This window comes from Micromonospora sp. WMMD1155 (assembly GCF_029581275.1).
GTDB lineage: Bacteria > Actinomycetota > Actinomycetes > Mycobacteriales > Micromonosporaceae > Micromonospora.
Genome location: NZ_CP120742.1, coordinates 173,014 through 217,500, shown reverse-complemented (window position 1 = coordinate 217,500; position 44,487 = coordinate 173,014). Strand labels below are relative to the sequence as shown.

Below are 44,487 nucleotides of genomic sequence, written 5' to 3'. Positions count from 1 at the left end.
CTAGTTGTGGACGCGGCACGAGTGAGAATGCAGGCATGAGTAGCGAAAGAAGGGTGAGAAACCCTTCCGCCGGATGACCAAGGGTTCCAGGGCCAGGCTAATCCGCCCTGGGTGAGTCGGGACCTAAGGCGAGGCCGAGAGGCGTAGTCGATGGACAACGGGTTGATATTCCCGTACCCGCGAAAGAGCGTCCCTGATGAACCTCGTTGTGCTAACCACCCGAACTGCCGGCGACCTTCGGGTCAATGGTGGGGAGCGTGGGAACCTGGCGGGTAGTAGTCAAGCGATGGGGTGACGCAGGAAGGTAGCTGAGCCCGGCCGGTGGTTGTGCCGGGGTAAGCGTGTAGGCCGTGGTGTAGGCAAATCCGCACCGCATGGGGCTGAGACGTGATGCCGAGCCGATTCAGGTGAAGTCAGTGATCCTATGCTGCCGAGAAAAGCCTCTAGCGAGTTCTTAGCGGCCCGTACCCCAAACCGACACAGGTGGTCAGGTAGAGAATACCGAGGCGATCGGGCGAACTGTGGTTAAGGAACTCGGCAAATTGCCCCCGTAACTTAGGGAGAAGGGGGGCCGGAGACGTGAAGCCCCGCGCGGGTGGAGCGTTGTATGGCCGCAGAGAGCAGGGGGAAGCGACTGTTTACTAAAAACACAGGTCCATGCGAAGAAGTAATTCGATGTATATGGACTGACGCCTGCCCGGTGCTGGAACGTTAAGGGGACCTGTTAGCTCTTCGGGGCGAAGCGGAGAACTTAAGCGCCAGTAAACGGCGGTGGTAACTATAACCATCCTAAGGTAGCGAAATTCCTTGTCGGGTAAGTTCCGACCTGCACGAATGGCGTAACGACTTCCCCACTGTCTCAACCACAGGCCCGGCGAAATTGCAGTACGAGTAAAGATGCTCGTTACGCGCGGCAGGACGGAAAGACCCCGGGACCTTTACTATAGCTTGACATTGGTACTCGAATTAGCTTGTGTAGGATAGGTGGGAGCCGGTGAAGTCCATACGCCAGTATGGGTGGAGGCAATCTTGAAATACCACTCTGGTTGATTTGGGTATCTAACTTCGGACCGTTATCCGGTTCAGGGACAGTGTCTGGTGGGTAGTTTAACTGGGGCGGTTGCCTCCTAAAGGGTAACGGAGGCGCCCAAAGGTTCCCTCAGCCTGGTTGGCAATCAGGTGTTGAGTGCAAGTACACAAGGGAGCTTGACTGTGAGACTGACAGGTCGAGCAGGGACGAAAGTCGGGACTAGTGATCCGGCACTTGCGAGTGGAAGCGGTGTCGCTCAACGGATAAAAGGTACCCCGGGGATAACAGGCTGATCTTCCCCAAGAGTCCATATCGACGGGATGGTTTGGCACCTCGATGTCGGCTCGTCGCATCCTGGGGCTGTAGCAGGTCCCAAGGGTTGGGCTGTTCGCCCATTAAAGCGGTACGCGAGCTGGGTTTAGAACGTCGTGAGACAGTTCGGTCCCTATCCGCCGTGCGCGTAGGATACTTGAGAAGGGCTGTCCCTAGTACGAGAGGACCGGGACGGACGAACCTCTGGTGTGCCAGTTGTCCTGCCAAGGGCACGGCTGGTTAGCTACGTTCGGAAGGGATAACCGCTGAAAGCATCTAAGCGGGAAGCCTGCTTCAAGATGAGGTATCCCACCCACCTTTGGTGGGGTAAGGCCCCCAGCTAGACGACTGGGTTGATAGGCCGGAAATGTAAGCCCGGTAACGGGTTCAGTTGACCGGTACTAATAGGCCGAGGACTTGACTACTAAGCTGCTACGCGTCCACTGTGCAACTCTGAACAAGCGAACACCCGTGAACTGTTTGCCGGGGTTGTTTGATATGTTCATAGAGTTACGGCGGTCATGGCGGAGGGGAAACGCCCGGTTACATTCCGAACCCGGAAGCTAAGCCCTCCAGCGCCGATGGTACTGCACTCGTGAGGGTGTGGGAGAGTAGGACGCCGCCGGACAATCTTCCAGTCGAGGGCCGCCCCATCCGGGTCGGCCCTCGACTGCGTAGCGCCATTGGTGGCGCAATCAGGAAGGATGTACCTGTGAGTTCAGGACCGCAGGGCGGAGACCGTCCCCGTCGTTACGAAGACCGTACCGACGGTGCGGGCGGACGCGACCGCGGCCCACGCCGCGACGACCGGGACCGGCCCCCGTACCGGGGAGACCGCGACAGCGGCAGCCGAGGCGGATACGCCGGCGGTCGCGACTCCGGTTCCCGTGGCGGAGACCGGGACAACTCGCGCTCCGGTGCTCCCCGTGAGGGCGGTTTCCGCGGCGGCGACCGTCGCGAGGGCGGCTTCCGCGGCGGCGACCGCGACGGATCTCGCTCCGGTGCTCCCCGTGAGGGTGGCTTCCGCGGTGGCGACCGTCGTGAAGGCGGTTTCCGTGGTGGTGACCGTGAGGGTGGCTTCCGCGGTGGTGACCGTCGTGAAGGCGGGTTCCGTGGTGGTGACCGTGAGGGTGGCTTCCGCGGTGGCGACCGTCGTGAAGGCGGGTTCCGTGGTGGTGACCGCGAGGGTGGCTTCCGGAGCGGTGACCGTCGTGAAGGCGGGTTCCGTGGTGGTGACCGCGAGGGTGGCTTCCGCGGTGGCGACCGTCGTGAAGGCGGGTTCCGTGGTGGTGACCGCGAGGGTGGCTTCCGGGGTGGCGACCGTCGTGAAGGCGGGTTCCGTGGTGGTGACCGTGAGGGTGGCTTCCGTGGTGGTGACCGCGAGGGTGGCTTCCGGAGCGGTGACCGTCGTGAAGGCGGGTTCCGTGGTGGTGACCGCGAGGGCGGTTTCCGGGGCGGTGACCGTCGTGAAGGCGGCCATCAGGGCGGCGGAGACCGCCCGCGTTCCGGCCCATCCCGCGAGAGCGGCGGTTTCCGTGGTGGTGACCGCGAGGGTGGCTTCCGCGGTGGCGACCGTCGTGAAGGCGGGTTCCGTGGTGGTGACCGCGAGGGTGGCTTCCGCGGTGGCGACCGTCGTGAAGGCGGTTTCCGCGGTGGCGACCGTCGCGAAGGCGGCTTCCGCGAGGGATCTCGGCCGGGTGCCCCCCGTGACGGCGGCGGTTTCCGTGGTGGTGACCGTGAGGGTGGCTTCCGTGGCGGTGACCGTCGCGAAGGCGGCTTCCGCGAGGGATCTCGGCCGGGTGCCCCCCGTGACGGCGGCGGTTTCCGTGGTGGTGACCGTGAGGGTGGTTTCCGTGGCGGTGACCGTCGTGAAGGCGGGTTCCGCGGTGGTGACCGCGAGGGTGGCTTCCGCGGTGGCGACCGTCGTGAAGGCGGCTTCCGCGAGGGATCTCGGCCGGGTGCCTCCCGTGACGGCGGCAGCTTCCGTGGCGGTGACCGTCGTGAGGGCGGCGGGTTCCGTGGTGGTGACCGCGAGGGTGGCTTCCGGGGTGGCGACCGTCGCGAGGGTGGTTTCCGTGGCGGTGACCGGGACAGCTCTCGACCGGGTGGACCGCGCGAAGGCGGCGCGCCCCGCGAGGGCGGGTTCCGTGGCGGTGACCGTCGCGAAGGCGGGTTCCGTAGCGGTGACCGCGAGGGTGGTTTCCGTGGCGGTGACCTGGCGGGTGCTCCCCGCGCCGACGAGCGGCCGCGTCGCGAGGGCGAGTTCCGCCGCGACGACCGCGCCGCCGGCGGCGAGTCGTTCGAGGGTGGCCGTAGCTCCGCGCCGGCTCTGCCGGACGACATCCACGCGACCGACCTCGACAAGGACGTTCGCGCTGAGTTGCTCTCGCTGAACAAGCCGGTCGCCGAGACGGTTGCCCGGCACCTGGTCGCGACCGGTCAGTTGATCGACGAGGACCCGGCGGAGGCGTTGGCGCACGCGCTGGCCGCACGGCGGCTCGCGTCGCGTATCTCGGCCGTCCGCGAGGCGGTCGGCCTGGCCGCGTACCACGCGGGGGAGTGGCAGACGGCGATCGCCGAGCTGCGCACGTACCACCGGATGAGCGGGCTGCAGAGCCACCTGGCCGTGCTCGCGGACTGCGAGCGGGCTCTGGGTCGGCCGGAGCGGGCGATCGACCTGTTCCGTGGTGCCGACCGGGAGAAGCTGGACCAGGCAGTGGCGATCGAGCTGTTGATCGTCGCCGCCGGTGCGCGGGGGGACCTCGGGCAGAAGGACGCCGCGGTCGCGATGCTCCAGGTCCCGGACCTCACCAGCGAGGCCACGGCGCCGTGGACGGCTCGACTGCGGTACGCATACGCCGACGCGCTGCTCGCCGTGGGCCGGCGTGAGGAGGCCCGCGAGTGGTTCTCCCGCGCGGCCGACGTCGACACCGAGGGCGAGACCGACGCGGCCGAGCGGCTGCTGGAACTCGACGGTGTCGTCATCGAGGGCGACGAGGAGGACGAGGCCGCGGAGGAGATCGCCGCAGGGCCGGGTGCTCCCGGCGCGGTCCCGGCCCGACCCGACGCCGACCTGACCGGCGACGACGAGGACGACGACCGCGACGACGAGGACGACGACGACCGCGAGGACGACGACGACCGCGAGGACGACGACGAGGACCGCGAGGACTTCGACGACGACGAGCGGGACGACGTCGTGGGCAGCGCCGGTGACGACGAGGGTTTCGACGACGAGGACGAGGACCGTCACCCGGACGAGGCCGCGCGCAACGCGGACACCGACTCCCGGGACGTCGCGCCGTCCGGCAGCGTGGCGAACGCCGACCGGAGCGCTCCGGCCGGGGATGACGCGTCGGGGTCGACGCAGCGATGAGCGCTGACGTCGGGGAGCGGTTGGTCGACGGGTACACCCTGGTCGTCTTCGACCTGGACGGCGTGATCTACCTGATCGACCGGCCGATCCCCGGCGCCGTCGAGGCGGTGGCCCGGCTGCACGACGGGAACGTGGCGGTGGCGTACGCCACCAACAACGCGTCCCGTCGCTCCAGCGAGGTCGCCGCCCTGCTGAGGGGGATGGGTGTGCCGGCGCGACCGGAGGAGGTGCTCACCTCCGCCGCGGCGTCGGCCGAGTTGCTGCGTGACCGGCTTCCCGCCGGCGCTCCGGTGCTGGTGGTCGGTGCGGAGGCCCTGCGCGCGGAGCTGCGCGCGGTCGGCCTGACCCCGGTCAGCAAGGCCGACGAGAATCCGGCAGCGGTGGTGCAGGGGTACGGCCCGCAGGTGGGGTGGGCCGACCTGGCCGAGGCTTCGGTCGCGGTACGGGCCGGTGCGCTCTGGATCGCCACCAACACCGACCGGACGCTGCCCAGCGGGCGTGGCCCACTGCCGGGCAACGGCTCCCTGGTGGCGGTGCTGCGCACGGCGCTGGAGCGGGACCCCGACGTGGTGGTCGGGAAGCCTGAGTCGGCGCTGTTCGAGACCGCCGCCCGGCGCGCGGGTGGTGGCCGGAGCCTGGTGGTGGGTGACCGGTTGGACACCGACATCGAGGGTGCCCGCCGCGCCGGCCTGGACAGTCTGCTGGTGCTCACCGGCGTCCATGGCGTACCGGATCTGTTGGCCGCGGAACCGCGGCGGCGGCCCACGTACGTCGCGAGGGACCTGGCGGGGCTCTTCGACCCGGCCGCCGTCGTGCGGGTCCCGGGCCCGGCGGACGCCGTCGGATGGTCGGTGACCGACCACGACGGTGCGCTGGAGTTGGCGGGGTCGGGTCGGCCGCTGGACGCCCTGCCGGCGCTCTGCGCGGTGGCCTGGTCGGCGTCGGAGCCGACGCTGCCGAAGATCCGCCCGATCGGCCCGGACGCGGCGCACGCCGTGGAGAGCCTCGGCCTGACCGCCACCGCCTGACCGCTGGCCGCATCGCCTGGCCACACCGCTGCCCGAACCGGGTCAGCGTGCGGCGTTCGTCAGAGCAGTTTGCGTAGCTTCAGCAGGTCGAACGGGTTCGCCTTGATCGACACTCGGCGGGTGGTCACCGCGTTGGTGACGTCCAGGTCACCGCGGACCAGGGCGAGTAGGTCGTCGCTTGACGTACTCAACGCGATCTTGGCTTTGGGGTCGTCGCCGTCGGTCAGCTCGACCAGCCGACCCCCGGTGATGCGGCCGTGGAACGCGGCGTCCAGGTCGGTGATCCGGCAGGCCAGCGTCCGGTCCAGGTCGATCCGTTCGCGCACCGTCTCCGCGTTGCGGTCCAGCCGGGCTGCCAGCTCCTGCAACGCCTGCCGGCACTCGTCCACGCTGGCCACATGTCCCCCTCGCCGATCGCCACGCCGTCCTCGGCACCGTACCGCACGGCACGGTCCGGGGTGCCCGGTAGCGTGACACCTGCACACCCCGCCCCGCGGAAGGACTCAGGCATGCAGGACGCGTGGCGCGCCTACCTCGAACTGGCCATGGGCCTCACGGAGGCGCCCCGGAAGAAGGCCCAGGACGTGGCACGACGCCTCGTCGGCTCCGGTGGTGCGACCGCCGCCCAACTCCAGGCGCTCGGCGAGGAGCTGGTCAGCACCAGTGCGGCCAACCGGGAGGCGCTGACCAAGCTGGTCCGCTTCGAGGTCGACCGGGCCCTCGGGGCGGTCGGCCTGGCCACCGCCGACGAGGTGGCCGAGCTGACCCGGCGGGTGCACGACCTGGAACGGCGACTGCGCGAGGCGCGCGCCGTCGAGCCGACGACCACGCCGCCCGCCGGCCCGTCGGGGCGACCGGCCCCGACCGTCGCCGACCGTTCCGGAGATCGTCTGGTGCCGTCCGACGGCCCGGCGGGCGCTCCGGTCTCCGCACATCCGGCCGACAAGCCTGCGGCCGACAAGCCTGCGGCCGAGCAGCCGGTGGCGAAGAAGGCGGTCGCGAAGAAGGCCGTCGCCAAGAAGGCCATCGCGAAGAAGCCGCCGGCGACGATCAGCCGGACCGAGGACGAGGCCCCGACCCCGGTGGCCATGCCCGCCAAGAAGGCGGTCCGTAAGCAGCCGCCGGGCGCCGCCGAATGAGCGGGCCCCACCCGCCCGGTGGCGGGTCCCCGGCGCGTCCCGGTCCGCCGACGGGCGGCTCGTTCCCGGCGCGTCCCGGTCCGCCGGCCGGTGGGTCGTTCCCGCCCCGGCCGGGGCCGCCCGCTGGTGTCCGTCCCGGTCCGCTGCCGGACGTCGGGGACGACGCGCGCCATCCGGCGGTGGACGCGGCCGTGCAGGCCATGGCCAACGCGGCGACGCTCGCCCCGGCCGACCAGATCGCGCAGTACGAGGCGGCCTACGAGACGCTGCGGGAAACCCTCGCCACCATCGACCAGACGTGAGCGGCACGACCAGTCCTGAAGCAGACCGGAGAACCACCCATGGCACGTCGTAACCGGTTGGACGCCGAACTCGTCCGCCGCGGTCTGGCCCGCTCGCGGGAGCAGGCCGCCGGGCTGGTGGAGGCCGGCCGGGTCCACCTGCGCGGGGTGGTCGCGCGCAAGGCCGCCGCGATGGTCGACCCCGCCGATCCGCTGTTGGTGACGGGCGAGGATCCGACCGACGAGTACGTCTCCCGGGGCGGGCACAAGCTGGCCGGCGCGCTGGCCGCGTTCGGTGGGCTTCGGGTCGCCGGGCGGCGCTGCCTGGACGCCGGTGCCTCGACCGGTGGCTTCACCGACGTGCTGTTGCGCGCCGACGCGGCCGAGGTGGTGGCCGTGGACGTCGGCTACGGGCAGCTCGCCTGGTCGCTGCGCACCGACGAGCGGGTGCGGGTCCTGGAACGCACGAACGTTCGTACCCTCGTCCCGGACACGATCGGTGGGGCGGTCGACCTGACGGTGGCGGACCTGTCGTTCATCTCGCTGCGGTTGGTGTTGCCGGCGTTGGCCGCCTGCACCCGCGACGACGGTGATCTGGCGTTGATGGTGAAGCCGCAGTTCGAGGTGGGCAAGGAGCGGGTCGGCGCCGGTGGGGTGGTGCGCGACCCGGAGTTGCGCGCCGAGGCGGTTCTGGACGTGGCCGCCACGGCCGCCGGTCTCGGTCTCGGGTTGGCCGACGTGGCGGCCAGCCCTCTGCCCGGGCCGAGCGGCAATGTGGAGTTCTTCGTATGGTTGCGCCGGGGCGCACCGCCGGCCGACCCGCAACGGGTACGGGCCGTGGTGGCGGCCGGGCCGGACGGCCCGACGGCGGCCGGTGACGTGCCGGACGTGACGGCGGCGGAGGAGGTCGCAGGGTGAACGCGCGCAGCGAGGGCACCACGACGACGCGCGGTTGTGGCGGGGCGATCCGATGAGCCGGACCGCTCTGCTGGTGACCCACACCGGGCGTCGCCGGAGCACGGAGCACGCCCGGTCGGTCGCGGCCGACCTGATCGACGCGGGTTTCGAGGTACGGGTGGTCGCCGACGAGGCCGATGATCTCGACCTACCCGGGGTGGTGCCGGTCGCCGGCCAGCAGGCCGCCGAGGGCGCGGAGATCGTCTTCGCGCTCGGTGGGGACGGCACGTTCCTGCGCGCCGCCGAGTTGGCCCGACCGGCGAAGGTGCCCCTGCTCGGCATCAACCTCGGCAAGGTGGGTTTCCTGGCCGAGGCGGAGATCGACGACCTGGACGTCGCGGTGCGCGACGTGGTGAGCCGCAACTACACCGTCGACGAGCGGCTCACCCTGGACGTCACCGCCGAGTTCGACGGTGGGCCGACGATCGAGTCCTGGGCGCTCAACGAGATCAGCATCGAGAAGGGCGAGCGGGCGCAGATGCTCGAACTGCTCGTCGACGTGGACGGGCGTCCGTTGTCCCGCTACGGCTGCGACGGTGTCGTCTGCGCCACCCCGACCGGCTCCACCGCGTACGCGTTCTCCGGCGGCGGCCCGGTGGTCTGGCCGGAGGTGGAGGCGCTGCTGTTGGTGCCGATCAGCGCGCACGCGTTGTTCAGCCGCCCGCTGGTCACGGCGCCGACGTCCACCTTCGTGATCACGGTCGACCCGTTCACGACCCTCGCCGTGCTCTCCTGCGACGGGCGTCGGGTCTTCGACCTGCCGCCGGGTGCCCGGGTGACGGTGCGTCGGGGTGCCCTGCCGGTCCGCATCGTGCGGTTGCGGCCCCGGCCGTTCACCGACCGGCTGGTCGCCAAGTTCGGTCTGCCGGTGCACGGTTGGCGCGGCAGCCGCCGCTGATCGCCTGTTCGTGCACGGCCGGCCCGGCACCCGCCGCTGACCGCCCGGCCGTGGCTGGCCGGCGCGACAGCCGCCGGTGACGGTGACGCACACCCTCGGTGGACGTCGGGTGTCCACCTGACGACATGTCGCCGCTGCGGCGGCTGGTGACTAGTGACCCGGTGACACGCTCCGACGCAGACTCCGATCGGCCCTCGTCTACGGATGGCGGGCCTGGAGGAGTAGAGGAGCACATCGCATGCACTGGTCCCCACGCTGGCTGGCCGTCGGTGCGGTCGGCGCGTTGGTGGTCGGCCTCGCCGCACCGGCGTCCGCCGAACCGCCCGCCCGGCCCACCGGCCCGACATCGGGCACTCCCACCCCGGGCGCCGCGCCCGTTCGTATCACGCTGATCACCGGTGACCAGGTCGACCTGGTGACGGCGGCACCCGGTCGGGTCGCCGCCACCGTCCGCCCGGGGCCCGGGCGGGAACGGATCTTCTTTCAGACCGTGCAGGTCGACGGAACGCTGCGGGTGCTTCCCAGCGACGCCCTGCCCTACGTGAGCAGTGGGGTCCTCGACGCCGACCTGTTCGACGTGCAGGAGTTGGCGGCCGACGGCTACGGCGACGCCGCGCGGGGCAACCTGCCGCTGATCGTGCGCTACCAGGAGCCGGCCGCCGGCCGGGTGCGACCCCTCGCGGGCGCCACCGACGCCCGTGCGTTGGAGAGCATCAACGGCGCGGCGCTGCGGGTCGGCAAGGGTGACCTCGGTGGCCTGTGGGGCACGCTCGCCGGTGCGCCCACCGCCCGGACGACGGATGCCGCGCCCCGGTTGGGCGGTGGCATCGCCCGGATCTGGCTGGACGGGAAGGTCCGCCCGACGCTGGAGCACAGCGTGCCGCAGATCGGTGCGCCCACCGCCTGGGCGGCGGGCCGCGACGGCAGCGGCGTGAAGGTGGCGGTCCTCGACACCGGCGTCGACTCCACCCACCCCGACCTGGCCGGGCGGATCGCCGAGGCGCAGGACTTCTCCGGCAGTGGGAGCGCCCGCGACGGGCACGGCCACGGCACCCATGTCGCGGCGACCATCGCCGGCAGCGGCGCCGCGTCCGCCGGGTTGCGCAAGGGCGTCGCCCCGGGCGCGCAGCTGCTGGTCGGCAAGGTGCTCGACGACGGTGGTTCCGGCTACGACTCGTCCATCATCGCGGGCATGGAGTGGGCCGCCCACTCCGGCGCGAAGGTGGTCAGCATGAGCCTCGGCGGTGCCCCGACCGACGGCACCGACCCGATGAGTCAGGCGGTCAACGACCTGTCCGCCGAGACCGGCGCGCTCTTCGTGGTCGCGGCCGGCAACGCGGGTGCGGCGCGTACCGTCGGCTCGCCCGGCGCGGCGGCGGCGGCGCTCACCGTCGGCGCGGTGGACCGCGACGACGACCTCGCCGACTTCTCCAGCCGTGGTCCGCGGGTCGGCGACAACGGCCTCAAGCCGGAGATCACCGCGCCCGGTGTCGACATCGTCGCCGCGCGGGCCGCCGGCACCACGATGGGTACGCCGGTGGGCGACTTGTACACGACCGCGTCCGGGACGTCGATGGCGACCCCGCACGTGGCGGGCGCCGCGGCGATCCTCGCTCAGGAGCACCCGGACTGGGCTGCCGGGAAGCTCAAGGACGCGCTGGTGAGCAGCACGAAGGCCAACCCGGCGTTGACGGTGTTCGAGCAGGGTGGCGGTCGGGTCGACGTGGCGCGGGCGCTCAACCAGCGGGTGTACGGGTCGGCCACCGTCGACTTCGGTCGGATCTCCACCGGCGGTGCGGCGGTGGAGCGGACCGTGACGTACACCAACGGCACGACCGCCGCGCAGACCCTGCGGCTCGCTCTGGACCTGCGCAACCTGGACAGCGGTGCGGCCGAGGCCGACGGGGTCGACGTCGGCTCCGCCACGGTGACCGTCGCGGCGGGTGGCAGCGTGACGGTGCCCCTGCGGGCCGACCCGGCGAAGCTGGCCCGGGGCCCGCACGGTGGTTGGCTGGTGGCGACCGGTGCGGACGGCGTGGCGGTGCGTACGCCGGTCGGGCTGACCGTCAGCGGCCCCTTGCACGAGGTCACCGTGAAGGTGTTGGACCTCAAGGGTCAGCCCGCCCTGTCTCCGGCGTTCACCATGTTCGGTGAGCAGCCCGAGTCGGACTTCTGGGGCTGGTGGCCGGGAGAGGGCACCCTGCGGGTCGAGGAGGGCACGTACCTGCTGACCGCGCTGGTGGAGCACGGCGCTCCCCTGGACGAGCAGATGACCCAGACCGTCGAGCCGGAACTGGTCGTCGACCGGGACCTGACGGTGGTGCTCGACGCCCGTAAGGGCACGCCGGTGCGGATCGAGACGCCGAAGCCCAGCGAGCAGCGGGCCACGCTCAGCTACTACGTGCACCGGGTGTTGGGCAACGGTCGGCAGATCGACCACGGGGTGATGGCGTACAGCACCGTCCAGCAGGTCAACGTGACGCCGACCCGGCAGGTGCGCCAGGGCGAGTTCGAGTTCGCGTCGCGCTGGCAGCTCGTCGCGCCGATGGTGGACGCGACGGTCAGCGGGGTGTCCGGTCCGTCGGACGTCAACCTGCTCGGTAGGTCCCCGGCGCCGACCGGTCGGCGCAAGCTGCCGCTGGTCTGGGCCGGTGTCGGCACTCCCGCCGAGCTGGCCCGGGTGCGGGGCGCCGCCGCCCTTCTCACCGCCGACCCGGACCGCGCGGAGGAGGACCAGGTCGCCGCCGCCGCGGCAGCCGGTGCCGCCGTGGTGTTGATCGTCCGCCCGCAGGACCAGACCGCGTGGACGGTCTGGCGGCCCGCCGAGGAGCGGCTGCCGATCCCGGCGATGGTGGTGGCGTACGACGACGGGCAGCGGTTGATCGCGGCGGCGCGTACGGGTCGGGCGACGCTCGACCTGACGCTGACCGTGGACAGCCCCTACCTGTACGACGTGTGGCAGGTGTCGAAGGGCCGGGTGCCGGAGCGCGTCGTGCACACGGTCACCGCGAAGAACACCGCCGAGGTGACGGCGAGCTACGGCGACATGGGCGCCGGGTGGGCCACGGAGGAGCGGTTCGGGTGGCGACCGTGGCAGGAGTACGCCTGGAACGACGACCAGCGCATCGTCCGCAACGGCACCACCCGGCAGGAGTTCGTCAGTGCCGGGGACGACTGGTGGCAGCACCGGGTGCTGCACAAGTCGATGTTCATGCAGTGGGGGAAGTTGACCGGCGGCCTGACCCAGGAGCCCCGACGCTACGCCGCCGACGACCGGGAGACCGAGACCTGGCACACGCCGGTGGTCCGCCCGGCCGTGCCGGCCCGGGGGGCGCCGGTGCCCACCCGTACCGGTGACAGCCTGGATCTGCGGGTGCCCGAGTTCGTCGACGCCGGCGGAAACCACACGGTGGCCGGCAACAGCGAGGAGGCGGACACGGTCGAGGCGCGGGTCAGCCGGGACGGGAAGCAGATCGCCGACCTGTCCGGTGGGTGGGCTCCGGTGCCCACCACGCCGGGGCGGGCGCGCTACCGGCTGGACCTGACCACGAAGCGCTCCTCGGCGGAGTGGCGGTACGGCACCCGTACCGACACGGCCTGGGAGTTCACCTCGGCCCGGCCGGCGGGCGAGGCCGCCACACCGCTGTCGCTGTTGCAGGTGGACTACCAGGTGCCGGCCGACCTGCTCGGCACGGTGCGCGGCAACCGGCCGCACCAGGTGGGGCTGACCCTGCGTCAACCGGCCGGAGTGCCCGCCCCGAAGGGCGCCGACGTCCGGGTGCAGATCTCCTTCGACGGGGGCGTCACATGGCGCAACGCGCACACGAAGGGGTCGGGTACCCGGTACACGGTGACCGTGCCGGCGGGGCGCGGAACGGTGTCGCTGCGGGTGCACGCCGCCGACCGGGCCGGGAACACCGTCGACCAGACGGTGCTCCAGGCGTACGGGCTGCGCTGATCGGAGTGGGGTGGGGCGGCCGCCGGCCGTCCCACCCCACGCCGTCGGGCCCGCCGTCGACCGACGGCGGGCCCGACGCGTCAGAGCCAGCCGCGGCGGGCGACCTGGAACGCCAACCCGGGTCGGGTGTCCACCCCGGCGGCGGCCATCAGGTCGGCGATGCGTCGTTGCACGGTGCGGCGGCTCACCCCGAGCTGCGAGGCGATGGACTTGTCGGGTACGCCGGCCACGAACAGCGACAGCAGCCGCGCCTCGTCGGCGTCCGGCTGGTAGCCGTCGCCGGGGCGGTCCTCGGGGTCCGGCCGCCGCCCCTCGGTGGCGGCGACGGTGAGGGGGTCGTCGAGCCGCAGTCTGGTGGCCACCCGCCAGTGGCTCTCGAAGAGGGCGAGCAGCGCGTCGAGCAGTTGGCTGCGGCCGATCACGGCGGCGCTCGGCTCCCCGCCGTCGCGGTCGGGCACCAGCGGGCAGATGGCCGTGCTGGCGTCCACGATGGCCAGTCGGACCGGCAGTCGGTCGAGCACCCGGGCTTGTTCGCCGGCGGCGACGCCCTTGGCCAGGTCGGCGAGGGCTCCCGGTTCCAGCAGCAGGTCACGTTCGTAGATGGCCCGGTAGCTGACCCCGCGGGCCAGCGCGTCGAACTCCTCGACGTTCTCCGGCCCGGCCATGGCGAGGGGGTTGGCCCGGCAGAACCACAGCACCTCGGTACGCGCCGAGTTCTGCAGGTCGCGCAGCCGGTCGCGGAGGACCCGGGCGCCGGCGATCACCTCGACGAGATGGTCGACGTGGTGTCGGCGCAGCCCGGACCGGTACTCCTCGGCCAGTTGGGTGACCCGCCGTCGGGCGGCCTCCAGGTCCTCCTGGCGGCGCAGCAGCGCCCCGCCGAGGGCGACGTCCGGTGCGGTCGGACGCAGCGGCGCGTCCGGGTCGACGTCGGTGGGTTGCACCAGCCCCTTGGCGCGCAGCGTCTCGACCTGGGCGAGAACCTGCTCGCGCGGTCGGTGCAGACGACGGACCAGGTCGTCGACGCGCGCCGCGGTGAGCTGGAGCAGGCAGCGGTAGAGCTCCTCCTCAGCCGAGGTCAGGCCGATCACGTCCAACACGGGGCAGAACTGTACGTCGGCCGGGTGTCGGCCGCGCCGGGGCCCGTCGGCTGGTCAACTGTCGGCCCTCGCGTCTACTGTCGGTGGCTGTGCTGGAAGAGCTGCGTATCACCGGACTGGGCGTCATCGAGGACACCACGCTGCCGTTGACCGGCGGCATGAACGTCATCACCGGCGAGACCGGTGCGGGTAAGACGATGGTGGTCACCGGCCTCGGCCTGCTCTTCGGCGGTCGGGCCGACGCCGGTCGGGTTCGTGCCCAACCGGGCCGGGCGGTGGTGGAGGGGCGGTTGCGCCTGCTCGGGCGGGTCGCCGACGCCGTGCACGCGCGGATCACCGAGGCCGGTGGGGAGCCCGACGAGGACGGCTCGGTGCTGCTGAGCCGCACGGTGACGGTGGAGGGGCGCTCGCGTGCCCATGTCGGTGGCCGGAGCATGCCGGTGTCGATGCTCAGTGAGGTCGGCGAGCAGGCGGTCGCGGTGCACGGGCAGTCCGACCAGTTGCGGCTGCTGCGTCCGGCCGAGCAGCGGGCGGCGTTGGACCGGTTCGCCGGTCCCGCGCACGAGAAGCTGCTCGACGCGTTGCGGGAGGCGTACACGGGGTGGCGGCGGGTGGTCGACGACCTGGCCGACCGGCGGCGCAACGCCCGCGAGCGCAACCAGGAGGCCGATCTGCTGCGGCTGGGCCTCGACGAGATCACCCGGGTCGATCCGCAGCCCGGTGAGGACGACGAGCTGAAGACCGAGGCGCAGCGGCTGGAGCACGCCGAGGGGTTGCGCACGGCCGCGCAGATCGCCCAGCAGTGTGTGGCGGGCGGTGCGGAGGCCACCGACGAGACGCCGGACGCGGCGTCGTTGCTGGGCACGGCCCGGCGGACTCTGGAGGCGCAGGCCGCCACCGACCCGGCGTTGGGTGAGTTGGCGTCGCGTCTGGAGGAGGCGGCGACACTGGTCACCGACGTGTCGGCGGAGCTGTCGGCGTACCTGGCGACGCTCGACGCGGACCCGGCCCGGTTGCAGCACGTCTACGAGCGGCGGGCGGCGCTGCGGGCGTTGACGCGCAAGTACGCCGACGACGTCGACGGGGTGATCGCCTGGGCGGATCGGGCGCGGACCCGGCTGTCCGATCTGGACACCTCCGATGATCTGTTGGACGAGTTGGAGCGGGAGGGTCAGCGGCTCGCCGTCGAGGTGGCCGACCTGGCCGGGCGGGTGTCGGCGTCGCGGCAGGAGGCGGCGATCCGTTTCGCCGACCAGGTGACGGTGGAGTTGGCCGGTCTGGCGATGCCGCACGCGCGGATCGAGGTGGCGGTGCTGCCGCGCCCGACGGGGCGTGCGGAGCCCACGCTGTCGGTGAACGGTGTCGAGGTGGGTGTCACGCCGGACGGTGGCGATGAGGTGGAGCTGCGGTTGTTGGCGCACCCCGGCGCGCCGTCGTTGCCGCTGCAGCGTGGGGCGTCCGGCGGTGAGTTGTCCCGGGTGATGCTCGCGATCGAGGTGGTGTTCGCCGGGTCGGGTGGGCCGCCCACGTTGGTCTTCGACGAGGTCGACGCGGGTGTCGGTGGTCAGGCGGCGGTGGAGATCGGTCGGCGGTTGGCCCGGTTGGCGCGCAGTCACCAGGTGTTGGTCGTCACCCACCTGCCGCAGGTGGCCGCGTTCGCCGACCGGCACCTGGTGGTGGCGAAGGACACCGGTGGCGCGGTGACGACGAGCGGTGTGCGGGTCGTGGAGGACACCGAGCGGGCGCGGGAGCTGGCCCGGATGCTGGCGGGTTTGCCGGATTCGGATCTGGGTATCGCCCACGCCGAGGAGTTGTTGGCCGTGGCCGCCAAGGAAAGGCGGTTGTGACGCCGCGTATTGTGAGCGCAAGCACACCGGCTTGTGCCGACGTGTGCTTCCCTGGGTAGGCGGCCCTGCTCAGGCATGTCGCGACAGAAAAGCCTGCCTCACATGCCAGGATGGTCACGATGCGTCTACCCACGTTGCGCCGGAACCGGAACTCCGAACCGGGCAGAGTCCTCGGCACCGCGCGCCTTGACCGCCGGACGAAACGCCTGGTCGGTCGGCTGCGCCCTGGTGACATCGCGGTGATCGACCACGTCGACCTGGACCGGGTGGCGGCGGATTCTCTGGTCGCTGTCGGTGTCGCCGCGGTGCTCAACGCCAAACCGTCGGTCTCCGGCCGTTACCCCAATCTGGGCCCGGAGGTCCTGATCGCCGCCGGCATTCCGCTCCTGGACGACCTGGGTGAGGGCGTCTTCGAGCGGATCCGCGAAGGCGACCAGGTGCGCATCGAGGGCAACACGGTCTTCGCCGGTGACGAGCCGGTGGCGCACGGCAGCCTGCAGGACGCCGAGTCGGTCGCGAAGTCGATGGCCGATGCCCGGGAGGGGCTGTCGGTGCAGTTGGAGGCGTTCGCCGCCAACACGATGGACTACCTCCGCCAGGAGCGCGACCTGCTGCTCGACGGTGTGGGCGTGCCGGACATCGAGACCCAGATGCAGGGTCGGCACTGCCTGATCGTGGTGCGCGGTTACGACTACAAGGCCGACCTGGACGTGCTGCGCCCGTACATCAGGGAGTTCAAGCCGGTCCTCATCGGTGTCGACGGCGGCGCGGACGCGCTGGTCGAGGCCGGGTACACCCCGGACATGATCATCGGCGACATGGATTCGGTCACCGACGACGTGCTGCGCTGCGGTGCCGAGGTGATCGTGCACGCGTACCCGGACGGGCGTGCGCCGGGTCTTCCCCGGGTCAACGGCCTGGGTGTGCCGGCGATCACGTTCCCGGCGGCGGCGACGAGCGAGGACCTGGCGATGTTGCTCGCCGACGAGAAGGGCGCGTCGCTGCTGGTCGCGGTCGGCACCCACGCCACCCTGGTCGAGTTCCTCGACAAGGGGCGCGGCGGAATGGCCTCGACGTTCCTGACCCGGCTCAAGGTCGGTGGCAAGCTGGTCGACGCCAAGGGTGTGAGCCGGCTCTACCGGCAGAGCATCTCCGGTTCGTCGCTGCTCCTGCTGGTGTTGTCGGCGATCGCGGCGATGGCGTCCGCGGTGGCCGTCTCCACCGTCGGGAAGGCGTACCTGGGCGTGGTCGCCGAATGGTGGGACAATTTCGTGTTCCAGCTGTACCGGCTCTTCTAGTTCCCGACCGATCAAGAGGCTGCAAGCGTGATCAACTTCCGCTACCACGTGGTGTCCCTCACCGCGGTCTTCCTGGCTCTGGCGATCGGCCTGGTGGTCGGCACGGCCGCTCTCAACGGCCCCGTCGCCGACTCGCTGGAGGGGCAGGTCACCGGTCTGCGCAAGGACAACCAGCACTGGCGTCAGACGGTCAGCAACATGGAGAAGCAGCTCGGGCTGGAGGAGGAGTTCGCCGAGGAGGTGTCCCAGGTCGTCCTGCCGGGCACCCTCACCGGGCGTCGGGTGGTGGTGCTCAGCCTGCCCAACGGTCGCGACCACACCGAGGGCGTGCTCAAGAAGCTCCAGCTCGCCGGGGCCACCATCACCGGTCGGGTCGACCTGCAGGACAAGTTCGTCAACCCGGACAACAACTCCAACCTGCTGGAGTTGGCCGTCACCGCGGCCCGTCCGACCGCGCAGACCACCGGCCTGCCGGGTAACGGTCACGGGGTGGAGACGTCCAGCGCGCTGCTGGCCAGCGTCCTGCTGGACCGGGCCCAGGGCGTCGCGCCGGTCAGCGACGCCGACCGGCGGGCGGTGCTCGCCGCGTACAACAACGCGGGTTACCTGACCACCGACAGCAACAAGGTCACCGGCTCGGCGGAGGCGGTCGTGGTGGTCAGCGGTCAGCCGTACGTCGACAAGGACTCCGAGAAGCGGGACGAGTCGGTGGTCAAGATCGCCGAGCAGTTCGACCGGACCGGTTCGATCGTGGTCGCCGGCAACGGCTCCGTCGGCGGCAACCTGGTGTCCGTGGTCCGGGGTGACCCGGTGCTCGCCCAGACCATCTCGACCGTCGACAACGCCAACACCGGGCAGGGTCAGTTCGTGAGCGCCCTCGCCCTGGTGCAGCAGCTCGTCGAGAAGAAGGCCGGGCAGTACGGCGTCGGTGACAACGCCGCCTCCGGGCTGTTGCCTAGACTGCCCCAGTGAGCGAACGACGTAACCGGGTGTCCGGATCCGACGTAGGTGGGCGGGCGAGCGTGCGGTGCGGCGGGGTGGCGGCATGAGCACGTTGGGTCGGCTGCTGCTCGCCGGCGCCGGCGCGGCGGTGGCCCGCTACGCGCTGCGTGAGGTCCGCAGCTCGCCGGCGGGGCCGGCGTTGGAGCGCACCAACTTCCGTGGCCGCACGGTCAGCCTGGCCGCCGGTCCGGCGCTGGCCGGGGGCGCGGCGGCCGTCGGCGCGTTCGGTGCGACCGGCGGCGCGTCCGGTGGGGCGGCGGTGGTCGCCGGTCTCGGTGCGGGCGCCGTCGGTCTGTACGACGACGTGGTCGGCGCGCGGCCGGAGCAGAAGGCGGCGAAGGGCTTCGCCGGGCACCTCGCCGCGTTGCGCGAGGGGCGGGTCACCGCCGGTCTGGTCAAGGTCGCCGGGGTGGGCGCCGCCGGGCTGGGCGCGGCGGCGCTGCTGGCCGCCGACCGCCGGGTCGCGGCGCATCCGCGTCGGCAGCGTCACGGCGCGTTCGGTCGGGGCGTCGACGTGCTCCTCGGCGCCGGGGTCATCGCCGGCACGGCCAACCTGCTCAACCTGCTCGACCTGCGACCGGGTCGGGCGATCAAGTCCGGTCTGCTGCTCGCCGCGCCGTTGGCCGGTGGCCCGCACGGCGGGATCGCCGCGGGCGCCGCCGGAGCCGCCGCCGGTCTGCTCGGCGACGACCTCGCCGAGGACGTGATGCTCGGCGACAGCGGCGCGAACGCGCTCGGGGCGGTGCTCGGTGTCGCGCTCGCCGCCCGTACCGGCCCGCTCGGGCGGGCGGGTCTGCTCGCGGTGCTGGCCGGGCTCACCGCCGCCAGCGAGAAGGTCAGCTTCACGGCGGTGATCCAGCGGACCCCGGGGTTGCGGGAGCTCGACGCACTGGGCCGACGCGCCGACTGACGTGACCCGACCGGCCCCCCTCGTCGGCGCCGGCCGGTTGGCCGGGGCAGCCGCGCTCATCGCCGTCCTCACCGTGGCCAGCCGGCTGGCCGGTTTCGGCCGCACCGCCGTGTTCACCTGGACCCTGGGGACCACCGATCTCGGTGGTACCTACGTGGTGGCCAACGCGGTACCGAACTTCATCTTCGAGATCGTCGCCGGTGGGGCGCTGGCCAGCCTCGTCGTGCCGCTGCTGGCCGGGGCGGTCGCGGTCGGTGACCGGGCGACCGTCGCCCGGACCACCGGTGCGCTGCTGACCTGGACGCTGGCCCTGCTGGTGCCGCTCGCGGTGCTGGTGGTGCTGCTCGCCGAGCCGGTGGTCGAGTCGCTCGGGCACCACCTGACCGCCGCCCAGCAGCAGAGCGGCATCCGGATGTTGCGGGTCTTCGCACCCCAGTTGCCGCTGTACGGGGTGGGCATCGTGCTCACCGGGGTGCTCCAGGCACACCGGCGCTTCGCCTGGCCGGTGCTCGCGCCGCTGCTGTCCAGCCTCACCGTGATCGTCGTCTACCTGGGGTTCACCGCCACGCAGGGCCGCAACGCGACAGTCGGCGGGGTGAGCCCCGGTGGCGAGTTGCTGCTGTCGGCCGGCACGACACTCGGTGTGGTGGTGCTGTCGTTGTCCCTGCTCGTCCCGGTCAGCCGACTGCGCCTGGGGCTGCGGCCCGGGTTCGGGTTCCCGGCCGACGCGCGGGCCCGCGTCGGCGGGCTGGCGGTGGCCGGCGCGGTCACCGTCACCACGCAGCAGATCGCCCTGATCGTCAGCCTGAACCAGGTCACCGCCGGTGCGCGGAGCAACCCGGGTGTCTACAACCTGGCACAGACCGTCTACCTGTTGCCGTGGGCGGTGCTGGCGGTGCCGCTGGCCATCGCGGCGTACCCGACGCTGGCGGCGGCGCGGGCCGCCGGTGACGAGGACACCTACCGGGCGACGTTGGCGCCGGCCGTGCGCGGGGTGCTGCTGTTCAGTTGCCTCGGCACCGCGGCGTTGATCGGCACCGCCGGCCCGGTCGGGCACTTCTTCTTCCCGGCGTCCACCGCGTCCACGGCCGCCGCCGCGATCATCGGGTACGCCCCCGGCCTGGTCGGTTACGGGCTGTTCGCGGTGCTCACCCGGGCGCTCTACGCGCGGGGGGAGACCCGGGCGGCGACCGCCGCCACCGCTGTCGGTTTCCTGGTGGTGCCGGTCGTCGTCGTGCTGTTCGGCGCGTTGCTGCCGCTGCGGGACCGGGTGTTCGCGGTGACGTCGGCCAACTCGGTGGGGATGCTGGTGCTCGGGGCGTTGCTGCTGGTGGCGGTGCGGCGCAGCGCGGGTCGACCGGCGCTGGCCGGTGCGGCGCGGGCCTCGGCCGCCGGTGTGCTGGCCGGTGTGCTCGCCGCGCTCGCCGGGCTGGGCCTCGGCCTTCTGCTCGACGCGCCGGGCGGCGGCACCCCGACGATGGCGGCGGCACTCGGTCAGGGCATGCTGTCCGGGGCTCTGGTTGGGGCGGTGTTCCTCGCCGTGCTCTGGTTCGTCGACCGGCGGGACGTGGCGCCACTGCTCGCCGGGGTGCTGCGGCGGCTGGGTCGGCGCGGGCCGCGGGGTGGCGGTCCGACGCCCGGTGCGGTCTCCCCGGAGCGGGGCGATGGGAAGGAGACGGCGACGCGATGACTGAGCCAGCTCTGTCCGCCGGGTGGTCGGGCACCGTCGCGTTGGTGCTCGCGTCCAGCACCGGCGGGGTCGGCCAGCACGTCCGGTCGGTGGCCCGTGGCCTCGTCGCCGGGGGCGCATCCGTCCTGGTCTGCGGACCGGCGGCCACCCAGGAGCAGTTCGACTTCACCGCTGTCGGCGCGCGTTTCGAGCCGGTGGAGATCCCGGCCAGCCCGACGCCGGCCGACACCCGGGCGGTGCTCACCCTGCGCCGGGTCCTCACCGCCACGCGGGTCGACGTCGTGCACGCCCACGGTCTGCGGGCCGGGTTGGTCGCCGTGCTGGCCCGTCCGGCCGCGCCGCTGATCGTCACCTGGCACAACGCGGTGCTCGCGGGCGGCCTGCGCGGCGGGGTGTCCCGACTCGTGGAACGCGTGGTGGCCCGGGGTGCGCGGGTGGCCCTCGGCGCGTCCATGGACCTGGTCTCCCGAGCCGCCGCGCTGGGTGCCGCCGACGCCCGGCTCGCCCCGGTCGCCGCGCCGACGCTGCCCGCGCCACGTCGACGTCCGGCGGCGGTCCGCGCCGAGTTCGGGGTGCGCCCGGACCAGCCGTTGATCCTCTCGGTCGGTCGGCTGCACCCGCAGAAGCGCTACGACGTGCTGATCGACGCGGCGGCCCGCTGGCGGACGCGTACCCCACCGCCGGTCGTGGTGATCGCGGGCAGTGGGCCGGCGTATCTGCCGCTGGCCGCGCGGACCTCGGCGGCCCGCGCCCCGGTGACCCTGCTGGGGCACCGCACCGACGTGGCCGACCTGCTCGCCGGTGCCGACCTCGCGGTGGTGACCAGCGACTGGGAGGCCCGGCAGCTCTTCGCGCAGGAGGCGTTGCGCGCCGGCGTACCCCTGGTCGCGACCGCTGTCGGCGGGCTGCCGGACCTGGTCGGCGACGCCGCCACGCTGATCCCCGCCGGGGACGTCGACGCGGTCGACGCGGCGGTCCGGGCGCTGCTGGACGACCCGGCGGCCCGGGCCGAGCTGGGCCGCCGTGGCGCGGAACGAGCCGCGACGTGGCCGACCGAGACGGACACCGTGGCCGTGCTGGCCGCCCTCTACGCCGAGCTGGGCGCCGACCGCGGCGGCCCGGCAGCCACCCCGGGCTCCGACGCCCCCAGAACGGGACACCGGTGATGCTGCGCCGAATCACCCCCGCCCTGCTGACCATCCTCGTGGTGTCGCTGGGCGTCGCCGCGCTCGCCGCCCGCCCGCCGCAGGACAGCCCGCGACGCACCGCCGACTTCGTGGTGCTCGCCGGGATCGCGGGTTTGCGGTGGGAGGACGTGGATCCGCAGCGCACCCCGACGTTGTGGCGGATGGCCCAGGAGGGGTCGATCGGCTCACTGTCGGTGCGCTCCGCGCATCGACCCACCTGCCCGGTGGACGGCTGGCTGACGCTGGGTGCGGGCAGCTTCGCCGCGTGGAACGGCAGCCGGTCACCGGACGGGTGTCCACCGGCCGGGGTGACCGTCGAGCAACCGGACGGCATCGGCGCGAACCTGCCGGACCAGGAGAGCGTGGTCCAGTACAACCAGCAGCGCCTGCCGTGGGGGGCCCTGCCCGGTTCGTTGTCGGAGTCGGTGCGCTGCTCCGTGGCGGTGGGCCCGGGTGCGGCGGTGGCCGCCGCGCGTCCGTTCGGCCGTGTGGACAGGTACGCCCCGGCGTTGCCCGCCGACCCGCGGACGCTGCTCGGTTCCTGCGTGCTGAGCATCGTCGACCTCGGCACCGTCGAGGGGACCGACCCGGCGACCCGTGCCGAGGAGGCCCGGGCGGCGGACGCGCAACTGGCCCGGGTGGTGGCGGCCCGGCCGCCGCGGTCGTTGGTGCTGGTCGCGGGGATCTCCGACACCGCCCAGCCGTCGCGGCTGCACGTGGCGGTCGCCGACGGGCCGGGTTGGGAGCGGGGGTGGCTGACTTCGGCCAGCACCGGCCGCGACGGTTACCTGCAACTGGTCGACCTCGCGCCGACCGCTCTCGCCGCGCTGGGTCGGCCGATGCCGGAGCGGCTGTTCCTGGGCCGTCCGGCGGTGAGCACCGGTGGGCGTCCCGCCGATCTGGCCGAGGCGATCGACGCACCGGCCGACGCCGATCGGGAGGCCGCCGCGCAGCGTGAGGTCTCCGGGGTGTTCTTCACGCTGCTGGCCGGGGTGCAGGTGCTGTTGGCGGTCGGGGTCCTGCCGTTGCTGCGCCGGGCCCGCCCGCACACCGGGCCGACCGGCCCGAATCCCGTCTCCCGGCGGGTCACGGCGGTGGTGGAGCTGCTGCTCGTCGCCGTGGCGTTGACGGTACCGGCGGCGTTGCTGGCCGACGCGGTGCCCTGGTGGCAGGGCGACCATCCCGGGTGGATCTTCGCGGGGGTGACGGCGCTGCTGGTGGCCGCGGGCACCGCGGCGGTGCGGTTCGCCCCCGGGTACGCGGGCACCCTCGGGCCGCTGGGTGCGGTGGCCGGTCTCACCACCCTCGTCGTCGGGTTGGACGTGCTCACCGGGGCCCGCCTGCAGCTCAACGGTGTGGTCGGGTATTCCGCGTTGCAGGGCGGCCGGTACTCCGGGCTGAGCACCGTGGGGTTGGGGGTGTTCCTCGCCGGTGCGTTGCTCGCCGGGGGTTGGCTCGCCCAACGGGTGCACCGGGGTTGGCGGCCGGCGGTGACGGTGGCCGTGGGCGGTCTCGCGGTGGTGGTGGTCGGCAGCGCGTTCCTGGGCGCCGATCCGGTCGGCGCGATCGCGCTCACCGCCGGGGTGAGCGTCGCCGCAGTGATCAGCGCGGGCGGCTGGTTGACGATCAGCCGGCTGGCGTGGGCCAGCATGGCCGCCCTGGCGGTCGGTATCGGCTTCGGTGTGGTGGACCTGCGTCGCCCGCCGGCGGAGCGGGGGAACCTCGGGCGGTTCCTCTCCGCGCTCGGCGACGGCACCGGCGGGTTCACCGTGCACCGGTCCAGCACGGAGAACTTCGAGACGTTGGTCAACAGCCCGCTGACCGTGCTGGCGGTCGCCGCCGGGTTGCTGGTGTGGTTCGCCCTGTTGCAGCCCTGGGGTGGGCTGATGCGGTTGTTCGGCATCTACCCGGCGGTGCGGGCGGCGATGGCCGGGACGGTGGTCGCCGCGGTGCTCGGTGGTCTGCTCGACGGGGCGGCGCTGGACGTGCTGGGCGCCGCCGCCGCGTTGGTGGTGCCGATGGCCGTCCTGGCGTCGCTACGGGTGCTGGGGCACGCCGCGGACCGGACCCGTCCGGTTCCGGGCCGGTTCCGGGAGAGCGGCGCCGACGACGACTCGGGCTCCGGCGGGGTCTCTCCGACCGGCGGCGGTGACGGCCCGACCGGGGGTGGGCCGCTGGGTGCGGCCCATCCCCGGCCGATCAGCGGCCCGCCCGCGAGCGCCCCACCGGTGGTCACGAACCCGGACGCCGTGACCGATCGTGCCGCCGACGCCGACGCCGACGCCGACGCCGACTCAGACGGTCTGGCGGAACCGGCCGGGGGCGGGTCCGTCGGGCCGCCCCGACAGGTCACCCGGTCGTCGAGCGGGGTTGCCGCCTCCTGAGCGCCGGACCTCGTCCGGATGACCCGCAGGTGTCGTAGCCGGGGTGCGGCCTGCGAGTACCCGCCTGGGAGGTGTTACCGTCGAATCCCGTGGATCGCGTGATCACTTTGCTGATCGAGCACGGCGGTCTGCATGACCGCGACAGACGACACGGGAGCAGGCCTTGGCCCCATCAGCACGGACGACCAGGCACATTTTCGTCACCGGGGGCGTCGCCTCCTCGCTGGGCAAGGGCCTCACCGCCTCCAGCCTCGGCAACCTGCTGACCGCGCGCGGTCTGCGCGTGGTGATGCAGAAGCTCGACCCCTACCTGAACGTCGACCCGGGGACGATGAACCCGTTCCAGCACGGTGAGGTCTTCGTCACCGAGGACGGCGCGGAGACCGACCTCGACGTCGGGCACTACGAGCGGTTCCTCGACCGGGCGCTGTCCGGCAAGGCGAACGTCACCACCGGTCAGATCTACTCCGACGTGATCGCCAAGGAGCGGCGCGGCGAGTACCTGGGCGACACCGTCCAGGTCATCCCGCACATCACCAACGAGATCAAGTCGCGGATCCTGGCGATGGCCGACCCGGACGAGGACGGTCAGCTCCCCGACGTGGTGATCACCGAGGTCGGCGGCACCGTCGGCGACATCGAGTCGCTGCCGTTCCTGGAGGCGATCCGCCAGGTCCGCCACGACCTCGGCCGGGACAACTGCTTCTACCTGCACGTCTCCCTGGTGCCGTACCTGGCGCCGTCGGGTGAGCTGAAGACCAAGCCGACCCAGCACTCGGTGGCGCAGCTGCGCAACATCGGTATCCAGCCGGACGCCATCGTGTTGCGCTGCGACCGGGAGATCCCGGTGAAGCTCAAGGAGAAGCTGTCGCTCTACTGCGACGTGGACGCCGAGGCGGTCGTCGCCGCTCCGGACGCCCCGAGCATCTACGACATCCCGAAGGTGCTGCACCGGGAGGGCCTCGACGCGTACGTGGTGCGTCGGCTCGGCCTCTCCTTCCGGGACGTGGACTGGGCCAGCTGGGACGACCTGCTGGAGCGGGTGCACCGCCCTCGGCACACGGTCACCGTCGCGGTGGTCGGCAAGTACGTCGACCTGCCCGACGCGTACCTGTCGGTGAGTGAGGCGATCCGGGCGGCCGGCTTCGGTCACCGGGCCCGGGTGCAGCTCAGGTGGGTGCCCAGCGACGAGTGCGTCACCCCGGCCGGTGCGGCGGCGGCCCTGGCGGGCGTCGACGGGATCCTCATCCCCGGCGGCTTCGGCGTGCGCGGCATCGAGGGCAAGATCGGCACCGCCCGGTACGCCCGGGAGAACGGCATCCCGCTGCTCGGCCTGTGCCTCGGCCTGCAGTGCATGACCATCGAGGTGGCCCGTCACCTGGCCGGTCTGGACGGCGCGAACTCGGCGGAGTTCGACGAGAAGGCCACGCACCCGGTGATCGCCACGATGGCCGACCAGGAGGACATCGTCGCCGGCAAGGGCGACCTGGGCGGCACCATGCGGCTCGGGGCGTACCCGGCGACGCTGACCGAGGGTTCGCTCGTCGCCGAGGCGTACGGCAGCACCGAGATCAGCGAGCGGCACCGCCACCGCTACGAGGTCAACAACGCGTACCGGGACGCGCTGACGAAGGCCGGTCTGCACATCTCCGGCACCTCGCCGGACGGTCGGCTGGTCGAGTTCGTCGAGTTGGACCGTAGCCTGCACCCGTTCTTCGTGGCCACCCAGGCGCACCCGGAGCTGAAGAGCCGTCCGACCCGTCCGCACCCGCTGTTCGCGTCGTTCGTCAAGGCCGCGGTGGCGTACTCGCAGGCCGACCAGCTGCCCGTCGACCTGGACGCGACGGCGGAGGCCCCGACGACGCGCAAGGCCGCCCGCAACGGCGCCGCGACGAAGGCCGCGTCGGCGTCGTGAGCGAGCGCGGCGAGCGAATCATCAGGCTCAGCAGCGTGGCGCCTCGCGCCGTCGTCGAGCGCATCGAGGCGACGGCGTGAGCGGGGTGGAGCACCGCTACGAGGTGCGGTCCCGGCAGGAGCGCTACCGGGGGCGGATCTTCGACGTGGTCACCGAGGAGGTGACCATGCCGGGCGGCGGGACCGGGGTGCGGGACCTGGTCCGGCACGTCGGTGCGGTGGCCGTGGTGGCGCTCGACGACGCCGGTCAGGTGGTGCTGATCCGGCAGTACCGGCACCCGGTGGGGCGGCACCTGTGGGAGCTGCCCGCCGGGCTGATGGACGTCTCCGGTGAGGAGTTGCCGGCCGCCGCGTTGCGGGAGCTGGCCGAGGAGGCGGATCTCACCGCCGGCCAGGTCGACGTGCTCGTCGACCTGCACAGCTCGCCGGGGTTCACCAACGAGGTGGTGCGGGTCTTCCTGGCCCGGGACATCGGCGAGGTGCCGGCCGACGAGCGCCACGAGCGCCACGACGAGGAGGCCGACCTCCAGGTCGTCCGCATCGACCTGGACGAGGCCGTCGCGATGGTCCTGGCCGGTGAGATCACCAACGCGTCCGCGGTGGCCGGGCTGCTCGCCGCGGCCCGCTCCCGGGACACCGGTTGGTCGACGCTGCGTCGGGCGGACGCGCCGCTGCCCCGCTGAGCATCGCCGCCGGTTCGCACCGGTGAGGGAGTACGACGACAGGGGCCCCGCGGTCAGCCGCGGGACCCCTGTTCGTCGTCTGGTGGATCAGTCGCGCAGCGGTCGGCCCTGCGCGTCGGTGCCGCCGTTGACCAGGATGAGGATGCCGTCGATGAGGCCCCAGATGCTGCCGAAGCCGAGGGTGCAGACACTCACGACGAGCTGGAGGACACCGATCTTGATGTCGCCGATGTAGAACCGGCCGGCGCCGAAGAAGCCGAGCAGGATGCCGAGGACCCCGGCGACGACCTTGCTCTTGTCGGAGACGCCCTGCGGGTAGCCCGGCTGGGGGTAACCGGGCTGGTAAGGAGGAGTGGTCATGGGCGGACACACTAGTGATCCACTTGTCCGCTGTCCGCAGCGCCACCCGACAAGTGGGACGATGATGGTCGAACACTGTCCTGACGGCTGAGGCGACCATCCGCCGCCGAATCCGGTTCGATGCCTGACAGATCGTCAGGACACTCGGGCACCGGATGTCACTGTGCTGGCTCTCGGCGGCGCGGAGCACGCCTAGACTGCCGCCGGCGGGACCGGTGGACCGCGGTGGCAAAGGGGCCGCTGCGGCACCGAGCAGTCGGGGGAGAGCGGCCCCGAAGAGAGGTGTCTGCATCGTGAAGGTCGGAATCCCACGCGAGGTCAAGAACCACGAGTACCGCGTGGCGATCACGCCGGCGGGCGTCAACGAGTTCACCCGCAGCGGCCACCAGGTCTTCGTCGAGTCCGGCGCCGGTGAGGGCTCCAGCATCACCGACGAGGAGTTCGCCGCCGCCGGCGCGAAGATCCTGGCCACCGCCGACGAGGTGTGGGAGACCGCCGAGCTGGTGCTCAAGGTCAAGGAGCCGATCGCGGAGGAGTACCACCGGATGCGCGAGGGGCAGGTGCTCTTCACCTACCTGCACCTGGCCGCCTCCAAGGAGTGCACCGACGCGCTGGTCGACCGCAGGGTCACCGGCATCGCGTACGAGACGGTGGAGCTGCCCGACCGGTCGTTGCCGCTGCTCGCCCCGATGTCCGAGGTCGCCGGTCGGCTCGCCCCGCAGGTCGGCGCGTTCTACATGATGCGTACCGGTGGCGGTCGGGGTGTGCTGCCCGGCGGTGTCTCCGGCGTGTACGCGGCCAAGACCGTCGTCATCGGCGCCGGCGTGTCCGGCCTGAACGCCGCCGCGATCGCGCTGGGCCTGCAGTCCGAGGTGCTGCTGCTGGACAAGAACGTCGCCCGGCTGCGCGCGGCCGACGCCATCTACCGGGGTCACCTGCAGACCATCGCCTCCAACGCGTACGAGGTCGAGCGGGCCGTGCTCGACGCCGACCTGGTCATCGGCGCGGTGCTGGTGCCCGGTGCGAAGGCCCCGAAGCTGATCAGCAACGAGCTGGTCTCCCGGATGAAGCCGGGCAGTGTGCTCGTCGACATCGCCATCGACCAGGGCGGCTGCTTCGAGGACTCGCGCCCCACCACGCACGCCGACCCGGTCTACAAGGTGCACGAGTCGATCTTCTACTGCGTGGCGAACATGCCCGGCGCGGTGCCGAACACCAGCACCTACGCGCTGACCAACGTCACCCTTCCGTACGCCCTGGAGCTGGCCAACCAGGGGTGGCGGCAGGCGCTGCGCAACGACCCGGCGCTGGCGCTGGGCCTGAACACCCACGACGGTCGGGTCACCTACGGCCCGGTCGCCGAGGCGCACGGCATGGACGTGCTCCCGCTGACCGAGGTGCTGGCCTGAGCGGTGGCGAGCTGACCAGCGGCACGGACGCCGCCGGCGTGGGCACCGGGCCCGCGCCGGCGTTGCGCCGCGCCGTGCGCGGTTACCTCGACCACCTCACCGTCGAACGTGGCCTCTCCGCGAACACGCTCACCTCGTACCGCCGGGATCTGGACCGCTATCTGACGACGCTCGCCGACGCCGGGGTCGCCGACCTCGCGTCGGTCGGCCCCGGCCTGGTCGAATCGCACCTGGCGCGACTGCGCGCGGGCGACGACGCGCACCCGCCGCTGGCGGTCTCGTCCGCCGCCCGCGCGGCCAGCGCGGTGCGCGGCCTGCACCGCTTCGCGATGCGCGAAGGGCTGGCCGGGGCCGACCCCAGCCGTGACGTCCGCCCGCCCACCCCGCCGCGCCGGTTGCCCCGGGCCCTGCCGGTCGACGACGTGGCCCGGCTGCTGGACCTCGCCGGCCCGGTCGCCGCTACCGGCGATGACGCCCCCCGTGCGCTGCGGGACCGGGCGTTGCTGGAGTTCCTGTACGGCACCGGCGCGCGGATCTCCGAGGCGGTCGGCGCGGCCGTGGACGACCTCGACACCGACGAGGGCACCGTGGTGCTGCGCGGCAAGGGCGGCCGGGTGCGGCTGGTGCCGATCGGCGGGTACGCCGTCGACGCGGTCCGCGCCTACCTGGTGCGGGCCCGCCCCACATTGGCCGCCGCCGGTCGGGGAACCCCGGCGGTCTTCCTCAACGCCCGCGGCGGCGCGCTGTCCCGCCAGGGCGCCTGGGGCATCCTGCGGCGCGCCGCCGAGCGGGCCGGGCTGCCGGTCGACGGGCCCGCCGCCGTGTCCCCGCACACCCTGCGGCACTCGTACGCCACCCATCTCCTCGACGGCGGCGCCGACGTCCGGGTGGTCCAGGAGTTGCTCGGCCACGCGTCGGTGACCACCACCCAGGTCTACACGTTGGTCACCGTGGAGCGGCTGCGTGAGGTGTACGCCACCGCCCACCCACGCGCCCGCGGCTGAACCCGGTCGCGGTCGGACCCGACACGCCGGGCCGGTGCCGAACCCCCTGCTGGTCGGTGGCGTACAGTCGGCATCGGCGCGGACCTCCTGGAGCGACACGACCGGGGTGCGCAGCGGCGCCGCGAAGGACGTCGGACGGCTCCGACGCCGGGTGGGTCGTCGGGAGGGGGCAACGAGGACATGGCAGGCAACGGTGACCGTGCCGAGACCTGGACGTCGGAGCTCCGCGAGCAGCAGGCCACGCTCGGCGCGGATCTGGGTCCGGCGGATCCGGCCGCCTACACGATGCGCAAGCCCATCCCCGAGCCGATGCCCACCGACCGGCACGGCCCCGCGCGCATCATCGCGATGGCCAACCAGAAGGGTGGCGTCGGCAAGACCACCACCACGATCAACCTGGGCGCGGCCCTCGCCGAGTACGGCCGCAAGGTGCTGCTCGTCGACTTCGACCCGCAGGGCGCGCTCTCGGTCGGGTTGGGCGTCAACCCGCACAACCTCGACCTGTCCGTCTACAACCTGCTCATGCAGGACGACGTGACCGCCGAGGACGTCCTCATCAAGACCGACGTGGCGGGCCTGCACCTGCTGCCGGCCAACATCGACCTCTCCGCCGCCGAGATCCAGCTCGTCAACGAGGTGGCCCGGGAGATGGCCCTGGCCCGGGTGCTGCGCACGGTCCGCAAGGAGTACGACTACATCCTGATCGACTGCCAGCCGTCACTCGGCCTGCTGGCGATCAACGCGTTGACCGTCGCGCACGGTGTGCTCATCCCCCTCGAATGCGAGTTCTTCAGCCTGCGCGGGGTGGCCCTGCTGCTGGACACCATCGACAAGGTGCGCGAGCGGCTCAACTTCGACCTGGAGCTGGAAGGCATCCTCGCCACCATGTACGACAGCCGCACCACGCACTGCCGTCAGGTGCTGCAGCGGGTGGTCGAGGCGTTCGGCGACAAGGTCTACCAGACGGTCATCACCAAGACGGTGAAGTTCCCCGAGTCCACCGTGGCCGGTGCCCCCATCACGACGATGGACCCGGCGTCCTCCGGGGCACGTAACTACCGTCAGCTGGCCCGCGAGGTGATCGCCGCCCAGTCGGAGCGGTAGCCGGAACGCCCGGTGCCGCTGTCGTGGACTACGGTCGTGCGGTGACCGCGCCACCAGTTGACCCACCCGAGGCCGCCGCTGCGCCCGTGGTCGATGGTGTGCCGCCCGGCGACCCCGCCGCCACCGGGTTCACGGTGCGGCTGGCGAACTTCACCGGCCCGTTCGACCTGCTGCTGCAACTGATCGGCAAGCACAAGCTCGACGTCACCGAAGTCGCCCTGCACACGGTCACCGACGAGTTCATCGCCTACATCCGGGCCATGGGCGACGACTGGGACCTGGACGAGGCCAGCGAGTTCCTGCTCATCGCCGCGACCCTGCTGGACCTGAAGGCGGCCCGGCTGCTGCCCTCCGCCGAGGTCGAGGACGAGGCCGACCTCGCCCTGCTGGAGGCCCGGGACCTGCTCTTCGCTCGGCTGTTGCAGTACAAGGCGTACAAGGAGGCGGCGGCGCACATCGCCGAACTGGAGGCCGTCGGCGGCCGACGCTACCCGCGAGCGGTCAGTCTGGAACCCCGCTACGCGGAGGCGCTGCCCGACCTGGTGCTCGGCATCGGCCCACAGCGACTGCTGAAGCTGGCCGTGAAGGCGATGACCCCGAAACCGGTGCCCGAGGTGTCCATCGCCCACGTGCACATGGTCCGGGTCAGTGTCCGCGAACACGCCGCGATCCTCACCGACCGGCTGCGCCGGGCCGGCACGGCCACGTTCTCGCTGCTCTGCGCCGACTGCGAGGCCACCCTGGAGGTGGTGGCCCGGTTCCTCGCGCTGCTGGAGCTGTACCGGGAGGGCCTGGTGTCCTTCGTCCAGGAGCAGGCCCTGGAGGAGCTGACAGTGCGCTGGACCGGCCCGGCCGACGGGGACACCGAACTGCACGTCGACGAGTACGCCGGCACCCCGGCAGGGGAGACCGGCGGGCCGGACGGGACGGGAACCACGGAGGATGAGCGGGATGAGTGACGAGCAACGCCGGGACTCGCTGGCCGACCAGGCCGCCGCGTGGGTTCCCCCGTGGGAGCGCCCCCGGCAGCCCGCACCCGAGACCCCTGACCCTGAACTCGTCTCCGAGACCGCCGAACCCGAGGTCGCCGCCGAACCGGCCACGCCGCCCGGATCGGGCCAGGACGCCCCGGAGCCGGTCGCGGCACGGGAGACGGGCGGTGCGCGGGACGTACCCCCTCGGCAGGCGGCCGGGCGACGGCGGGTGACGGCCGCGCCGGAGCCCGCCCCGGAGCTGTCCGACGCCGAGCTGCGCGGCGCTCTGGAGGCCATCCTGCTGGTCGTCGACGAGCCGGTCAGCGAGCTGGTGCTGGCCCAGGTGCTGGAGCAACCGGCCGAGCGGGTCGGCCCGATGCTCGACGACATCGCCGCCGGTTACACCGCCGCCGGGCACGGGTTCGAGTTGCGCCGGGCGGCCGGCGGGTGGCGGCTCTACACCAGGCCGGAATACGCTACGTACGTCGAGCGGTTCGTTCTGGACGGGCAGTCCGTACGGCTGACCCAGGCGGCGTTGGAGACGCTCGCCGTGGTCGCCTACAAGCAACCGGTGACCCGTTCGCGAATCTCAGCCATCCGGGGTGTGAACTGCGACGGGGTCATCCGTACGCTGGTCACTCGCGGCCTCGTCGAGGAGTGCGGCACCGAAACGGACAGCGGGGCGTTCCTGTACAAGACCACCACGCTGTTCCTGGAGAAGCTCGGGCTGAACACCGTTCACGAGCTGCCGCCCCTCGCACCCTTCCTGCCCGACGACGTAGAAGAGCTTGCTGATGCGACCCGATAACCGTTCCCCCAAACCCGACGCCCCCGTCTTCGAGGGGGCGGAGCGCCTGCAGAAGGTGCTCGCCGCCGCCGGTGTGGGTTCCCGGCGCGCCTGCGAGGACCTGATCTTCCGCCGCCGGGTCACCGTGGACGGGCGGGTCGCCAAGCTCGGCGACAAGGTCGACCCGGCCACCGCCGTGATCCACGTGGACGGCGAGCGCCTCCAGGTCGACACCCGCCTGGTCTACGTGGCGATGAACAAGCCGCGCGGTGTGGTGACCACCATGGCGGACGACAAGGGCCGAAACGAGCTGGCCGAGTTCATCGGCAGGCGGCTGGACCAGCGGGTCTACCACGTCGGGCGGCTCGACGCCGACAGCGAGGGCCTGCTGCTGCTCACCAACGACGGCACCCTCGCCCACAAGCTCATGCACCCCTCGTACGAGGTGCTGAAGACCTACCTGGCCGAGGTGGTCGGGCCGATCCCGCGCAACCTGGGCAAGCGGCTCCTCGCGGGCGTCGAGCTGGAGGACGGGCCGGTCACTGTCGACTCGTTCAAGGTGGTCGGCACCCTGGGCAAGAGCGCCCAGGTGGAGCTGAGCCTGCACGAAGGGCGCAAGCACATCGTCCGGCGGTTGATGGACGAGGTCGGGCACCCGGTCACCCGTCTGGTGCGTACCTCGATCGGGCCGATCCGGCTGGGTGACCTGCGCACCGGGCGGATCCGGAGGCTGACCAACGCGGAGGTCGCCGCCCTGTTCACCGCGGTGGGTGACTGACCCCCGGTTCCGGGGTACGGCTGCCGGTAGGCTCCACCGACGGCCGGACGACGGCCGCTGGAGGTGGCGTGGGTCGCCTCCGGTGGCGTCGCGTGCGGGTCCGCCAGAGGGCCCGGGCATGATTGATGACGATTGACGAACCGCTTGCGGCGCCGAATCACCGGGCGATCCGTGAGGTACGGGCTGAGGAGGACACGGTGGAGGAAAACGTACGGGCCGGGCGATGTGTGGTCGCTGTGGACGGGCCGTCCGGTTCGGGTAAGTCCACCGTGTCGCGGCGGCTCGCCGCCGCCATCGGTGCGCGCTACCTGGACACCGGGGCGATGTACCGGGCGATCACGTGGGCCGTGCTGCGCTCCGGCGTGGATCTCACCGACGCCGCGTCGGTGGCCAAGGTCGCCGGCGAGGTGGATCTGCGCATCGGCACCGACCCCCAGGGGTACGCCGTGACCGTCGACGGCGTGGGCGTGGACGCCGACATCCGGGGCCCCGAGGTGACCGGGGCGGTCTCCGCGGTCGCCGCCGTGGCGGCCGTCCGTGAGCTGCTGGTCGCCCGGCAACGTGAGTTGATCGTCAACGCCGGTCGGATGGTGGTCGAGGGTCGGGACATCGGCTCGGTCGTGGCGCCGGACGCCGACCTGAAGGTCTTCCTCACCGCCTCCGAGGCGGCCCGCGCCGCCCGGCGCAGCGCCGAGGACGCCGCCGACGTGGCGGCCACCGCCGCCGACCTGGCACGCCGGGACCGGCTCGACTCGACCCGCAAGGTCAACCCGTTGGCGCAGGCCCCCGACGCCGTGGTGCTCGACACCACCGAGCTGGGCATCGACGAGGTCGTGGCCCGACTGCGCGACCTGCTCACCGAGCGGGGTGTGGACGTGTCTCATGGCGGTCCGGAGCGCAGCGGAGGAGCGGCATGAGCGATCCAGGTGGGTGGGTCGAGCTGCGGGAGCCCGACGTCGCCGTCGAGGAACCGAGCGGCCCGCAGCCGGTGGTGGCCGTGGTCGGTCGCCCGAACGTCGGTAAGTCCACTCTGGTCAACCGGATCATCGGCCGCCGCCAGGCGGTCGTCGAGGACGTCCCGGGCGTGACCCGGGACCGCGTGCCGTACGACGCGCAGTGGAACGGTCGGGCGTTCACAGTGGTGGACACCGGCGGTTGGGAGCCGGACGCGAAGGACCGCGCCGCGGCCATCGCGGCGCAGGCCGAGACGGCGGTCGTCACCGCCGACGTGGTGCTCTTCGTGGTCGACGCGATGGTGGGCTCCACCGACGTGGACGAAGCCGCGGTGAAGATGCTGCGGCGCAGCGCCAAGCCGGTGATCCTGGTGGCGAACAAGGCCGACAACAACTCCATCGAGATGGAGGCCACCTCGCTGTGGTCGCTCGGTCTCGGTGAGCCGTTCCCGGTCTCCGCGCTGCACGGGCGTGGCTCCGGTGACCTGCTGGACGCCATCCTCGCCGCGCTGCCGGAGGCGCCGACGATCGTGGAGAACCGTCCGCGTGGGCCGCGCCGGGTGGCGCTCGTCGGGCGGCCGAACGTCGGCAAGTCCAGCCTGCTCAACCGGTTCTCCGGAGAGGAGCGGGCGGTCGTCGACTCGGTCGCGGGCACCACTGTGGACCCGGTGGACAGCCTGGTCGACATCGGCGGGCAGACCTGGCAGCTGGTCGACACGGCCGGGTTGCGCAAGCGGGTCGGCAAGGCCAGCGGCACCGAGTACTACGCCAGCCTGCGTACCGCCGGTGCGATCGAGGCCGCCGAGGTGGCCGTGGTGCTGCTGGACGCCAGCGAGCCGATCAGCGAGCAGGACCAGCGGATCCTGACGATGGTGACCGAGGCCGGCCGGGCGCTGGTCATCGCGTTCAACAAGTGGGACCTGGTCGACGCCGACCGTCGGTACTACCTGGACAAGGAGATCGACCGGGAGCTGCGCCGCATCCCCTGGGCGATCCGCCTCAACCTGTCCGCGATGACCGGCCGCGCGGTGGACAAGCTGGCCCCGGCCCTGAACAGGGCCCTGGCGAGCTGGGAGACCCGGGTGCCGACCGCGCAGCTCAACCAGTGGTTGACCGCGCTGGTGCAGGCCACCCCCCACCCGGTGCGTGGCGGTCGGGCGCCGCGAATCCTGTTCGCGACGCAGGCCGGCGTGGCACCGCCCCGATTCGTGCTCTTCACCACCGGCCCGCTCGACGCCGGTTACCAACGCTTCGTCGAGCGCAAGCTCCGCGAGGAGTTCGGGTACGAGGGCAGCCCCATCGAGATCTCGGTCCGTCCGAGGAAGAAGCTCGGCCCCGGCGGTCGAGGCAAGGCACACGGCTGACGCGTCTGCAGTTCTGCTCCAGGAATGCCGGATGGGCGAGACTGCCCGTCCGGCATTCCTCCTACCCCACCCTCCTAGGACGGTTTAGGGAGTGTGAGGTGGCCAGGTGTGGGGTGGTCCGGTCGCTGCGTGGCGCAGGTGGGGCCTGTGCGAAAGGGGCGCGACTGCTGCGCTAAGCTGTACCGGCTGTCGCAGTGGAAAACCACGCGAGGGCGGGACGTGGCGCAGCTTGGTAGCGCACTTGACTGGGGGTCAAGGGGTCGTCGGTTCGAATCCGGCCGTCCCGACAGACAAAAAAGCCCTGACCAGCGGAAACGCTGGTCAGGGCTTTAAGTTTGTCTATGGGGTTTTGAACCGCCCCCCGAAAACCCCCCTTTTACCGGGGTCGGCAACCAGATTTGTCATCCATGGGCATCGTTGGGTGCTGTGGGTGCGGGGCTGTGTCGCTTGCCGTGATCGGTGCCGAGTCGCTCGAGGATGTCCGAGACGTCCGGGGCTTGGGCGGGCTTGGCGATGTAGTACGTGGCGGTGACCTCCTCGCTGGAGTGTCCGAGCTGCGCTGCGGCGCTTTTCGTGTCGGTCTCTTCCTTGATGAGGGTGGCGACGGTCTTGCGGAAGGTGTGGGGAGTGACCCAGGCGAGGTCGGTGTCGGCGCGAGCTTCACGCCACTGACGGCGGACGTTGTTGGGTGACAGCCAGGTGCCGCGTCGGGAGGCGAAGATCGCGTCGTGGGGGTTGTCGGCGGCGACGAGCTTGCGGGCCATGATCATGCCGACGGCGAACCGGGGGAGGACGACCATCCGCCAGCCGGCGTCGCTCTTGGTCCAGGGTTGGCGGAAGAAGCCCTGGCCCTTGACGAAGACGAGCGTGCCGCAGATCGTCAGGGTGGGGCGTTCGGCGGCGAGGTCGAGGTCCTCCCATCGCAGGGCGAGGATCTCGCCGATGCGGGCGCCGGTAGCGAGCATCAGGTCGACGACGTCCGCCAGGTCGCCGCTGTGCCGTGGTCCGGGCTTTCCGGGGACGGGTCGCTGCCAGTCGCGGATAGCCGTCCGGACGGCCTGGAGATTCTCGTCAGTGAGGGCGACGACAGCGCGGCGGGGTTTGCGGAGCCGGCCGGTGTCGCGTACCGGGTTGGTGGGGATCGCGCCGTGGCGCACCGCTAGGGCGAACATCTGGCTTAGGACGACCTTCGCGCCTTTGGCTGCCGAGGGGCGATCCTTCGCGATGTCGCGCAGGAACCGATCCAGGCGCCCGACGCTGGCTTCTCTGATTCGCAGGTTGCCCAGGGCGGGCCGGATTGCGTTGCGCGCGCTGGTCTCGTATCGCTGGATGGTTTGTGGTGCGATCCGTTCCTCGGTGGTGATCTCTTCGATCCACAGGTCGGCGAGTGTGCTGACGCGGGTCTCCCGGGTGATCTCGTCGTCGTTGGGGGTGGTGCGGTCTCGGAGTTTGACCTTGAGCGCTCGTTCGGCGGCCGGGCCGGTGGTGCCGGTGGCCTCGATGTCGCGGGTCTTGCCGTCGTAGTCGCGGAACCGCGCTCGAGCGCGGAAGCGGTTGGGTCCGAGTTTCTGGGTGCGGATGTTGCCCCAGGTGCCGATGGGCAGTTCGGGTCGGGCCATGAGTCATCGCTCCGCGTCAGTGTGGTCGTCGAGCCAGCGTTCGACTTCGCTGCGCCGGTAGCGCAGGGTGTTGCCGACGCGGATGGCGCGGGGTCCCTTGCCGCGGCTGTGCCAGGCGTAGAGGGTGTTCTTGGGCTTGCCCAGCCAGGAGGCGACGTCGTCGATGGTCAGGAGAGGGTCTGGCCGCCATTCCGAGGCGGCGGGGCCGTTCATCGCCGGCCCAGCGTGTTGGTGCAGTCGGGCAGTCGGTGTCCCGTGACGCGGCCGGCAGGTTGCCGGCCACCTGGCGGGGCGGAATCGGAGGCGGTGTGGGGGTGGGGCGGGCATGGCTGATATGTCCTTTCAGGATCCCGCGGTGATTGGTGGCGGGGGTCGCTGTGGCTGCTGTGCCGGGTCGCGGAATTCATCGACTGTGAATGTTCATCCACCCGTCTTGTTCTTAGGGTGTCAAGCATCTCGTTGATTGCAGTAATGACGAGGTGCTGCGGGCATCGCGGCTTGTCTGGGCGAAAATAATCGTCTTGAATTGCAAGGCTCGACATCGGTGTCTTGCGCTTTCCTGCCGACTCTTCGCCGAGAAGTGGTGCGGCATTGCGGAGGGACACGCGAGGCTGAGGTGCGTAGAAGTTTGACGAGCAAGCGGTAGGACGCATCCGCGTGGCCCGCTCGACATGGGTGAGGGATCGGAAGTCTTGGAGGGTTCGCATGTTGTGGCCTTTCGGTGAGGTGTGGTGACCGCGTTCGCCCCGGCAGTGGTGCTTAGCAGCGACGTTTCGTACGTCTGCCAGGGAGGCCGAGTTGTTGGAGGACTTTGAGATCAGCAGGCTGACCGGGTTCTGGTCCTGTGTGCCTGAAGGGCCGGCTGGCTCGAAATTCCGCGACATCAGCCGCTCGGTGCGTTCCGCTCAGGCTCGGCCAGCGATCACGCTGGCCGAGCCTGATACCAGAATTCCGCTGGCTTGGAATTGACGAAAAGGTGAGTGCCGGTTGAGCATTTCACTCAACCGGCACTCATCCTTGAACTATGAATTGCATCCTGTGACCGTGGCCGCTTCGCCTGCCTCTCATCGACGAGTGGGTCAGGGCTTATCTAGTCGTTTGTTGAACCGGTGGGCTGCTGGCTTCGATGCCGCGGCGCGGTGAGGTAGGAAGCTGCGCAGATGGTCGATGCGATTCGCGTCGGTGTCATCCGCGATGTAGGTGCGGTGGTAGCGGCCCGAGTGGGTTCGCGATCCCTCAGCCGCCTGTCCGATCAGCGAGGCGGCGCAGCGCTGTTCCTGGCTGGGGGAAGGCAAGCCGCAGGGTGTGTGCGGTGAGTCGGATGCCCCACCAGGTGAGGGCGATGAGATAGCCGACGATGAGGGCGCTGGTGGTGTCGGCGGTGAAGACGAGGGCGTAGCCGACGGCGAGGCCGGGTGCGGTGATAGCGCGGATCGTGCGGCTGCGGCTGATGGTGAGGGCGGTGGCGATGCCGACAAGGGCTGCGCCGATGCTGCCGGCGATGGGGGCGATGGTGTTCGTGGAGATGGGTGTGGAGAGGGTGAGCGCGGCGCGCATGAGGTAGATGCCGGCGGTGGCGGTGATCGCGTGGGTGACGGCGGGGCGAGTCATGACGAGCCACGCGGGTAGTGCGTCGGCGGGGATGCGGGGCGCGGTGGCGGCGATGAGGGCGGCGCAGGCTGCGAGGGGCAGGGCAGCGCCGAGGGTCCATTTGAGGTAGGGGGTGTAGTCGTATTCGACGGCGGTGCCGGTGGCGAGGCCATAGAGCGCTGCGGTGATGATGCCGCCGACGACGGTGGTGAGGTAGCCGCGTCGAATGAGGCTGCCTGTGGTGGGTTCGGGTGTTGATGCGGTGGGTGTTCCGGCGAGCAGGGTGGTCGGGGCGAGGTGCGCCACGGCGAGCGCGGTGAGCATGACGAGGGCGCCGGCGGTGCCGAGTTGCGGTAGTGAGGTGCGGACGCCGACGACCCAGGTGCTGTAGGTGGAGATGTAAGCGGTGAGAACAGCTTGCAGGAGCAGGATCAGGGAACAGGCACCGAGCAGCAGGGCGCCGGTGAGGTCGCTGACACGTAGACGCACGCGGGGTAGCCGCGCGTCGGCCGCCGCGCCTGCTTCTTGGACGATGGTGAGGGGGAGTGCCCCGTCGGCGAGGGCGTGAGTGTGGTCGATGAGCGTGGGGGTTGTACCGGTGGCAGCGGCGAGCGTTTCGGCCAGCGCGGTTACGCCCAGGGCTGGTCTGAGGACCACCTGCGCGAGGTGCGTTGTGTCGATGTCGGCCGCGTCGAGGATTCCGCCGACTGCGCGGGGGATCTGGTCGAGGAGGGGCTGTACAGCGGCGGTGACGTCGTCGCGGGTGATGACGGCCGGTTGGCGGGGCACGGGCAGCAGGATCGGGGCTTTGTCTTGGGTCGTGAGTAGCTGCCGGGCGGTGCGGACAGATTCCAGGAGGGCACGTTCGACGTCTGCCTCGTTGCTACCGGCCGCGGTGATCGTCGCTTGGAGCGGGTCGGAGTCTGCGGTGGCCGCCTGGACGACGTGTTGGGCGATGAGGTGGTTGAGGCCATGAGCAAGGCTGATCTGCTGTGTCGCCAGTTCGCGGAAGCCGTCAGCGGCGGTCTGCAGGACGGTCAGGGTTGCCGGTTCGCGGTCTGCCTGGCATACCAGCACGCAGGAGCCGTCCGACATGGTTACGCCGAGCATCGTGGCGTAGGCGGCGAGGGCGGCGGGGGCGGTGACCAGGGCGGGAGGAGGAAATCCTGCGCGGGCTGCTGCCTCGCTGATGTGTCCGCAGCGGCGTGGTCCCCAGCTCGGCGGAATGGTCACGGTGAGCGCGGTGATCGGCCCGTTGACGTGGACGGCAGCGTGATGGGTGACGTGCCGCAGCACGGTGGCGAGTAGATCCACCGGGTCGGGTTGCGCTTCGTCGGCGGCGCTGATGGGCCGGCCGAGGAGGTCCGTCGGGTTATCGATGAACCGGTGGTCTACCGGCAAGGACATCGCGGTCGTGGTGTCGAGACCGACGTAGATTTCCCCTGCGGGCCCGATAACGACGCCAGGCGGCATAACGGGGCGACCGTCGATGAGGATGGGGATCTTCAGGCCTTGCCGGCTGGCAGTGGCCGCGATGGCCGACGAACTTAAGTCGATCGACAGCACAGTGCCCCCGCTTGGCATGAGGGGCAGTCTCGCCCCTGAGGGCAACCGGGTGTCAACCACGATCCGCAGAAAGTGACTCGCTGTACGCGGATGGTGAGAATCTCTCCCGATGGGATAGCCCAAGACACTCACCCTCGTGTATTTGGAAGATCGAGGATCAACGGCAGGGGGACGGGTGCCGCAGACGCGCCGGGGCAGAGTCGACAAACTCGCCGAGTATGGTGCACGAGCCACCGTCCGCACTCCGTTAGAAGCACGGCCGCGCCGCGCGAGGCGGTCCCTCGGAGGGGTCGTTCGCGGCGTCATCGGTGCCAGCCTCTTCCTGGTCACCATTCCGGCGCTGTTGTGGGCTGCGGGTGGGAACCCGATGCGCCGACTGCCGGCCTGGTCGCAGATCCCCGACTGGTTCGCGCGCTCCAGCGGGCGGTTCACCCCGGACTTCCTCATCGGCGCGGCGTTCTGGGCGATGTGGTTGCTGTGGGGCGTGTTCGCCCTGCTCCTGCTCGCCGAGATCCTCGCGGCGGTGACCCGCTGGCGTATCCCCATACTCAGGCTGCCGACCCCGTTGCACCGGCTCGTGTTCGGTCTGGCCGGCACCGCCGCGCTAGCCGTCACCCCCGCCGGCCCCCTCAATGCGGCGGCGCACGCGGACCGGCCGTCTACGCCCGCCACCGCGACGGAACACGCCGACGTTCCCCGGCAAGCCGCAGCCCGTGGACCCGCCGTCATCCACGTTGGCGAGCAGCGATACCTCTACACCGTTGAGCGACACGACACCCTGTCCAAGATCGCAAAGGAGTGGCTCGGCGACGCGAGTCGGTGGCCGGAGGTCTGCAGCCTGAACAAGCACCGCCACTTCCCTGTCGGCGGTGTGCTGCGTGACTGCGACCTCATCTACCCCGGCTGGGAGCTTCGCCTCCCTGCCGACGCCCGGCCACCACAAGCCGCCACACCCACCACACCCCGGTCAGGCCGGCCCGCGACACCACCCGCATTGCCGAGCGCCTCCCCGGACCCGCCCGATCCCACCGCGCCCCAACCGTCGACCACTACTCCCACCACCACGCGGTCCGCAGCCCCAAGCGGGCCCATTTCGTCGCCAACACCATCGTCGGGAATCCCCAACCCCGCCACGTCAGCGCCCGCCATAAACAGTCCAACAGCGGCCACAGACGACCAGGGTGTTGATCTGTCGGGCTCCGGCTGGCTGTCCTGGTCGCTCGCCGCCGCCATCAGCGCCGCCGCCGCGATGCTCTGGCTCCAACGCCGCCGTCGATACAAGGTCGAGCCTGACGATGATCCGCCCACCGATCTGCCCCCGACCGTGGCCCAGGTCCGCCGCGCCGTGGCTGCCCGTAACCCCGAGGCATCGGATACGAGCAGCGACGACGGCCAGCCGCCCGCTCTCGCACCCGAACTCGGGCTACTGCCAGGCGGCGGATCCGGAATCGTCGGAGACGGCGCACACGCTGCCGCCCGCGCCGCCCTCGTCGCCGTGCTGGCCTCCGGCGACCCGCACCAGCCCGACGCCCGCAGCGAGGTCGTCATCGACGTCACCACCCTGACCACGCTGCTCGGCCCGGACGCGGTGACCCTCCTCAGCCCATGGCCGCGCCTGCGCGTAACCGACAGCATCAACGACGCGCTCACCATGATCGAGTCCCGGCTGCTGTACCGCAGCCGCATCCTCGACGAACACGCCCTGACCGACCTTGACGAGCTGCGACGGACAGCGCCCGACGAGGAAGCGCTACCGCCCGTCATGCTCATCACCGAGACCCCACCCGCCAGTGCCCGCGTGCGCACCAAGGTCAGCCTCGCCTTGGGCGAGGGGCTGCACGTATCCGCAATGCTGCTCGGCGAATGGGCCTACGGACCCACCGTCGAAGTCACCCCGGACGGACACACCAGGCTCATCGCAGGGCAGCCCGCCGAACCCGTGCCGCCGCGCCTTCCGGTGCTCGAACCGGCCGCCGCCATCCAGATCCTGACCACGCTGCGCGAGGCGCAGACCGGCGAACCGCCCGCCATCACCTCACCAGCCGTGCCAGCCACAATCGTGCCCCTGCACGCCAGCCGCACCGAGATCACGCCCATCGCCACGGGCCGGGCTACCCCGACTACCGTCAAGCCCGCCGTCGACGCCGAGTCGGGGCGGGCGCGGCTGCGCGTGCTCGGCCCTCCGCGCATCGAAGGCATCACCGCCGAAGGCCGGCCGCTCCGAGCCAAAGCCCTAGAACTCGCGGTCTACCTCGCCGTCCACCCCGACGGAGCCGGCACCCGCGACATCGGCGAATACCTCGAACCCGACGCCCGCATCAGCCAAGCCGACCAACGCGTCCACACCAACGCCTCGAACCTGCGACACGTCCTCGGTCGCGCCGGTACCGCCGAGACCAAGAACGCCTACGTCATCAAATCCGCCGGACGGTACCTGCTCGACCCGACGACCGTGGACGTCGACCTTTGGACCCTGCGCGACCTGATGCGCAGCGCCACCATCGCCACCGAGCCGCGCCGCCGCGAACTCCTCACCGCCGCCTGCGACCTCTACACCGCACCCCTCGCGGAAGGCCAGGACTACGAGTGGCTGCAGCCCCACCGCGAGACGGTTCGCCGGTGGGGCACCGAAGCCCACCTACTGCTCGCCGAGGACTTGCTGGACAGCAACCCGCAGGCCGCATCTGACCTGCTCGACAAGGCCATCGGACTCGATCGCTACAACGAAGCCCTCTATGCCAAGGCGATGCACACCCGACATGCCCTCGGCGATGCCAGCGGCATCCGAACCCTGTTGCGCGCCCTGACCAAAGCTCTCGCCGACCTTGACGCCGAACCGCACGAAGACACCATCGCACTCGCCATACAGCTACGAAGCAGCCCGGACGAGAGCTGACCGTCTCCCGCCAGGCCGCACCGCGCACGTTTCAACGCCGTCCCCCCGGTCCGTTCGCCGCACCCCGTCCGGGCCCGTGCATCAGCACGTCGCCGTAGGCCGTCGAAACCGCCACCGCGCTTACCCCCCTTCCTGCTGCCGGCCCGACCAGCTCGACCTGGTCACCTCCGTGTGGCGGGTGTGGCGGGAAGCCGGACTTGTTCGTCCTCGTTTGGCCTGGGTCATGCGACGGCCACCGCCATCAACCTCCGAGGCATCGGTCGCCTCGTAGGCGGAGCCTTCATGCCACTCAGATCGTTCTTGGTTGCCGGCGCTGCGCTCGCCCCAGCACTTCATCAGAACCTCAAAGAACGGCGGCGGAACGCATCTGGCTCTCGATAACAGGCAATAGCATCCGCTCATGTCGATGAGCTGACTGTCGTAGGTAAGCCTGAGAGACGGTAGGCGTAAGTAGCCGTATGGGGAGAAGTCGCGGAACCGGCTTTCGGGCCGATCATTATTAGCTGTGGGCTCTTTCTGTAGTTTGAATAGCCTATAAATCGTCGAACTAACTTGCGTGTACCCCCACATGGCCGACCCTTGAGGGCTGGGAAATTCCTTCTCAGGGTGTTGTGGCTGGTCAGGGGACTTTAAGAGTGCGCCGAGTCGGCGTACCCATTCGCGTGCGACGATGAATGGCTTGCGAATGACGAGCGGCATGGCTACGGTTGGACTGGGCTCGAGTTCGATCCCGAGAATGTCGATGTACCAGTCCATGGAAAGGTGGCATCGCATGAAACCGATCATCGGAAGAGGGTGCAAGAATGGATCAAATAAGGCGCGCAGAAGACGTCGAAGATGACGGCGGCGTCCACGGTCGCTTCGTCTGGGTGGCTTACTGCCCCCGTCAGCAAGAGGAGATGCTGTCCGAGGCAGTAGGCGGGACGCTGGGGTGCTGGCGGTGTGAAAGGCAGCATCCGTGGGTGAGGAGGCAAGTGCCGCCGTCCGCACCGGATTGCATGCCCAAGCGTGAGTGAATGAGCCGGCGAAGGCCAGCCCTGTGGTCGGGACTGCGGAGGTACCTGCCGTGCTGAAGCGCGCCGGGGTTGA

Annotated in this window: 32 protein-coding genes, 1 tRNA gene and 2 rRNA genes (1 of these 35 only partly in view); 29 read left to right on the top strand and 6 right to left on the bottom strand. The window is 71.3% G+C overall.

The annotated features are described in order from the left end of the window. From O7617_RS00680 to O7617_RS00660, 5 genes are all read left to right on the top strand, one after another. Positions 1-1,767, top strand: a 23S ribosomal RNA gene (locus O7617_RS00680) (it extends 1,344 nt beyond the left edge of the window). An 86-nt stretch (positions 1,768-1,853) separates the two neighbouring features. Then, positions 1,854-1,970: ribosomal RNA gene (gene rrf, locus O7617_RS00675) — 5S ribosomal RNA — on the top strand. A gap of 142 nt (positions 1,971-2,112) precedes the next feature. After that, a complete protein-coding gene (locus tag O7617_RS00670; RefSeq protein ID WP_282260787.1) occupies positions 2,113-3,735 on the top strand; it encodes a hypothetical protein in 1,623 nt (540 codons plus the stop codon). Then, entirely contained in the window at positions 3,723-4,718 is a 996-nt protein-coding gene (locus O7617_RS00665) for a Replicase polyprotein 1ab (protein ID WP_282260785.1), read from the top strand. The genes O7617_RS00670 and O7617_RS00665 overlap by 13 nt, the downstream gene beginning before the upstream one ends. Then, positions 4,715-5,746 carry an HAD-IIA family hydrolase gene (locus O7617_RS00660; protein ID WP_282260783.1) on the top strand — a complete coding sequence of 344 codons (1,032 nt, stop codon included), beginning with the start codon at positions 4,715-4,717 and terminating at the stop codon, positions 5,744-5,746. Before O7617_RS00665 ends, O7617_RS00660 begins: the two co-directional genes overlap by 4 nt. 59 nt (positions 5,747-5,805) lie before the next feature. On the opposite strand, the gene O7617_RS00655 is transcribed toward O7617_RS00660, so the two are convergent. After that, complete coding sequence (locus O7617_RS00655; protein WP_282260782.1) at positions 5,806-6,144, bottom strand: SCP2 sterol-binding domain-containing protein; 339 nt, start codon at positions 6,142-6,144, stop codon at positions 5,806-5,808. Between the two features lie 111 nt (positions 6,145-6,255). Between O7617_RS00655 and O7617_RS00650 the strand changes: the two genes are divergently transcribed. The 5 genes from O7617_RS00650 to O7617_RS00630 all read left to right on the top strand — a co-directional run bounded on the left by O7617_RS00650 (position 6,256) and on the right by O7617_RS00630 (position 12,979). After that, positions 6,256-6,885 (top strand): hypothetical protein, encoded by a 630-nt coding sequence (locus O7617_RS00650; protein WP_282260781.1) that lies wholly within the window; start codon positions 6,256-6,258, stop codon positions 6,883-6,885. Beyond that, the gene (locus O7617_RS00645) at positions 6,882-7,187 is read left to right on the top strand and encodes a hypothetical protein (protein ID WP_282260780.1); all 306 of its coding nucleotides are present in this window, start codon (positions 6,882-6,884) and stop codon (positions 7,185-7,187) included. The genes O7617_RS00650 and O7617_RS00645 overlap by 4 nt, the downstream gene beginning before the upstream one ends. Before the next feature lie 39 nt (positions 7,188-7,226). After that, entirely contained in the window at positions 7,227-8,084 is an 858-nt protein-coding gene (locus O7617_RS00640) for a TlyA family RNA methyltransferase (RefSeq protein WP_282260779.1), read from the top strand. Positions 8,085-8,136: 52 nt separating this feature from the next. Further along, positions 8,137-9,021 (top strand): NAD kinase, encoded by an 885-nt coding sequence (locus O7617_RS00635; RefSeq protein WP_282260778.1) that lies wholly within the window; start codon positions 8,137-8,139, stop codon positions 9,019-9,021. 238 nt (positions 9,022-9,259) lie between these two features. Then, a complete protein-coding gene (locus O7617_RS00630) occupies positions 9,260-12,979 on the top strand; it encodes a S8 family serine peptidase (RefSeq protein WP_282260777.1) in 3,720 nt (1,239 codons plus the stop codon). Between the two features lie 80 nt (positions 12,980-13,059). Here the strand turns inward: O7617_RS00630 and O7617_RS00625 are convergent, their stop codons facing one another. Continuing rightward, a complete protein-coding gene (locus O7617_RS00625) occupies positions 13,060-14,079 on the bottom strand; it encodes a helix-turn-helix domain-containing protein (protein WP_282260776.1) in 1,020 nt (339 codons plus the stop codon). An 89-nt stretch (positions 14,080-14,168) separates the two neighbouring features. On the opposite strand from O7617_RS00625, the gene recN reads away from it, so the two are divergent. The 9 genes from recN to O7617_RS00580 all read left to right on the top strand — a co-directional run bounded on the left by recN (position 14,169) and on the right by O7617_RS00580 (position 26,994). Then, positions 14,169-15,926, top strand: coding sequence for a DNA repair protein RecN (gene recN, locus O7617_RS00620; protein ID WP_282264939.1), 1,758 nt, complete (start codon positions 14,169-14,171; stop codon positions 15,924-15,926). Positions 15,927-16,045: 119 nt separating this feature from the next. Further along, positions 16,046-17,224 (top strand): putative cytokinetic ring protein SteA, encoded by a 1,179-nt coding sequence (gene steA / locus O7617_RS00615; protein WP_282260774.1) that lies wholly within the window; start codon positions 16,046-16,048, stop codon positions 17,222-17,224. 27 nt (positions 17,225-17,251) lie between these two features. Beyond that, the gene (locus O7617_RS00610; protein WP_282260773.1) at positions 17,252-18,196 is read left to right on the top strand and encodes a copper transporter; all 945 of its coding nucleotides are present in this window, start codon (positions 17,252-17,254) and stop codon (positions 18,194-18,196) included. Positions 18,197-18,269: 73 nt separating this feature from the next. Beyond that, positions 18,270-19,136, top strand: coding sequence for a hypothetical protein (locus O7617_RS00605; protein WP_282260772.1), 867 nt, complete (start codon positions 18,270-18,272; stop codon positions 19,134-19,136). Position 19,137: 1 nt separating this feature from the next. Further along, a complete protein-coding gene (locus tag O7617_RS00600; RefSeq protein ID WP_282260771.1) occupies positions 19,138-20,826 on the top strand; it encodes a lipid II flippase MurJ in 1,689 nt (562 codons plus the stop codon). Beyond that, positions 20,823-21,992, top strand: coding sequence for a glycosyltransferase family 4 protein (locus O7617_RS00595; RefSeq protein WP_282260769.1), 1,170 nt, complete (start codon positions 20,823-20,825; stop codon positions 21,990-21,992). Before O7617_RS00600 ends, O7617_RS00595 begins: the two co-directional genes overlap by 4 nt. Beyond that, complete coding sequence (locus tag O7617_RS00590) at positions 21,992-24,397, top strand: hypothetical protein (RefSeq protein ID WP_282260767.1); 2,406 nt, start codon at positions 21,992-21,994, stop codon at positions 24,395-24,397. The genes O7617_RS00595 and O7617_RS00590 overlap by 1 nt, the downstream gene beginning before the upstream one ends. Before the next feature lie 163 nt (positions 24,398-24,560). Beyond that, positions 24,561-26,312, top strand: coding sequence for a CTP synthase (locus tag O7617_RS00585; RefSeq protein ID WP_282260766.1), 1,752 nt, complete (start codon positions 24,561-24,563; stop codon positions 26,310-26,312). 76 nt (positions 26,313-26,388) lie between these two features. Further along, positions 26,389-26,994 carry an NUDIX hydrolase gene (locus O7617_RS00580; protein WP_282260765.1) on the top strand — a complete coding sequence of 202 codons (606 nt, stop codon included), beginning with the start codon at positions 26,389-26,391 and terminating at the stop codon, positions 26,992-26,994. Between the two features lie 87 nt (positions 26,995-27,081). On the opposite strand, the gene O7617_RS00575 is transcribed toward O7617_RS00580, so the two are convergent. After that, entirely contained in the window at positions 27,082-27,354 is a 273-nt protein-coding gene (locus tag O7617_RS00575) for a TM2 domain-containing protein (RefSeq protein ID WP_282260764.1), read from the bottom strand. Between the two features lie 293 nt (positions 27,355-27,647). Between O7617_RS00575 and ald the strand changes: the two genes are divergently transcribed. The 9 genes from ald to O7617_RS00530 all read left to right on the top strand — a co-directional run bounded on the left by ald (position 27,648) and on the right by O7617_RS00530 (position 36,014). Further along, a complete protein-coding gene (gene ald / locus O7617_RS00570) occupies positions 27,648-28,763 on the top strand; it encodes an alanine dehydrogenase (protein ID WP_282260763.1) in 1,116 nt (371 codons plus the stop codon). 38 nt (positions 28,764-28,801) lie between these two features. Then, complete coding sequence (locus O7617_RS00565) at positions 28,802-29,767, top strand: site-specific tyrosine recombinase XerD (protein WP_282260762.1); 966 nt, start codon at positions 28,802-28,804, stop codon at positions 29,765-29,767. Between the two features lie 180 nt (positions 29,768-29,947). Next, complete coding sequence (locus O7617_RS00560) at positions 29,948-30,871, top strand: AAA family ATPase (RefSeq protein WP_030334877.1); 924 nt, start codon at positions 29,948-29,950, stop codon at positions 30,869-30,871. A 41-nt stretch (positions 30,872-30,912) separates the two neighbouring features. Then, positions 30,913-31,830, top strand: coding sequence for a segregation/condensation protein A (locus O7617_RS00555; protein ID WP_282260761.1), 918 nt, complete (start codon positions 30,913-30,915; stop codon positions 31,828-31,830). Next, a complete protein-coding gene (gene scpB / locus O7617_RS00550) occupies positions 31,823-32,653 on the top strand; it encodes an SMC-Scp complex subunit ScpB (RefSeq protein ID WP_282260760.1) in 831 nt (276 codons plus the stop codon). The genes O7617_RS00555 and scpB overlap by 8 nt, the downstream gene beginning before the upstream one ends. Next, a complete protein-coding gene (locus O7617_RS00545) occupies positions 32,640-33,410 on the top strand; it encodes a pseudouridine synthase (protein ID WP_282260758.1) in 771 nt (256 codons plus the stop codon). Before scpB ends, O7617_RS00545 begins: the two co-directional genes overlap by 14 nt. Positions 33,411-33,607: 197 nt before the next feature. Further along, positions 33,608-34,327: a (d)CMP kinase gene (cmk, locus tag O7617_RS00540; RefSeq protein WP_282260757.1), complete on the top strand. Its 720-nt coding sequence runs from the start codon at positions 33,608-33,610 to the stop codon at positions 34,325-34,327. Further along, positions 34,324-35,727 (top strand): ribosome biogenesis GTPase Der, encoded by a 1,404-nt coding sequence (gene der, locus O7617_RS00535; protein ID WP_282260756.1) that lies wholly within the window; start codon positions 34,324-34,326, stop codon positions 35,725-35,727. The genes cmk and der overlap by 4 nt, the downstream gene beginning before the upstream one ends. Before the next feature lie 213 nt (positions 35,728-35,940). Beyond that, positions 35,941-36,014: transfer RNA gene (locus O7617_RS00530), tRNA-Pro, on the top strand. Positions 36,015-36,128: 114 nt separating this feature from the next. Here O7617_RS00530 and O7617_RS00525 read toward each other — a convergent pair. The 3 genes from O7617_RS00525 to O7617_RS00515 form a co-directional block, all read right to left on the bottom strand. After that, positions 36,129-37,346 (bottom strand): site-specific integrase, encoded by a 1,218-nt coding sequence (locus tag O7617_RS00525; RefSeq protein WP_282260754.1) that lies wholly within the window; start codon positions 37,344-37,346, stop codon positions 36,129-36,131. 3 nt (positions 37,347-37,349) lie between these two features. Then, a complete protein-coding gene (locus O7617_RS00520) occupies positions 37,350-37,559 on the bottom strand; it encodes a helix-turn-helix domain-containing protein (RefSeq protein ID WP_278145177.1) in 210 nt (69 codons plus the stop codon). A gap of 1,023 nt (positions 37,560-38,582) precedes the next feature. Beyond that, positions 38,583-40,502 (bottom strand): hypothetical protein, encoded by a 1,920-nt coding sequence (locus O7617_RS00515; protein ID WP_282260750.1) that lies wholly within the window; start codon positions 40,500-40,502, stop codon positions 38,583-38,585. A 136-nt stretch (positions 40,503-40,638) separates the two neighbouring features. Between O7617_RS00515 and O7617_RS00510 the strand changes: the two genes are divergently transcribed. Then, positions 40,639-43,398: a LysM peptidoglycan-binding domain-containing protein gene (locus tag O7617_RS00510; RefSeq protein ID WP_282260748.1), complete on the top strand. Its 2,760-nt coding sequence runs from the start codon at positions 40,639-40,641 to the stop codon at positions 43,396-43,398. Positions 43,399-44,487: the final 1,089 nt, after the last annotated feature.

Excerpts from the sequence above, each read along its gene's own strand:
- O7617_RS00660 (WP_282260783.1), top strand. The coding sequence starts at position 4,715 with ATGAGCGCTGACGTCGGGGAGCGGTTGGTCGACGGGTACACCCTGGTC.
- O7617_RS00650 (WP_282260781.1), top strand. The coding sequence starts at position 6,256 with ATGCAGGACGCGTGGCGCGCCTACCTCGAACTGGCCATGGGCCTCACG.
- O7617_RS00645 (WP_282260780.1), top strand. The coding sequence starts at position 6,882 with ATGAGCGGGCCCCACCCGCCCGGTGGCGGGTCCCCGGCGCGTCCCGGT.
- O7617_RS00640 (WP_282260779.1), top strand. The coding sequence starts at position 7,227 with ATGGCACGTCGTAACCGGTTGGACGCCGAACTCGTCCGCCGCGGTCTG.
- O7617_RS00635 (WP_282260778.1), top strand. The coding sequence starts at position 8,137 with ATGAGCCGGACCGCTCTGCTGGTGACCCACACCGGGCGTCGCCGGAGC.
- O7617_RS00630 (WP_282260777.1), top strand. The coding sequence starts at position 9,260 with ATGCACTGGTCCCCACGCTGGCTGGCCGTCGGTGCGGTCGGCGCGTTG.
- steA (WP_282260774.1), top strand. The coding sequence starts at position 16,046 with ATGCGTCTACCCACGTTGCGCCGGAACCGGAACTCCGAACCGGGCAGA.
- O7617_RS00605 (WP_282260772.1), top strand. The coding sequence starts at position 18,270 with ATGAGCACGTTGGGTCGGCTGCTGCTCGCCGGCGCCGGCGCGGCGGTG.
- O7617_RS00595 (WP_282260769.1), top strand. The coding sequence starts at position 20,823 with ATGACTGAGCCAGCTCTGTCCGCCGGGTGGTCGGGCACCGTCGCGTTG.
- O7617_RS00590 (WP_282260767.1), top strand. The coding sequence starts at position 21,992 with ATGCTGCGCCGAATCACCCCCGCCCTGCTGACCATCCTCGTGGTGTCG.
- O7617_RS00575 (WP_282260764.1), bottom strand. The coding sequence starts at position 27,354 with ATGACCACTCCTCCTTACCAGCCCGGTTACCCCCAGCCGGGCTACCCG.
- O7617_RS00560 (WP_030334877.1), top strand. The coding sequence starts at position 29,948 with ATGGCAGGCAACGGTGACCGTGCCGAGACCTGGACGTCGGAGCTCCGC.
- scpB (WP_282260760.1), top strand. The coding sequence starts at position 31,823 with ATGAGTGACGAGCAACGCCGGGACTCGCTGGCCGACCAGGCCGCCGCG.
- O7617_RS00545 (WP_282260758.1), top strand. The coding sequence starts at position 32,640 with ATGCGACCCGATAACCGTTCCCCCAAACCCGACGCCCCCGTCTTCGAG.
- der (WP_282260756.1), top strand. The coding sequence starts at position 34,324 with ATGAGCGATCCAGGTGGGTGGGTCGAGCTGCGGGAGCCCGACGTCGCC.
- O7617_RS00525 (WP_282260754.1), bottom strand. The coding sequence starts at position 37,346 with ATGGCCCGACCCGAACTGCCCATCGGCACCTGGGGCAACATCCGCACC.
- O7617_RS00520 (WP_278145177.1), bottom strand. The coding sequence starts at position 37,559 with ATGAACGGCCCCGCCGCCTCGGAATGGCGGCCAGACCCTCTCCTGACC.